The following is a 55,389-nucleotide window of genomic DNA, read 5'->3' as shown; positions in this document are numbered from 1 at the left end:
AAGGCGCAGCTCCCCTCCCTCGGCCCAGTCGCAGGGCATGCGCAATTGCGCACCTCTTGCGATCACGTGCGGGTCGTTGAATACGTCCTGTAGATCGTTGACTGGGCCGCATGGCACGCCTGCATTCTCAAGCGCATCAAGCCAGTGGCTGCGTGCGCGGGTGCGTAGCAAATCGGATACGCGCTCGCAGATTTGCTCGCGATGAGCGATGCGTTGCACGTTGGTGGCGTAGCGTTTGTCGTCGGCTAGGGCCTCTGCACCGGCAACCTGACAGAAGCGGCGGAACTGTGCATCGTTGCCAACGGCCAGAATCATCGGTGCGTCGGCGGTCGGAAATACCTGATAAGGCACGATGTTCGGATGCGCGTTACCCAGCCGCGTAGGTAACTTGCCGTCAGCGAGATAGTTGGTGCCCGCGTTGACCAACCAGGCAATCTGCGTGTCGAGCAACGAAATATCTATGTGCTGGCCCTCGCCTGTCGCATGGCGGTGCTGCAGCGCGGCCAGTATGCCGACGGCAGCATACATGCCTGTCATTACATCGGCGACACCAACGCCGACCTTCATTGGCTCGCCATCAGGAACTCCCGTGAGGCTCATGATGCCACCCATGCCTTGAATCAAAAAGTCGTAGCCTGGGCGGCTCGCATAGGGGCCCGTATGACCGAAACCAGTGATTGAGCAATAGATAAGTGTCGGATAGCGTTCGCGTAGTTGCTCGTACGAAAGCCCATATTTAGCGAGCCCGCCGGCCTTGTAGTTTTCTACTAGCACGTCTGCACGAGCAAGCAACTCGTGGATTAGTCGCTGTCCTTCGTCGCTCGCGATGTCGATAGCAATAGAGCGCTTGTTGCGGTTGGCTGCGAGATAGTATGCACTCTCCGGTGTGGGCTGCCCTTGGCTGTCTGCGATGTATGGCGGGCCCCACTTGCGGGTGTCGTCCCCTTCGCCGGGGCGCTCCACCTTGATCACGTCGGCGCCTAGATCGCCGAGCAGTTGCGTGGCACTTGGTCCGGCGAGGATACGGGAGAGATCCAGTACGCGGATTCCTGTAAGCGCCTCTCGGTGATTCTGTTTTTGCATCGGGTCAAATTCCTTCAGTCTTCGAGTATTCCGAGGTGTGGGTAGCTGCCCGGGATGTCAGTCGGCTACCGGCCTCTTGATGTCTTGTGAAGTATGTTTTTGGACATCTTCATGCTCTATTGAATTTTTCTTCAATGCCTGAGATCTATGCTCAGGGCGGGAGTTACTGTTTGCGTGGACCGGGTACGCCCAACTTCAAGACATGACAGGAGAACGAAATGACAAGAGCGATTCAGGACTGTTATCCCGCTCAGTACGCTCACTGCTATGGCTGTGGGCACGAAAACAAAGCGGGCTATAGACTCAAAAGCTTTCTCAGGGGCGACGTTACTGAAGCGCGACACACGCCAGGCATTCAATACAGCGGTGGTGTGCTAGGGCACGTTTATGGCGGAATGATTGCATCGTTGATGGATTGCCACGGCATGGCATCGGCGGCGGCTTTTATGTACCGAGAACGTGGCGGGAATATCGAAAACGAGATCGATCCAGCGCGCTATGTCACGGCCTCTCTCAAGGTGGATTTCAAGCGCCCTACACCTCAAGGTGTTGAGTTGCTGGTGCGTGGCGAACTGCTTAGCGTTGAAGGCAGGAAGGTGCGCATCGCACTCAGCCTTCTCGCTGGTGGTGAAGTCTGCGCCACTGGCGAAATACTGGCGATTGAGCTTCGCAGTGCAGGAGGGGCACAGACTCGTGCCCAGGAGGCGCAAGGACGCTCACTGCTTCGTGGCTCCGGGCAACAGCTATTGGCGGGCCTCATTTAGAACATCTCGTGCGCCATCGGCACATGCAAGACGTTGTTGTGTAAATTGTCGCGTGCTTTGCACGACGAGCCCCTATCTACGTTCAGCAGACCCGCTATCGCACCACCAATTAAAGACCTTACAACGCTGTGCTCAAGTCAATGAACTGCACAACCGAGCCGCCATCCTTAATCGATTCACAGAATTGGGCTTCCCGCAACGGTGCCGCTGGCACAGCAGCATCTGGTGGCCGTTTATGTGACGCTGACCACTTTGCAGCCCGAGCTGGCCCGGCAGCTGGAACCACGCGCCGCCGCACCGCATCGGCGGCTGCTCATGATTCGGACCCTGAGCGAGGCAGGCATACCCGTAGGCGTCAGCCTGGCACCGCAGATTCCGTTCCTGAACGACGATATGGAGCAGGTGCTGGCCGCAGCCAGCGAGGCCGGTGCAAGACAGGCTTTTTATGCGGTGCTGCGTCTGCCGTGGGAAGTGGCTCCGCTGTTCAATGAATGGCTGACGCTGCATTACCCCGAGCGTGCCCAACGCGTGATGGAGCGGGTGCGGGATCTGCATGGGATCAGCGAAGCGGGCAGAGCCGACGGCAAGGTCTACAACAGCCGCTTTGGCCAGCGCATGAAGGGAACGGGCGCCTGGGCCGATATGCTGGCGCAACGCTTTGCACTGGCCTGCCGCAAGCTTGGGCTGAACCGTGAGCGCGTGCAACTGGACTGCGGTCAGTACCATCATTCCTTGCTGTCGCCTCAGCAAAGTCTTTTCTGATGTCTCGTCTTATTTTGTCGCGTGTCGACTCGGAACGGGTCGACGCAGCGAGCTGCAGCTGCCCGGTTGCAAAAGGCCGGGATCTGGCGTGACTCCGGCCTTTTGGGCACCTTAACTGTTTACTGAGCTTGGTAATCAATTGACTTGAGCAAGGCCTGCTGGCGCTGATAGGCCTTCTGCAGTTCGCTCATCAGCGCTTCCGGGGTCGCGTCGGTGCCCGACTCCATGCCCATGTCCCTGAGCCTGACCTCGATCTGGGGCTGCTTGAAATACTGCAGCGCGATCTCTCTGACCCTGGCCTGCACATCGGCAGGGATATCCGGGCGCGACCAGACGCCGAACCAGCTTACCTCGGACAGTTGCGGGTAGCCCAGTTCCTTGAAGGTGGGCACATCGGGCAGTTGCACCATGCGCGTAGGGTAGTTCACGGCCAGCGGCTTGACCTTGCCGGCCTTGATCAGCGGCAGGGCGGTGGTGAGTCCGTCCATCATCAGCGGCACATGGCCGCCCATCAGGTCGCTGAGCGCCGGAGGGGAGCCCTTGTAGCCCAGGTGCTTCATCTTGATATTGAGCAACTGCCCCAGCAGCATGCCCGAGGTATGGCCGCGCATGCCCGTGGCATACGAGGCAAAGTCCAGTCCGTCGGCCTGCTTTTTGCCGTAGTCGGCTAGCTGTTGCAGATTGCTGGCCGGGAAGTCCTTGTTGGCAATCAGCACCAGGCCGTTGCGGCTGAGCTGGGCCAGGGGTTTCAGATCTTTGAAGGGCTGATAGCTGACCTTGTAGGCCAGCGGCGTCTCGCTGACGATGCCGCCCTGGATCAGCAAGAACGTGTGGGCGTCCTTGCCGTTGGTGAGCAGGTCGTTGACGGCCAGCACGCCGGCCGCGCCGGGCTTGGATTCGACAATCACGGGCTTGCCCAGCTGTTTTTGCATGCCGTCGGCCAACAGGCGTGCCAGCGAGTCGGCATTGCCGCCGGCCGGGCCGCCCACCACCAGGCGTATGGGCTTGACGGGCCAGGGCGCTTGCTGCGCCATGGCCGCTGCACTCAGGCTCAGGCCGGTTGCCAGGGCAACGGCCCTCCAGAGCATGGTTTGTTTCATCATTGTCTCCTCTGTTTTTGACTGCCCGGCAGCCACCGCTGTGTCAGTGCACCGGGCCGCCGCACCGTCCCGGCGAGAGAGTCCTGGCCGAGGTGCCCGGGCAGCACTGTCAAAAAATTCTCGGCGCAAGGGGGGCAGAGGGTTTGACGAATTACGCCAGCTTCTTGGCCGTTGGAGCGATCAAGGGTTTTGGAGCGGTTCGTAGTACAGGCAGATTGGGAGCCGCGCTGCCTTCAATGGCCTTGAGGAAGGAGCGCACCAGCAGACTTTCGCTGCGCTCCTTCATGCAATAGACATAGGTGGTGGTGCTGGCCGGGTCGCCTGCAATGCGCACGGGCCGAAAGCGCGGGTCGGCAATGAATTCGGCTTCGGACACTGCGCCGATGCCCAGGCCGCGTGCCACGGCCTCGCGTATGGCTTCGCGGCTGCCGATCTCCAGCTGGGTGCGGGGCTTCACGCCGGCCGTCTGCAGCGCTTTTTCGATGGCTGTGCGTGTGGTCGAGCCTTGCTCGCGCAGCAAGAGCGGCAGGCCGTGCAGCTCGCCCAGTTCGACCTGCTCGCGCCTTGCCAGTGGATGGTCGATATGGACAAACAGGATGATGGCGTGACGCGCATATTCGCGCACCAGCAGTTCGGGCCTGTCATACAGACCGGCCAGCACCGCCACATCGGTGGTGTAGTTCTCCAGATCGTGCAGCACCTGCTGCGAGTTGCCCATGCGTATCGACAGCTTCATGCCGGGATGGCGGGCGCTGTAGGCCGCCACCATCTCAATCACATGGAAGGGCCCCACGGCGCCGATCTTGAGTTCGCCCTGGTTGAGCTGGCCCGAGTCGCGCAGAAAGAATTCTGTTTCAGCCTCCAGTGCCAGCAGCTTCTGCGCCAGCGTCATGAGCTTGTGGCCGGCGCCGGTGAGCGTCATGCGATAGCCCTGGCGATGGAAGAGCTCGATCTGGCTTTGACGCTCCAGCGTGGCGATCTGGCTGGAGACCGTGGGCTGGCTCAGGCCAAGGGCGCGGGCGGCCGCGCTCAGGCTGCCTTGCTGGGCCACGGCGATAAAGGCTCGGTAGCGGGCGGTGCTCATGCAGGTTTCATCTCAAGGTTTGATCTATGGAAGCTGTCAAAACTGATTCTGAAACCTTCACATGACAGTCATATGTCGTCCCTAATATTTGCGTCAACGCACTGCAGTGACGGTGCGATGGCGGCAACCCAGCCGCACTCTACAGACGCACTTGCAAAGGATGAAATCCATGACGATGACCCGCAAAACCTGGCTGAAAGCCGCAGCCGCCAGCCTGACGCTTGCCGCCACCACCGGCGTCATGGCGCAGCAGCCCACCGAGCTGCGCGTGGGCCTGATCCCTTCCGAGGACGCCCAGGCCATGATGCGCGCCAGCCAGCAGGTGATGGACCAGCTGGCCGCCAAGACCGGACTGAAGATCAAGCCTTTTGTGGCCAATGACTACAACGGCGTGATCGAGGCCATGCGCTCGGGCAAGATCGACGTGGCCTATTTCGGACCCTTCTCCTATGTGCTGGCCAGCCAGCTGGCGAATGCCGAGGCCTTCGCCATTCCCGTGGCCAAGAAGTCCGGCAAGAGCTCGTACAACAGCATCATCATCAGCAAGAAGGACAAGGGCCTGAGCACTGTGCCCCAGCTGCAGGGCAAGACCTTTGCCTTTGTCGATCCCAGCTCGGCATCGGGCCATCTGTTTCCCAAGGCCGGCCTCAAGGGCGAGGGCATCGATACCGACAAGTATTTCTCCCGCGTGATCTTCTCGGGCTCGCACGACGCCAGCATCATGGCCGTGGCCAACGGCAAGGTGGATGCGGCGGCCGTGGCCGATCCCATCTTCCAGACGGCCGTCGCCAAGGGCCATGTGAAGGCAGAGGACTTCCAGGTCATCTGGCGCTCCAAGGACATCCCCGAGTCGCCCATGGCCTGGCGCAAGAATCTGGACGAAGCCACCAAGAAGAAAGTGGCTGCGGCTCTGGCCGAGATCAAGGGACTGCCCTGGGGCGACCGTGGCGAGCTCAATGGTTTTGCGCCCACCAACGATCAGGCCTATGACGTGGTGCGCCAGACCGCCAAGGCGCTGAACCTGGACCTCGGGAAGATGAAATGATCAGCATCCGCAATCTGCGCAAAAGCTATGGCAGCAACCATGTGCTGCACGGCATCGACATGGATGTGAAGGCCGGCGAGTTCGTGGTGATGCTGGGCCTGTCGGGTGCCGGCAAGTCCACCTTGCTGCGCTGCATGAACGGGTTGAACCAGCCCGACAGCGGCCAGCTGCAGGTGGGCGGCATTGACCTGATGCAGAGGCACTCGCGCCGTGAGCTGGCCCGCCATGTGGCCATGGTCTTCCAGCACCACAACCTGGTGCAGCGCCTGTCAGTGCGCAAGAACGTGCTCACGGGGCGGCTGGGCCAGGTCGGCACGCTGGCTTCGGTACTGCAGCTGTTCAAGCAAAGCGATATCGCACTGGCCGACTCGTGCTTGCAGCGCGTGGGCCTGGCCCACAAGGCCGATGAGCGCACCGAGGCACTCTCGGGCGGGCAGATGCAGCGCGTGGGCATTGCCCGTGCGTTGGCGCAGCAGCCGCAGGTGATTCTGGCCGACGAGCCCGTGGCCAGCCTGGACCCCAAGACCGCGCGCAGCGTGCTGCAGTATCTGCGCGATGCCACGCGCGAGTTGGGCATTGCCGTGGTCTGCAATCTGCACCAGGTCGATTACGCCCGGGAGTTTGGCGATCGCATCGTCGGCCTGTCGCAGGGGCGCATGGTGTTTGACGGCGTGCCGGCGATGCTGGACGAGGCCGCGCTCAACGCCATTTACAGCGGCGAGCCTCAGCCCGCCGGACATGCCGCAGGGCAGGGCGGTGCGCTGCATGTCAGCAGCACCGCAGCCGGCAACTGGCTGTCCGGGGCGATGTCGCCAGCGACGGCCGCAGGAGGTCTGCAATGAACAGCCAGAGCCTGAAGCAGCCAGACCGCTGGCAATGGACGGCCGCACGCCCGCAAGGCAAGGGCGGTTGGCTCGGTTATGCCGCGCTGGCCCTGGTCATCGGCTGGGTGCTGCACTGGAGCGCTGCGGGCGCGCAGATGAGCTGGAGCGAGCTGGCAGGCGGCATGCCGCAGATTGGCGACTTTCTCTCGCGCTCGGTTCCGCCGGACTGGAGCATGCTGCCGCGCCTGTGGGCACCGGCGCTGGAGACGATACAGATCGCCATCTGGGGCACTTTGCTCAGCGTGATCCTGGCGCTGCCGCTGTCCTTTGTGGCGGCCGGCAATCTGCACGGCTGGCATTGGCTGCGCCGCATCACGCGCCAGTTTCTCAATGTGATCCGCAGCATCAACGAGCTGATTCTGGCGCTGGTGTTTGTCTCGGCCGTGGGCCTGGGCCCCTTCCCCGGCGTGCTGGCCCTGGCCCTGCACGGCATGGGCATGCTGGCCAAGTTCTTTGCCGAGGCGATCGAGGAGATCGACGATGGCCCGCTGCAGGCCCTGCGCAGCGCCGGTGCCAGCCAGCTGCAGATCATCGCCTTTGGCGTGGTGCCGCAGGTCATCACCGCCTGGATTGCCGTGGTGCTCTACCGCTTCGAGGTCAATCTGCGTTCGGCCACCGTGCTGGGCATGGTGGGTGCGGGCGGGCTGGGCTTCGAGCTGGTCAGCAGCCTCAAGCTGTTCCGCTACCAGGAAACCGCGACCTGCATCATCGTCATCACGGTGATGGTGATTGCCGCCGACATGGCATCCAACTGGCTGCGCAGCCGCATACAGCAGGGCGCTCGCCACTGATCCCACTGCGGTGCAGGTGTGCGCCGCAGTGCTTGAAACATCAAAAATATGAGCTATCAACGCTTGTTACATAAGCGTCAAGGGTTGATTTCGCTCAAAAACGTCAAAAGGCTTTCTCGTGTGGACCTATCACAACCCCGTGCATATCAGCGTGGGTCGCAACAGTCTCGATCAACTACCGGCCTTGCTGGCCGGGCGCAACTGCCTGCTGGTCACTTTTCCCGAGGCCGAAAGCCTGGGCCTGGTGCAGCGCATGCGCCAGCTGCTGGGTGCGCAGCTGCGCGGCGTGATCGACAGCATTGCCCCCAATCCCGACGTGCAGTGGCTGGCGCCGCTGTACGAGCAGGTGCAGCGTAACCATGCCGAGGTGCCCGTGATCGTGGCCCTGGGGGGCGGCAGCGCCATCGACTCGGCCAAGGCCTTGATCTGCCACACGCCTGGAGGCCGGTTTGCCGACCTGCTGGCGCTGCTCAAGCGGGGCGGCCAGTTGGGGCAGGGAGGGCACAAGGCCTTGATCGCCATCCCCACCACGGCCGGAACAGGCAGCGAAGTCACGCCCTGGGCCACGATCTGGGATCAGGCCGCCGGCCAGAAGTATTCGCTGCACCAGTCCTGCACCTGGCCCGAGGCCGCGGTGATCGACGCCGAGCTGATGACCAGCCTGCCGGCAGGCGCCACGCTGGCCTCGGGGCTGGATGCGCTGTCGCATGCGCTGGAATCCATCTGGAATGTGAACCGCAACCCGGTCTCCATGGCTCTGGCCGTGCAGTCGGCCCGCCGAACCCTGGCCACGCTGCCCGCGCTGATGCAGGATCTGGGCAGCGCGCAGCTGCGCAGCGAGATGGCCGAGGCAGCGCTGATGGCCGGCCTGGCTTTCTCCAACACCAAGACCGCGCTCGCGCATTCGCTGTCCTACGACATCACGCTGCAGCATGGCGTGCCGCACGGTCTGGCCTGCTCGTTCAGCCTGCCCCTGGTGCTGGAGATGGCACTGGGCGCAGACGCGGCGGCCGATGCGGCCTTGCTCTCCATCTTCGATGCCAGCACGCCTGCCGCAGCCATCGAGCGTCTGCGCAGCATTCTGCAAGGGCTGGGCGTTGCCACCGATCCGGCCCACTATGGCGTGCCGCCCGAGGCCTGGAGCGCCATGGTGCAAAAAGCCGCCAGCGGCCCGCGCGGCCGTAACTTCATTCGCTCTCTGAGCTGAGTCCCGGAGCCCGAACAGGTTCCCGCTTTCCATCCCGTTGAAGCCACCACTGAAAACCATGAACTCCATCGCTCAAGCTGAAACTCTGGTGCTGTCCCAGCCCAACGCCGACCTGTCACCGCTGCAAGCCGTCATCTTTGACTGGGCCGGCACGCTGGTGGACTTTGGCTCGCTCGCGCCCACGCAGATTTTTGTCGAAGCCTTTGCCAGCTTCGGCATCAGCATCACCCTGGTGCAGGCACGCGGCCCCATGGGCCTGTCCAAATGGGACCATATCCACCAGCTGCTGCAGGATGAAAGCATTGCTGCGCAGTGGCAGACCGCTTTTGGCCGGACGCCGACCCATGAGGATGTGGATGCCATCTACGCGCGCTTCATGCCTTTGCAGATTGCCAAGGTGGGCGAATTCTCGGCCCCCATCGCGGGCGCGGTGCAGACGCTGCAATGGCTGCGCGACCATGGTCTCAAGGTCGGCTCCTGCTCGGGCTACCCGCGCGAGGTGCTCAACCAGTTGCTGCCGCAGGCCGAGGGCGCAGGCCTCAAGCCCGACTATGTGGTGGCGGGCGACGAGCTGGAGGCCGGCGGCCGTCCCGGCCCCTTCATGGCACTGGCCAATGTGCTGGCGCTGGGCATTGGCGATGTGCGTGCCTGCGTGAAGGTCGACGACACCGTGCCCGGCATCGAGGAAGGTCTGCGCGCAGGCATGTGGACCGTGGGCCTGAGCCTGTCGGGCAACGAGGTCGGCTATAGCGTGGAGGAGTTTGCCAGGGCGCCCGAGCAAGAGGTCGAGGCCCGTGTCGCCGTGGCCGAAGCCAAGCTCAAAAAGGCCGGAGCCCATTACGTGGTGCGCAGCGTGGCCGATCTGCCGGCCGTGCTGGCGCAGATCGCGGCCGAGATGCGTGCCGGAAAAATGCCGTTCTAGGACGCGATTCGGGCGCTCGCAGACCCGGCTGCGAGCCGGCCCTGAACAGCCAAGCCCCAGGCCTGACGGCCCGGGGCTTTTTTTCTGCGGTTTGGGCTCAGCCTGCGGGCGTCTGTGCCTCGGGGTCGAGCTGCTCGTGATGCTCGATGACCTTGCGCATCAGCTGTGTGAAGAGCTCGCGCTCGGTCTCGCTCAGCGGATCCAGCATCTGCTGCTGGGCTTGCAGCACGGAGGGGCCGGCATCGGCCAGCAGGGCCTGGCCCTCTGGCGTCAGGGACAGCAGACGCACGCGGCGATCCTTGGCCGTGTGCTGGCGCAACAGCAGACCGCGTGCTTCCAGGCGGTCGATCACGCCGCCGATGGTGGATTTGTCAAAGCCCACTTCCATGCTCAGCGTGCGCTGGTCTATGCCCGGCAGATGCACCAGTTTCTGCAGCACGGCAAATTGCAGCGGCGTCACGCCCCAGGCTTCCGTGGCCTGGCTGAAAACGGCCACGGCCACCTGCTGCAGGCGACGTATGCCGTGGCCGGGAAAGGTTTCCACCTCCAGGCGTGGAAAGAAGGGGTGGCTGCTGGCGCTGTCTGAGGCAGCGTTTGGCAGTGCAGAGTTAATCATGGTTTTCCCTAGGTAGGGTTGGCATTTCAAGGCTCGAATAATACGATGCATGCATTTGGTATGCATACATACTATTTGTGTGCGGACTGATTGGGCAGACACTGGCGTCTGCGTACTTGAAGAACTTGAGGCCTCCATGCAGTTTCATTTGAACGGTTTTCGTCCCGGCAACCCCTTGATCGCTCCGGCTTCGCCGCTGGCTCCTGCCCATACCGAGGCCGTGCCCTCGCAGGTCGACGTGCTGATCGTGGGCTGTGGCCCTGCCGGCCTGACGCTGGCCGCGCAGCTGGCGGCCTTTGCGGACATCCGCACCTGCATCGTGGAGCAAAAGGAAGCCGCCATGGAGCTGGGCCAGGCCGACGGCATTGCCTGCCGCACCATGGAGATGTTCGAGGCCTTCGAGTTTGCCGACTCCATCCTCAAGGAGGCCTGCTGGATCAACGACGTCACTTTCTGGAAGCCCGACCCCGGCCAGCCCGGCCGGATCGCCCGCCATGGCCGCGTGCAGGATACGGAAGACGGTCTGTCCGAGTTCCCTCACGTCATCCTGAACCAGGCGCGCGTGCACGACCACTATCTGGAGCGCATGCGCAATTCGCCCAGTCGCCTGGAGCCGCACTATGCTCGCCGCGTGCTGGACGTGAAGATCGACCACAGCGCAGCGGACTATCCGGTTACCGTGACGCTGGAGCGCTGCGACGCCGCCCATGCCGGTCAGATCGAAACCGTGCAGGCCCGCTATGTGGTGGGCTGCGACGGCGCGCGCAGCAATGTGCGCCGGGCCATCGGCCGCCAGCTGGTCGGCGATTCGGCCAATCAGGCCTGGGGCGTGATGGATGTGCTGGCCGTGACGGACTTCCCCGATGTGCGCTACAAGGTGGCCATTCAGTCCGAGCAGGGCAATGTGCTCATCATCCCGCGCGAAGGCGGTCACCTGGTGCGCTTTTATGTGGAGATGGACAAGCTGGATGCCGACGAGCGTGTGGCCAGCCGCAACATCACGGTGGAGCAGCTGATAGCAACCGCCCAGCGCGTGCTTCATCCCTACAAGCTTGACGTCAAGAATGTGCCCTGGTGGTCGGTGTACGAGATCGGCCAGCGCATCTGTGCCAAATATGACGATGTGGCCGATGCCGTGGCCACGCCGGACTCGCCCCTGCCGCGCGTCTTCATCGCCGGCGATGCCTGCCACACCCACAGCCCCAAGGCCGGCCAGGGCATGAATTTCTCCATGCAGGACAGCTTCAACCTGGGCTGGAAGCTGGCCGCCGTGCTGCGCAAGCAATGTGCGCCCGAGTTGCTGCATACCTATTCGTCAGAGCGCCAGGTCGTTGCCCAGCAACTGATCGACTTTGACCGCGAATGGGCCAAGATGTTCAGCGACCCGGCCAAGGAAGGCGGCCAGGGCGGTGTGGACCCCAAGGAGTTCCAGAAGTATTTCGAACAGCATGGCCGCTTCACCGCCGGCGTCGGCACGCACTATGCGCCCTCGCTGCTGACGGGGCAGGCCACGCATCAGGCGCTGGCCAGCGGCTTCACCGTGGGCATGCGTTTCCATTCCGCGCCGGTGGTGCGTGTCTCCGACGCCAAGCCCGTGCAGCTGGGCCACTGCGGCAAGGCCGATGGCCGCTGGCGCCTGTATGCGTTCGCCGGCCAGAACGACCTGGCGCAGCCCGAGTCCGGCCTGCTGGCGCTGTGCCGCTTCCTGGAGGGTGATGCGGCATCGCCGCTGCGCCGTTTCACGCCGGCCGGCCAGGATATCGACAGCATCTTCGATCTGCGTGTCATCTTCCCGCAGGCCTATACCGAGGTGGCGCTGGAGACATTGCCGGCCCTGTTGCTGCCGTCCAAGGGCCAGCTGGGAATGATCGACTATGAAAAAGTGTTCAGTCCGGATCTGAAGAATGCCGGCCAGGACATCTTCGAGCTGCGTGGCATCGACCGCCAGCAGGGCGCTCTGGTGGTGGTGCGTCCCGACCAGTATGTGGCCCAGGTTCTGCCCCTGGGCGATCACGCTGCACTGAGCGCCTATTTCGAGTCTTTCATGCGGGCCTGAGAGCCCCGGCCAAGGACTGCTGAGCAGCATCAACGCCTGCAAGGTGTTTCAGGGAGGGCATGGCCCTCCCTTTTTTGCGTCCCGGGCAGAGCGAGTGAGCGTTGCTTGCTACGATGTTTGCCTGTGCTGAAGAGGAGAAGACATGCTGTTGATCGTGGGTACGGTGCATTTGCCATCCGAAAACCTGGCCCTTGCCCGACCCGCCATGCGTGCCATGGTGGAGGCCTCGCGCGCCGAGCCGGGCTGTCTTGAGTACGGCTATGCCGAGGATGTGCTGGTGCCGGGGCTGATCCATGTGAAGGAGCTGTGGGAGGATCAGGCGGCGCTGGATGCACATTTCGCATCGGCGCATATCCAGGCCTGGCGCGCCGCCTGGCCGGAGCTGGGAATCGGGCAGCGGGACCTGCGGCTCTACGAGGTGCAGGCGTCACGCGCCACCTGAACTGTCGGCAGAGGCTTGCATGAAGAGGCTTGGCGTGAGCGCGCCTAGTTTGAAGTCTGCTGCAGCCTGATGATGTCTACCGATATTTCCACTGCCGTCACGGCGCAACGGTTTTCCAGCCAGTGCGTTGTGTTCCTGTCTTCGGGCCAGCCCACGCCCGGGCCGTAGTCGGTGGCCACGCCATCTCTGTGGTCGGTGATGCAGCCTTCGAGGATATAGACCATGCCGGGTCGGTCCCTGTGGTCGTGAAGCGGGCCGAACACGCCGCCCGGCGCCATGGTCACCAGGCGCATGCGAAGCTGTCGCCCCGACATGCCTTCGATCTCGGGGCCCAGGTCGAGCGTGGCCAGCATTTGCACGGCCACCCCCCTGGTTTGGGGGACTTGCTGTTGCTTGGACATTCTTTGCTCCTTCGCGCCTCTCCACGGCCGTTGAAGCGAACCTGTCTTCGCTCAGGCCGGTTGCCAAAAGTGTGATCTCTTGCGGGCGCACAGGAAAGCCAAACCCATGTCATTGGCGTGGCGCCCGGCTGCGCAAGCTGTCCCGGACAGGCTGTCCCGGACAGAGCGGATCTTGTCCCCGGGGCTGTCTCTGCCGGGCGATTCCCCGACAATGCGCGAATGACTTCCCAAGAACAACCGCGCAACCCGCTGCATGGGCTGACGCTTGAGCGCATCGTTACCGATCTGGTGGATTACTACGGCTGGCGTGAGCTGGGGCGCCGCGTGCCCGTGCGCTGCTTCAATCTGGATCCCAGCATCTCTTCGAGCCTGAAATTTTTGCGCAAGACGCCCTGGGCGCGCGAACAGGTGGAGCAGCTGTATGTGCAGACCCAGCGTGCCGATGAGCGCGAGCAGCAGCGGCGCGCGAGGAGAACCGAGCGGTCCGAGGACTGATCCGGCGCCGGACCGCATCAAGGAGAAACCGCCGTCAGGCGGTTTTCTTGCTTGTGGATACACCCAGCTGTGCTGGTGGCAGGTGAAAAAATGATTCTGCGAGAATTTGTCGTTCCCGCTTCGCTTGTGCTCATGTCAGACACCACATTCTTCACAGCCAGCCAGTACGAAAACATTTGCAACGGCTTGCCGGATCCGACCTTCATCCTGACGGAGTCGGGGCGTTACGCGGCAGTCCTGGGCGGCAAGGACCAGCGCTACTACCATGACGGAACGTCCCTGGTCGGCCAATCCATCGTCGATGTGCTGGCTCCCGTCAAGGCTCAGTGGTTCATACAGCAGATTCAGGAGGCGCTGAGCAGCCAGAAGATGCAGGTCGTGGAGTATGAGCTGAGTGCGCACGATGTGCTGGGTCTGCCCCTGGAAGGACCTGCCGAGGCGATCTGGTTTGAAGGTCGCGTCAGTGCCTTGGGAGAGCTGTTCTGGGGCGAGAGAGCCGTGGTCTGGGTGGCCAGCAACATCACGGCCAGCAAGCGCATGCAGCAGCAGTTGCAGGAGCAGGCCTTGAATGATGAGTTGACGGGTCTGTGCAATCGCCGGGGTTTCATGCGCGAGCTGGCTCAAGCCTATGCGGCCCATAGGCTGCAGGGGCGGCCAGCTTGGCTCATGAGCTTTGATGTAGACCACTTCAAAGCCATCAATGATGGTCTGGGACATCCTGCAGGTGACCAGGCATTGCGCGATCTGGCTGCTGCCGTGCGCTGGTTGCTGGCTCCCGAGGATGTGTTCTGTCGCCTGGGCGGCGACGAGTTTGCCATTCTGTGCTGCGATCGCCATATTGCCCAGGTTTCCGGCTTGGCGCGGGAGCTGTTGGAGGCCGGACAGCAGGCGCTGCAGCGGTATGCCACGGGAAGCTCCGTGCCTGCATTAAGCGTCGGGATTGCGCATTTCATGCCGACCGACAGCAGCCTAGAGGACATCATGCGCCGCGCCGATCAAGCCTTGTACAGCGCCAAGCTGCAGGGCGGGCACCGGGCGGTCGTGGCGGATCGGGGCCAGGCGGACCACTGCATTGCTTGAGGTGTGACAGCTGCGGCCAGCCCCCTTGGGTGCCCGAACCAGGCCCGAAGAATCAGGCGCCCAGTTGCTGCGCATGGTGGCGCAGATGATCGTCGACAAAGCTCTGGATGAAATAGTAGCCATGGTCGTAGCCCGCATGCCGGCGCAGCGTGAGCGGCTGGTCGGCCTTCGCGCAGGCGGCTTCGAAGGCTTCGGGCAGCAATTGCTTTTCGATCAGGAACTTGTCGGCCAGACCCTGGTCGATGAGGATGCCTGCCGGGTAGGGGGCAGAGGCTTGCGTGCTCATCAGCTCGCTGGCGTCATGCCTGGCCCATTCGGCCTTGTCTTCGCCCAGATAGCCGCTGAAAGCCTTGTGGCCCCAAGGGCAGTTGAGCGGGTTGGCAATCGGTGCAAAGGCCGAGACCGACTTGAACCGGCCGGGGTGGCGCAGCGCCAGGGTCAGCGCGCCGTGGCCGCCCATGCTGTGGCCGAAGATGCCCAGACGCTGCAGGTCCACGGGCAGCTTGCTGCCGACCAGGGGCAGCAGGTCATTGAGGATGTAGCTTTCCATGCGCCAGTGCAGCGCCCAGGGCCTGGTGGTCGCGTCCAGGTAAAAACCGGCGCCCACGCCGAAGTCCCAGCTGTCGGCCTCGCCCGCCAGACCCGCGCCGCGCGGGCTGGTATCGGGGCAGATCAGGGCGATATTGAGTTCGGAGGCTAGGCGCTGGGCTCCGGCCTTGATCATGAAGGTTTCTTCGGTACAGGTCAGGCCGGCCAGATAGAGCAGGGCCGGCACCTTCTCGCCCATCACGGCCTTGGGCGGCAGATAGACCGAGAACTTCATGGCGAGGCCGATCTCGGAACTATGGTGTTCGTAATAGCGCTGGGCGCCGCCAAAGCAGGCGTGGGCGTTTTTGAGTTCCATGGCAGTCACTCCTAAAAGAAAAGCTGCTTGCGCTCGTTAATCAAGCGTTTGCAGCTGTTTTATATCTAAATATGAATCAAAGCATGCGCAAGCAGCTATGAAATTAAAAGCGCAGGACGAGGCATCAAAAACTGGCACAGCCCTGGTCAGAGATGCCGAGCAAGAGCCGCCTCGCGGCGGGGGGCGCTCAGCCGAAGGCATCGTCCCCCTCCCATAGCGCGCAGCGCTTAGAGAGAGGGGCGCCCGGCCAGGGGGAAGGCGCGGGGCCGCCCAGGCGAAGCGCCTCGGGGGTTACGAAGCGTCAGCGTAGTTGACGACCGAGCGGATCGACTTGCCCTCGTGCATCAGCTCGAAGGCTTCGTTGATGTGCTTCAGGCCCATGGTGTGGGTGACGAAGGGTTCGAGCTGAATCTTGCCGGCCATGGCGTCTTCCACCATGCCGGGCAGCTCGCTGCGGCCCTTGACGCCGCCAAAGGCCGTACCCAGCCACTTGCGGCCGGTCACCAGCTGGAAGGGGCGGGTCTTGATCTCCTGGCCGGCACCGGCCACGCCGATGATGACCGACTGGCCCCAGCCGCGATGGGCGCATTCCAGTGCCGCGCGCATCACCTCCACATTGCCGATGCATTCGAAGCTGTGATCCACGCCCCAGCCCGTCATCTCGACGATCACTTGCTGGATGGGCTTGTCGAAGTCCTTGGGATTCACGCAGTCGGTGGCGCCGAAGGTCCTGGCCAGGTCGAACTTGCCGGGGTTGGTGTCGACGGCGATGATGCGGCCGGCCTTGGCCAGCTTGGCACCCTGGATCACGGCCAGGCCGATGCCGCCCAGGCCGAACACGGCCACGGTGTCGCCCTCCTGCACCTTGGCGGTGTTCTTGACCGCGCCCAGACCGGTGGTCACGCCGCAGCCCAGCAGGCAGACCTGCTCGGGGTTGGCATCGGGGTTGACCTTGGCCAGCGAGACGGCGGCAACCACGGTGTATTCGCTGAAGGTCGAGCAGCCCATGTAGTGATAGATGGGCTCGCCGTTGTAGCTGAAGCGTGTCGTGCCGTCGGGCATCACGCCCTTGCCCTGGGTGGCGCGCACGGCCACGCACAGATTGGTCTTGCCGCTCTTGCAGAACAGGCATTCGCCGCATTCGGCGGTGTACAGCGGAATCACATGGTCGCCGGGCTGGACGCTGGTCACGCCTTCGCCCACTTCCACCACGATGCCCGCGCCTTCGTGGCCCAGCACGGCGGGGAAGATGCCTTCGGGGTCGTCACCGCTCAGTGTGAAGGCGTCGGTGTGACAGACGCCGGTATGGGTGATCTTGACCAGCACCTCGCCAGCCTTGGGCGGCGCGACGTCGATCTCGACGATTTGCAGGGGTTCTCCGGCTTTGAAGGCTACGGCGGCGCGGGATTTCATGGGCAGGTCTTTCTTGGAAGGCTGAGGATGCGGTGGCTGCCTGAGGCTGGGTCTGGGCCTGGCCGGGCGCACCGGGTGTGAAGTGTGAATGTAGGCGATCCCGCCGCCCTGTGGAAATTCATGGCCGCAGATGGCGGCTCTTTGGCCGAATGTCAGGGGCTGATGGCGCACGAGGCAGGGCAGTGCGGCCCGCCAGGAGTTTGCTAGGGCTCACAAGTGGTCAAGCTCAAGCGGCTTTCTTGTCGCGGTGCCTCTTCGACCACTCTATGCGGCCACATGATGGCTTGAAGAAAGAGCGAATTTCGCCCTGTCACGAGCTGTTTCCAGCGAGGCTCCATCCACCCCGTTTCCCGGGCAAGAGCGGCTTGCTCACTTATTCCTCGCGGAAATCTGTTGATGAAATTTAGTCGATTGTGCAAATGAATGCTGCCTCACAGAATTTGTTGCAGCAGTCCTTTGCGATTGCCTCATCGAAGCAGCGGCAATCTGGTGTTTGAGCGCTGTGCGCATGGTGCGGCGATCGCACTGTTTCGCGAGGGACGCGGCTTCCACATCACTTGGAGACAACATGAAAAGAGCTTTGTTTCTGGCCTGCACGCTTGTGGCGAGCGCAAGTGCCTGGGCCGAGGCGGACTATCCCACAAAGCCCGTCGATTGGGCTCTTGAATCAAAAGCGTGAACATGTAGATGTAATCACGCCTGTAAGGAAGGGCCATAGGGCCGCTTCCCGAGGCTTTAGCCGGCGTCCGGCAGCTCCAGCAATACGCCGCTGCCGTCGCCAATGGCCACCACATCGCAGTTGTGGCCGGGACCGCCGCGATCCACAACGATGAAACGTGCAGAGGACTCTAGGGCGATCAGAGAGTGATGCCAAACGCCGCGGTGGTAGTTCACCCCCTGGCGGCCATTGGTCACGAAGGCCTGCAGGTTGCAGGGTTGCACACTATCGCCCGCAGCCGCAACAACGACGATGAAAGGGGTCTCCTGCAAGGGGACGAAGGCCTGGCTGCCCAGCGGGTGGCGCTCCATCTCCTCCAGCCGCAGCGGCAGTTCGTAAGGCAGAGCGTGGAACAGGTTGATCAGCGCATGGCCTTCGGCGCCCCCTGTGTCCACATGCGCCAGTGCGTGGTAGCGCTCGGTCATGCCATGGTTGATCTGTATGGGGGTATGTCCCGCACTTTCGATCACGTCACCAAAGCGGGCAAAGGCTTCGGCAGTCAGGGGCTGAATGCTAAGGCGGTGGAGGACAGGGGCGCCGCCGGAGGTGGGCGTGGTTGCCAGGACAGTGGTCATAAAAGGTCGTTGTTTGATTTGGTCTAACTGGTAATACCAGTATGTTTTGCCTCGGCGGCTTTGTCAAATCGCAATTCGAAAGATTGGCTAGGGTAATTGCGAGTGCGTAATGTCTTGATCTTGATTATGGTTGCGGTCGTTAATTCATACCGGTAATACCAGTTACGAAAACCACCGCCAACAAGGATCCAAGATGTCATCCCTTTCCTCCACCCCTGACGCCGCTGCGCCGGCGGCAACGCTGGCCGGCGAAACCGCCGCAGAAGCCGCGGTCTACCGCAAGGTCGCCTGGCGCCTGCTGCCCTTCATCATGGCCTGCTACGTGGCGGCCTACCTGGACCGTGTCAACGTGGGCTTTGCCAAGCTGCACATGCTGGCGGACCTGCAGTTCAGCGAGGCCATGTACGGCCTCGGTGCAGGATTGTTCTTCATCGGCTACTTCTTCTTCGAAGTGCCGAGCAACATGCTCATGCACCGCATAGGCGCCAAGGCCACAATTGCCCGCATCATGATCATGTGGAGCCTGATCTCGGCAGCCATGATGTTCGTGACCACGCCCACGCAGTTCTATGTGCTGCGCTTTCTGTTGGGCGCGGCCGAGGCGGGCTTCTACCCCGGCATGATCCTGTACATGACCTACTGGTTTCCGTCGTACCGACGCGCACGCATGGTGGCGCTGTTCATGTGCGCAATCCCGGTCTCGGGCATCCTGGGCGGGCCGCTGTCGGGCGGCATCATGGAGCTGATGCAGGGTGTGGCTGGTCTGCGCGGCTGGCAGTGGCTGTTCCTGATCGAGGCCGTTCCCTCGCTGTTGCTCGGCCTGGCCGTGCTCTGGTATCTGGACAACAACATCCGCAGCGCGAACTGGCTCAGTGAATCGGAGAAGACGCTGCTCGAGCGCAACATCGCCCGCGAGAACGCCAGCAAGGCCGACAGCCACATGACGCTGCGCGCGCTGTTCGCCGATCCGCGCATCATCAAGATGGCCATGATCTGCTTTTGCACGGTGATGGGCCAGTACGGCCTGACCTTCTGGCTGCCCTCGCTGATCCGCCAGTCGGGCGTGGAAGGTGCTTTCCAGATCGGCCTGCTGACGGCCGTACCGTTCTCGGTGGCCGTAGTGTCCATGAACCTGGTCAGCCGCAGCTCGGACCGCATGCGCGAGCGCCGCTGGCATCTGATCGTGCCGTTCTGCGTGGGTGCGCTGGGGCTGATGCTGTCAGCCGTTTTCAGCGGCAATGTCTATCTGTCCCTAGCGGCGCTGGCGCTGGCTGCGGGCGGCAGCCTTGCAACTTCGCCGCTGTTCTGGAGCCTGCCCACGGCCATCCTGTCCAGCGCAGGGGCGGCAGCAGGTATTGCGCTGATCAACTCCTTCGCCAATCTGGCTGGCTTCATCAGCCCTTACATGATTGGCCTGATCAAGGATGCGACCCAGAGCACCAATGCGGCCATGTTCGTGCTGGCTGGCGTGCTGCTGTTCGGCGCCTTTCTGACCTATACCGTGCCGGCTAAGCTGGTCAACAAATAGCCTCGCATCGCGGCAGGCACCGCCCGGAAGCACTGCCGTAGTGTGGTCTGGAGCGGTGTCAGGGGCGGTGTTCGAGGCGGGATGTGCTGCGCAGTCGTTAAGATGGCGCGCAACCCCTTTTTGCGATGAACGATTACCTCCGAATGGAACCCTCTGTCTCCTCCAATGTCGCCGTTGCCAGCCAGGCCGCCCGCTTGATCCGGGACTGGATCGAAGCCGGCACCTATCCGGTAGGCTCGCTTCTACCCTCGCAGCGCGATCTATCGGAACAGCTGGGCATCAGCCGGACGTCATTGCGCGAGGCCTTGTCGACGCTTCAGGGGCTGGGGCTGGTCGTAGCGAGGCCCGGCAAGGGCATGTATGTGACCGAGGCACCCGAGGCGCCAGCCAGCGAGGCCTGGCGCTTTGCCGATTCGCATGCGCTCACCGATGTCTATCAGTTGCGCTTCGCGTTGGAAGGATTTGCGGCGCGCCTTGCGGCCCTGGTGGTGCAGCCTGAAGACCTGACGTTGCTGCAGGCCAATCTGCAGGGCATGCAGCAATGCATAGATGCCTCGGACTTCCTGCAGGCCAGCCACCTGGATTTCGATTTCCACATGCAGATCGCCACCATCTCGGGCAATCACGCGATTGCAGACGTGCTGCGCGGCAGCGGCGAAGTCATGCAAGAGAGCCAGCGCCTTCCGTTCTACAAGCGTGGTGCGCGCCATGCAACCTGCGAGGAGCATGCGGCCATCATCGACGGTCTGGCCCAGGGCCGGCCGGAGCTGGCACAGCAGGCCATGGCAGCGCACATCGTGCAGGCTGCCCAGCGCGCTGGCGTGCACTTTCCAACCGGTCTGTAGTCAAAGAAAGCTGGCTGGAGCTGCGTAGACTGCCACGTGCAGCCGCAGGAGCGACTGCTTGCTCGGGGTAGGCGCTGGTTTCCCGTTTCAAAGGACGGATTTTCTGCGCAAAAACAGGCGCTCATCGTTTGTGCTGAGGCGCGAGCACATTACCAGTGCGAGGCGGCTGTAGCGACGGGTTCGGTCCCCCCGCAGCCTGAACTCCTCCAGCGCGCCATTAGACTTGCACTATTGCCCAAGAACGCAGTTGGGCACTTCCCGACAGGCCAGACGCTAGAAACACCAGCGATGAAAACTGACTCGCATACCTATGAGCCCCGCAAAGGGCACGGACTGCCGCATGATCCCTTCAACGCCATCGTCGGCCCGCGACCCATAGGATGGATTTCGAGCAGGAGCGCGAGCGGGCAGGTCAATCTGGCACCCTACAGCTTCTTTAACGCCTTCAACTACATCCCCCCCATCATCGGATTTTCCAGCATCGGCTGGAAAGATACGGTGCGCAATATCCAGGAAACGGGCGAGTTCGCGTGGAATCTGGCCACGCGTGAGCTGGCCGATGCCATGAACCAGACCTGTGCCGCCGTACCTGCGGAGGTGAATGAGTTCGAGCTGGCAGGGCTGGAAGCCGCGGATTCGGAACTGATACGGGTGCCCAGAGTCGCACAGAGCCCGGTGAGCTTCGAATGCCGATTGACCGACATCCACCAGTTGCGTACCGCGAGCCACGAGTCGATTCCATCCTGGCTCGTGCTTGGGGAGGTGGTAAAGGTCTACATTGACCGTCGGCTGCTCAAGGACGGTGTGTTTGAGACGGCCAGTGCCGGGGTGATTCTGCGCGCGGGGGGGCCCGCAGACTATTTCTCGATTGGCGATGAGCAGAAGTTCCGCATGCATCGTCCCTAGTAGCCTGGCCGCGCAGAGAGCACCGGCGAGCCTAGCGTCTCCAGCTCAATCCTCATTCGGTATCAGCGTCCCCCATACCGGCAGATGTGCGCCTGGTGGTGCCGGGCCGTCATAGGCCGGCTGCACCTCAATGGCGGGCTTGCCCTCCTGGCAATCGATGAACCCCCATTGACTGGGGCGGTAGCGCGCCTCGGGGCCGTCGGGGGCTCCGACCAGAAACTCGGCCTGAATGTCGTAGTCGATCAAGGGCACATGCAGGCTGGCGACATCGCCCTTGCGGCATTCCAGATAGGCGCGCTTCGGGTCGATCACCCAGGCGCCATAACCCGGCTTCGCATCGGGATCGAAGTGGAACACCGGGCCGAGTCGCTGGTCGCGGGCCAGCTCCACCGTGTGGTTGCCGATGGCGCTGACCCAGGCACCTGCGATCTGCACCGGCTGCGTAAAGCGCGCCGCACTCAGGCCTCGCAGACCAAGCGGTCGCTGGCGCTCGCCGTTGTCAAAGGCGTCGTAGCGGTTGATCAGCGTGCCCTGGGGGAATAGCTGCTCTCCATACCGGAAGTCCTCGGGCAGCACAAAGCGCTGTCGGCTTTCGCGATAGTGGGCTCGCAGCGTCACGGCCTCTTCAATCTGCACCAGCTTGCGCGCCAGCACCAGGCCCCATACATCGCCGGCCAGGGCCAATATCGCCACCACCACGACGGGCCAGTGCCAGAACGGCGGGCGCTCGGAGGCGGGTGCGTGCCTATGGCGCAGCCACCAGAACAGCCCGAGCAGCAGCAGCCACAGGCTCAGGCCGGCTGCCACCAGGGGGGCGAGCAGCAGCAACAGCATGGGCAGGGTAAAAAGAGGTCCGGGAATCATGGGCGGAAAAAGGGACAGAAGCCCCGGACTTTAGCAGTGGATGCGACTGCCAGCACTAGCTGCCGAGAGGGCTTGCGTATAGTCGAGGCTTGTGCGCTGCAAGTGCCTGTAGCGCTGGTTGTATATGCTTGAACTGCTCTGATTTTTGTATGGAACACCATCACGCTGGCGCCCACCGCGTCGATCTGGTTGTCTACCCCGGCTTCAAGGCGCTGGAGGCCATAGGCCCCATGTCCGTGTTTGACTATGCCAATGTGCATCTGCGGCAGAAAGGCCTGCCTGACGGATATGTGGTGCGGGTGGTGGCGTCACAGGCCGGTCTGGTTCCCTCGGACACTTTGATGGGCTTGCAGGCCAGCCATACCCTGGCGCAGGTCGAGGCCGAGGGCACGGGGTGCACGGTGCTGCTGGTGGGTGCGCGCCATATCGAGCAGGTGCTGGCGGCTTCGCCCGAGCTGGTGGACTGGGTGGCGCGAGTGGCTCCCGGGGTCGGTCGCATGATCGCGCTGTGCAGCGGCAGTTTTTTTCTGGCAGCAGCCGGTCTGCTCAATGATCGCCGCGCGGCCACGCACTGGAGTGTGGCCGGGGCGCTTGCCCAGCGTTATCCGCGGGTGCAGGTGGATGCCGATGCGATCTATGTGTGCGACGAAATCAAGGACAGCGATGGCATGCGTCAGCTCTGGACTTCGGCCGGCGTCACTGCCGGCATTGATCTGGCGCTGGCGGTGGTGGAGCATGATTTCGGCCATGCGCTGGCACTGCAGGTGGCGCGCGATCTGGTCATGTATCTCAAACGCCCGGGCGGCCAGTCGCAGTTCAGCGTGTCCCTGGCCGCACAGGCCACGCAGCACAGCGCAGTGCGGGCCGCCCAGCAGTGGGTGCTGGAGCACCTGGACCAGCCCATGCCGCTGGCGCTGCTGGCGGGCAAGGCGGCGATGAGCGAGCGCAATTTTCGCCGCGTCTTTCAGCAGGAGACCGGCTGCAGTCCCAGCAGCTTTGTGGAAAACGCTCGCCTGGAGCGGGCCAAGCAGCTGCTGGAGAATCTGGGCTCTCTGCCCCTCAAGACCGTGGCCGCCAAGGTCGGGTTGGGCTCGGAGCAGGCGCTGCGACATCTGTTCGTGCGCAAGCTGGGCATCACACCTGTCGCTTATCGGGAGCGGTTCGGAGACTGATGCGCTCGCGGCATCCAGTCGGAAGCAGCCGGTTTTTCGGCCAGCCGATCAGAACAGAGGGCTCTTGAAGAAATCCAGAGCGGCCTTGGCGGCCGCAAAATTGCGCTCGATCTGCGCCTGCTGCTCATCGTGGTTCGCGGTCTCGACGGCAGGTTCGGCTGTGGACTTGGCCCTCTTTGGTGCCACAGTTCTTTTCCTGTCTAGGCAGGGTGCATCCGAGCGGGATGCGGGTGCCAGCGCTGGAGCCTTGGGGGCGAGCAACCGGGTCAGGTCCAGCTCGGGATTGAGCTGCCACAGGCAGGACACATAGGTCGCCATGGCCACCGCCGGGTCGCCGCGCTCTATGCGTGCCATGGTGGGCTGGGAAATACCCAGCCGCTCTGCCCACTGCGTCTGTGTTTCGCCTCGACTCTTGCGCAGGGCCACGATGTGCTGGGCCAGCTGCGTTATCTGCAAAAGAATGGCGGGCGGAAACTCTGCGGGACTGGTGTTCTGGCGAGGCATATGCCAATGGTAGGCAGATTTGGGGAGTGCTCAGGGCAAACAGGGCGCTCTTTGCATTGAGTCAGCAGTTTTCTTGACTGTCCTACGAAGCGGCCAGATCAAGTCTGCAAGCATGGACGGCGATGGATCGTCAACACGGTCCTGGAGTTGCTCATGAAGTTTGTTCACTGGCTCTACACCCTGACCCATTCGCTGATTGCCCTGCTGTTCGGCCTGGCGGCGTTGTGCCTGATCTGGATGGCTGTCACCAAGGCCTGGGCCGTGATTGCTGCCGGCCTGGAGCCGGAGGCCACGCTGCATGTGGTGGAGGCGCTGGGCATTCTGGCCTCAGGCGTGGTGGCTCTGCAGATTTCCCAGACCGTGATTGAAGAAGAGGTGGTGCGCGACGCCCATATCAGCGGCCCGACAAGGGTGCGTCGCTTTCTCTCACGCTTTATGGTGGTGCTGGTGGTCGCCCTGGCCGTCGAGGGACTGGTGGCGACCTTCAAGGCCCAGGAGCAGCCCGAGAAGCTGCTGTATTCCGCCGCCTTGGTCATTGCAGTCGGCATGCTCATGGTCGGCTGGGGGGTGTTTGTTCACCTGAATCGTTCGGCGGAGGAACTGGAGCCCGAGGCCATGGAGGAGGCCAAGAGCGAGGACCGCAAGGTCAGCAACGATCACTGACGGAGCGTGTGGTGCGGGCATGCGGCCTTGCGCAATGAAAACGCCCTGAATTTCTTCAGGGCGTTTTCATTGCTGACTCAGGACTCAGGACTCAGGTCGGCAGTCGATACAGCGTCCCGTTGAATGCCACGGCGCCGCTGCCATACAGCGCATCGAGCTGCGTCAGCACCAGCTCGCGTACCGGCGTGGTGACGGCGCTCAGGCCCAGCAGCCGGGCCACCGCAGCGGGCAGTTCATCGCGCTGGCCGCCCAGGCTGCTCCTGAGGGCCAGGGCAATCGCTGCACGGATCTCGGCTGGCGGCAGGCAATCGATGCGGCGCAGATTGGCCGAGCCTACCTCTGCGCGATTGCGTACCCGCACCGCTCGTCCCGGCAGGTCGAGAAACTCCCCCTCTGCGGCCAGTGCCTCATCGGCCAGCAGCGATTGGCGTGCCTGTTCCAGCGCATCGCGCACGCGGCTGCCGGCGCGTTGCAGGCCCCAAAGCGTACGCATGCGGGTGACCAGTTCGTCGAAATGAATCGGTCCTTCCAGCTCCACTGTCCGGTGCATCAGTTGGGCCAGCTTTGCGGTGGATTGGTTGTGCAGTTCTCCGGAGGGAACGGCAAAGCGGGCTTCCTGATAGAGGCTGTCGTCAGGGCCGGCGACTGATTCCGTCTCGGCGCTTCCGGCATCGGACCGTGCTGCGCGTTCTATGACTTCTGTGGCTGTCTGTGACGGATGGGTGGCCATTGCCGGCTGAACTGGTTCGGCCTCCTTGCGCTGCCTGGCAGCTTCGACGGCGGCCAGGACACGCTCGGTCTGGGCGCGCGGCTGTCGGAACCAGTCGCAGCCCCAGATGCGCAGCAGTGTCCAGCCCTGGCTCTCCAGCACCGACTGGCGCAGGCGGTCGCGGTCGCGCGCGCTGCGGCTGTGGTGATAGCTCATGCCGTCGCATTCGATGCCGAGCAGATAGCGGCCCGGCTGCTCGGGATCGACCACGGCCAGGTCGATGAAAAAGCCCGCAATGCCGATCTGAGTCTGCACCTGCAGACCCTGGGCCGTCAGCGCTTCGTACACATCTTCTTCGAGCGGGGACTCCAGATCGCGTCCGCTGATGCCGGCCAGTGCCAATTGACCGGTGGCCGCGTATTGCAGGAATACCTTGAGCGCAGCCACGCCCTTGCCCTTGCCGCGTTCCAGATCGATATCGTCGGCGGTGATGGATGAAAACACCTCGCAGCGCTGCTTGGCGCGCGAGATCAGCACGTTCAGGCGGCGCTCGCCTCCATCGGCACTCACAGGGCCGAAGCGCATGGGCAGATAGCCCTGCGCGTTGCGCGCATAGGCCACCGAAATGAAGATCACATCGCGCTCGTCGCCCTGCACGTTTTCCAGGTTCTTGATGAAGAAGGGTTCGTTGGGATGGGCGACAAAAAAGGACTCGGCCCCGGGCTGCTGGCGACGCAGCAGTTCCAGCTCGTCCTGGATGGCGACTTTCTGCTGCAGCGAGAAAGCGGCCACGCCCAGGCTGAGCTGCGGCGACTGCTGTGCGTGCTGCATGATGGCGCGCGCAATGGTCTGGGCCTCGACGCGATTGATGCGGCTGGCGCCGCTGTCAAAGCGACCTTCGGGCAGATGGTGAAAGCGCAGCCCCATGCCCGAGCGGGCCGTGTAGGGGCTGGGCACGACGTAAAGGCCGCTGTTGTAGAACTGCTGGTTGGACACTGCAATCAGCGACTGGTGGCGGCTGCGGTAATGCCAGCGCAGCATGAGCTGGGGCATGCCCTTGGCCAGGCACAGGCTCAGAATGCTCTCCACATCGGCAGCTCCGGCGATGAGCTGGCTGGCGTCCCCATTTTCGTCCTCGTCGTCGAACTCGTCCGGTTCGCTGGTCATGCGCGAGAAAAAGCGCGTGGGCGGCAGCTGGCGGTCGTCGCCCACCACCACCAGCTGCTTGCAGCGGGCGATGGCGCCCAGCGCATCCACGGGCTCGATCTGGCTGGCTTCGTCAATCACCAGCAGATCGAACTCGACCGCACCAGGTTCCAGAAACTGGGCCACGGACAGCGGGCTCATCATGAACACCGGCTTGATGGCCTGGACGGCTTCGCCTGCGAGCTTGAACAGCTTGCGCAGCGGCATATGGCCGCGCTTGCGCGCAATCTCGCCATTGAGCACGCCAAGCGGGCCCATGCCGGATGCGCTGCGTGGCACCTGCTCGTAATGCGAGAGTGCTGACTGGGCGCGCGCGAGCTCGATGCGCTCCAGATCCAGCGCCCGGAACTGGCGCACCTTCTGGCTGTGCTGATCGCCGTTGAAAGCGACCAGCTCGGGGTGAGCCTGAGTGGCCTGACGCAGCAGCGCTTCGTAATAAGCGCGCTCGAGGATGGCGGGCAGGGCATCTAGCACAATGGATTCATTCTCGAGCTGCAGCACCAGGGCGGCCATGCCAGCTGCGCGCGCCTGCTCGCGGGTGGCGTGGTACGAGGTCCAGTCCAGCAAGGCGCTGGGCTCGGCGATCCATTGCGCAAGGCGCTCGCCAAAGTCGGCCAGCGGAATGCGGGTCAGGTCGGCAGCGCCAAAGGCTTCCTGCGTATCGAGCCGGTAGCTGTCCAGCAAGCTTTGCGCAGCATCCTTGAACGTCTGCAGCGACGCGCTGGCCTTGGCAGCCAGGTCCGCGCAATGTTCAGGCGATGGCAGCTGGGCAAAAAGCTGGCGAAAGGCCGCACTGCGACCGTGTCCGTCGGGGCCGGCCATCCAGTTCAGCACCGTCTGCAGGTGGCCCCAGTCGCTTTGCTCGCCCAGCCACAGGCTGCCAAAGGCGTTTGCTCCCAGGGTCTGCTGCTGGCTCAGACTCTGGCGCAGTTGCTGGGCTTCTATCAGGCTGTCGAGCAGGTTCAGACGCTCTGCATGCGAGCTCGGCAATGTCGTCTTGAGCTGGCCCTTGAGGTTGGCAATCGCCGCGCGGTAGCCGCTGTTGAAAATGCGAAACAGCGAGTCGCCATGTGCTGCGATGCTCTGGCGCGGAGCATTCCAGTCCGCCGTCCAGGCGGATTCGGCAAAGCTGCTGCGCAGGTTCTGTGCCTGCAGGCTGAACCGTGCACCGCATTCCACCAGCTTGTGCAGCTGGTCCAGGCCCTGATCCCAGATGCTGTTGGCGGCAGCCTGCCGGTCTATGGCCGGGGCACTGGCGAGCTGCTGTGCCAACGTGATCTGCTCATGCAGGGTCTGAATGGTTTGTGCCGCAAGCGCGCCCAGGGATTGCGCCAGCAGCTCACCATCCTGCTGCAACCGGGCCAGCATTGCTTGCAGCGTCGGCAGTTGCTGGGCGAGGCGTTGCGCATCCAGCTTGAGCAGCGCCGGATGGCATACGCCGCGCCACGGATGCCCGGCCACCGGGCTCACCTTGGACATCGCCTGGCGCAGCGCTTCTGCAATCTGCTGGCGCGAATGAAAGTCCTCGGGCGACCAGTTCTGTGCGCCTTGCAGCAGATCGGGCAGATGCGCGATCTGCACCGCATCGAGCCGCGCCAGCTGGCCCAGGATCTGGTAGGGCGTGAGTGCGCAGGGCGCCAGCGCCTGATGCATGGTCCGGCTGTGCGAGTTGAGTTGCTGCTGCACGTTGCTCAGCTCATGGATGATTTGTTCGCGGTGCTCCACACGCGGCTTGCCCAGATCGCGCGTGGCCTTGAGTTCCTCCAGCACCTTGCGCTTGTTGGCATGGTGGCTGTGCAGTTCCAGACAGGCAGGCCCAAGGCCCACGGATTTGAGGCGCCGGTTCACCACCTCCAGCGCGGCCATCTTCTCGGAGATGAACAGCACTTTCTTGCCGTCGGCAATCGCCGCCGCAATCACGTTGGTGATGGTCTGGGACTTGCCCGTGCCCGGCGGACCTTGAATGACCAGGTTCTCGCCGCGGCGCACGGCTTCGATGGCCAGTGACTGCGAGCTGTCCGCATCGACCACATGGCGCTGGCTGTCCACGGGGATCAGTTGGTCCACATCGGCGTCTTCGGGGAACAGATGTTCGCGTGCCTCGAAGCCGTCCTGCAGAGCGGCGGCAATCAGCGCCTGCTGGTCGAGCCGCTTTTCCGGCGGCCAGGTCGCAGTGTCTAGATCGCGGTACATCAGGAACTTGGCAAAGCTGAAAAAGCCCAGCGTCATGGCGTCGGGCAGCACTTGCCAGCCGGGCTGGGCCGCAGCCATGGAGGCGACCGCGGCCAGATAGGCGCGGGGATCGAAGTCGTCGCCGGCATTGAATTCGGGCAGCTCCAGGCCGAAGTCGGCCTTGAGCTTGGCTGCCAGCGACAGGTTCTCCGCCGCATCTTCCTGCAACGAGGACAGGGTGAAGCGCTCGGCCGCGCTTTTGCGTTCCAGTGCCACGGGCAGGAGAATCAGCGGCGCAAAACGCGGCTTGTCGGGGGCATTGCGGTCGAACCATTGCAGCTGACCCAGCGCCAGAAACAAGATGTTGACGCCCTGTTCCTCGATGAAGGTGCGGGCATCGGAATACATGTCCAGCAGGCGGCGCTGCAGCTTCTCGCTGGACAGGCGCGTCTGCAATTTCAGGTCACGATGGCGCTGGGCCACACCGCGCGCATCGAGCTGCTCGTCGACGCTTTCCTCTGGCTGGGGCAGGGCGAGGGTGGCTTGTGTCTCCTGGGCCTCTGCAGGGTCTGCGGCCGCTTGCTCCTCCTCGGCCTTTGCCGGCGCAAAGCTCATGGCTTTACTTTCGCCCGCCAGCAGGCGATAGACTTCGTCCGTGCGTTCATCCGCAAAATGCAGCACGCGTGCCGTGGCGGCCTGAGGCAGGCTCAGCAGCCGGTTGCGTGTGGAGAGGTCCAGCAGCGCCTGGCGGCTTTTTTCGAGCTGGCGGGTGATGAGGGCGGAATTCGAGTCTGCGTGCATGGGGCATCAAAAAGCACAGTGAGCTGGCACTTTAGCGCGCTCCCTGGTGCTGATGATGCTGATTGGCAATGTGTGCACTGCGGTTCCGTACCCGTTTTACAAATTGGTCACAGTTTCCAGCCGAACTCGAGCGCAATGAACGCCGAGCATTGGCCGCAGGTTTTCGGTGCAGCGCGGACCGTAACGCTGTAACGCTCACCCTGCCAGCGCACCAGGGCTCCGGCGGCCGCCATGACGGGGCTTGTGTAGTTGGTGCGCAAGCCGGCATAAACGCCAGAGTGCAGATTGCCAAAAGTCAGCGGCGTGTACTCGCCTATGGCGTAGGTGCTCCAGCGGTCGATGCTGTTGCGATAGAAGCCGGCCTGCACGGAGAAATCGCTGGAAAACTCTCGTCTGATACCAAAACCCAGGTTTTCCTCGTTCCATGTTTTGCCGTGTTTCCGTTCGCTGAAATGATGGCTGACGGTGTGCAGGTTGATATGCCATGCGCCCGCAGACTGGCTGGCCTGGGCAGGCTGATTGACCTCGGCGGGCTGAGTGGTCTCGGCAGACTGGTTGGCTTCATCGGCCTGGGCTGCGAAGCAGGCAATGACGATGGTCAATCCTGCCAGTGCTTTCAACGATTTCATTGCCGTTCCTCCCGCATCGCTTCACAGGCGCATGCAGACAGGTCAGTGACATCCTTGGCTCGCGTTCGCAGCGATGGCAAGGGACCAGGCTTACCAATTTCTATTTAAAAAATTCATGTAAACCATGTTTCCTAATGTCTTCGACTATCGTGTTTTGCGGCGTAGGAATAGCTCTTGTCTATTGGTGAATAAATTTCAATTTAGTTTATGAAAATTAGGAGATTTCTCTGTCGAAAAAGCGGAAGGAGGGGGGAAGCTGCGTCTGGCCTAGTTGAAGGCGCTCTCTGTCAGACGCACAAAAGGCCGCGGGGGCGGCCTTTTTGATGAGGTGAGGCGAAGGAGTCCTTGGCCTTGCGCGGCAGCTTAATCGGCTGGCTGCTGCTTTGTGGTCGCAGTCGCCGCGCGCAGCTTGTCCTTCTTGCTGGGTCTGCGGCCCTTGATACCGCCGTTGCCGTCCTGCGCGACCGGCGGTGGCGGTACGGCTTCGGTAGGCTCGAAGCCCTGGATCTGCTCCAGATCGATCTCCAGCTGATTGCGCTTGCAGATCAGCTTCCAGTGAGCGGTGTCGGCGGGGCTTACAAAAGTGATGGCGCAACCAGCGTGCCCTGCACGACCCGTGCGGCCAATTCTATGAATATAGTCGGCGGGCGAGCGGGGCAGGTCGTAGTTGATGACCGTGGGCAGCTGTGCGATGTCGATGCCGCGCGCGGCCAGGTCGGTGGTGATGAGCAGTTGCCAGCGCTTGGCCTTGAACTGGTCGAGCACGTCCTTGCGCGCCCCTTGGCTCATATCGCCGTGGAAGGTGGTGGCGTAGATGCCAGCCTTGTAGAGCTTGTCGGCCAGCATTTCGGCGGTGTGGCGCTTGGCGACAAAGACCAGGGCTCGCTCCCATTCGGGCTGGTTCTCGCCTTCCTTGGCGAGCTGGCGCAGCAGCTGGGTGCGGCGGGTGCTGTCCACGGCAATGGCGCGCTGGCTGATGTTCTCGGGGCTGGTCGAATGCTCGGCGGCCTGGTCGGTATCGACCTGTACGCGAACGGGGTCGTGCAGCAGGCGGGTAGCCAGCGCCTCCACGTTCTGCGGGAAGGTGGCAGAGAACAGCAGGGTCTGGCGTTTGGCGGGCAGCAGGGCCAGCACGCGGTTGAGTTCTTCGGCAAAGCCCTGGTCCAGCAGGCGATCCGCCTCGTCCAGAACCAGATGCTGCACCGCGTTCAGGCGCACGGCATTGTGCTCCACCAGATCCAGCAGGCGGCCCGGCGTGGCGACCAGAAAGTCGGCGCTGCCACGCAGCTGCATCATCTGCGGGTTGATGGAGACACCGCCATAGACCACGCGGCTGCGTGGTTGCTCACGCAGTTGGCGTGTGATGTCGCTCAGGCTTTCATGAACCTGCAGGGCCAGTTCGCGCGTGGGCACCAGAATCAAGGTGGCCAGCGGCCGGACAAAGCCGGTGTGGCCGCGCTTTTGCGCCAGCCAGGCCTGCAGCAGGGGCAGCAGATAGGCCATGGTCTTGCCCGAGCCCGTGGGCGCACAGGCCCAGAGGTCGCGTCCGGCCAGCACGGCGGGGATGGCCTCGGTCTGAATCGGCGTCGCGTCGCGCAGACCCAGATCGAGTGTGGCATCCAGAAGCTCGGCGCGCAGGCCTAGGGGGGCAAAAGACATAGAAGAATCAATAGCGGTGTGCAGGAGGCGCATTGTGCGGGAATTGCCGCGTCGCAGCGGGGCGCAGGGACAAGTGCGGCGGCAGGCTACATTCGGAGGATTCCAACCATAAAGGAGCGCAAACCATGATTCAGGCCACGCATCAAGCCATTGTCATGACGGAGTACGGAGGCCCCGAGGTCCTGAAGATCGCCTCGGTCGCTTCGCCGCCGCTGGCGGCCGGTCAGATACGCGTGCAGCACACGCGTATTGGTGTGAATTTTCACGATATCTATGTGCGCTCCGGGCTTTACAAGACGCTGGCGCTGCCAGGCACGCCCGGCATCGAAGCCGTGGGGGTGGTGGCAGAAGTGGGAGAGGGCGTGACTCGCTTCAGGCCCGGCGACCGGGTCTGCTATGTCTCTGGCGCCTATGCCATCTACGCCGCCGAGCGCGTGATCGCGGACGACGAGCTGATTGCCGTGCCCGATGACCTGAGCGATGCGCTGGTCGCATCCAGCCTGCTGCGTGGACTGACGGCCGATGTGTTGCTGCACCGGGTGGCCAGGGTAAGCCACGGTTCGCGGATTCTGGTGCAGGCTGCCGGTGGCGGCATGGGACAGATTCTGAGCCAGTGGGCCACGCAGCTCGGAGCCATGGTGATCGGCACGGCAGGCGGCGATGCCACGGCAAAAAAGGCCGATCAGGCCGGCTGCGTGGAGGTGATCCGCTATCGCGGTGCGGGCGCCCAGGATGTGGCTGCGCGTGTGCAGCAGCTGACCGGCGGCGAAGGCGTGGATGTGGCCTATGACGGCGTGGGCAAGGACAGCTTCGACGCCTCGCTGGCCAGTCTTGGCATCGGCGGCCAGTTGGTGATGTACGGGCAGTCTTCCGGCCCGGTGCCGCCGCTGGAGATTGCGCGTCTGGCCGCGAAGTCGAACAGCGTGTGCCGGCCCATGGTGTTTCACTTCGTCAAAAAGCCCAGGGAGCGCGATGCCATGGCCGCGCGCCTGTTCGAGGCGCTGCGCAAAAAGCATTTCCGCATGGGCGAGCCGCAGGAGTTTGCGCTGGCCGATGCGGCGCAGGCCCACCGGCATCTGGAGGCGCATGGCGCCCAGCAGCCCATCTTGCTCGTGCCTTGACGGGGGCTATCAGCGGTAGCGGTCTTACTGCGCGCCGGCTTGGGGGCGTGGCAGATAGACCTCGTGCCACAGGCTGACTTTTTCGTGCTCGTCAAAACGCATGAGCAGCATGGCGACGAAGTGCTGGGCGCTGCCATCGGCCTTGGTGATGCAGACATCCATGGAAAAGACCACGGAGTCATCGTCGGCCGTGGTGTGCCGGATGTCGTAGCGAATGCCTTCCATGTCCTGCTTCATGCCTTCGAGAAATTCGCGATAGCTCTCGAGGCTGGCCGCATAGTGGCGGCCGTTGGGCTCGACCACGAATTGCTCGGCAAAGCACTCGGCGACCTGCTCGCGGCTCAGTGTCTTGTGGCGGTTCAGGTGGCGCTGGTTCCAGTCCAGCACGGCATGGGCCAGCTCCAGATTGCGTTGTCGTTGTGCATGCATGAAGACCAGTATAGAAGAGCCGATTCCGGGTTCGCTCCGCATTTCTGACTTGGACCGATTCATTAATTTCTATAGCGGCTAGCGCTTTGTATCAAAGGATACTGAGATGATTCACACTTGAAATCGACCTGTGTCTTGCGTAACCAGCTATGGTTTTACCAAAGCTGAGATCGGGGGATCACGTAAAAAAGCCCGCGGACTTTGCAGTCTGCGGGCTTTTTGCCACCATCAGGCCCGGCAATCCGGGCCTGGGTGTGCCGATCAACGCTGAGCGATAGGCTTGACGTCGCGCGACACGGAGCCGGTGAACAGCTGGCGGGGACGGCCGATCTTGTACTCGGGGTCGGCCATTTGTTCGTTGAGCTGAGCGATCCAGCCCACGGTGCGGGCCAGAGCGAAGATGCCGGTGAACAGGTTGACGGGGATGCCGATGGCGCGCTGCACGATGCCGGAGTAGAAGTCCACGTTGGGGTAGAGCTTGCGCTGGACGAAGTAGTCGTCTTCCAGGGCAATCTTTTCCAGCTTCTTGGCCAGGGCGAACAGGGGATCGTTTTCCAGACCCAGTTCGGCCAGGATTTCGTTGCAGGTTTCCTGCATCAGCTTGGCGCGGGGGTCGTAGTTCTTGTAGACGCGGTGGCCAAAGCCCATCAGCTTCACGCCGCTGGTCTTGTCCTTGACCTGTTCCATGAACTCGCCGACCTTTTCGATGCCGCCATTGGCCTGGATGCCTTCCAGCATGTTCAGGCAGGCTTCGTTGGCGCCGCCGTGGGCAGGGCCCCACAGGCAGGCCACGCCAGCGGAGATAGCGGCGAAGGGGTTGGTGCCCGAAGAACCGCACAGACGCACGGTGGAGGTCGAGGCATTTTGCTCGTGGTCTGCGTGCAGGATGAAGATGCGATCCAGAGCGCGTTCAACCACGGGGTTGACCTTGTACTCTTCGCAGGGGTTGCCGAACATCATGCGCATGAAGTTGCCGGCATACGACAGGTCGTTCTTGGGGTACATGTAGGGCTGGCCCATACCGTACTTGTATGCCATGGCGACCAGAGTAGGCATCTTGGCGATCAGGCGGATCGCAGCGATGTTGCGGTGCTCGGGGTTGGTGATGTCGGTGCTGTCGTGGTAGAAGGCCGACATGCCGCCCACCAGACCGGTCAGCACGGCCATGGGGTGAGCATCACGACGGAAGCCGCGCAGGAAGAACTGCATCTGCTCGTTGACCATGGTGTGCTTGGTCACCAGCTCTTCGAAGTTGGCCTTTTCCTTCTCGTTGGGCAGTTCCCCGTACAGCAGCAGGTAGCAGGTTTCCAGGAAGTTGCAGTTCTTGGCCAGTTGTTCGATGGGGTAGCCGCGGTACAGCAGCTCGCCCTTGTCGCCATCGATGTAGGTGATGGCGGATTGGCAGGCGGCGGTAGAGAGGAAGCCCGGGTCATACGTGAACATGCCAGTCTGGGCATAGAGCTTGCGGATGTCGATTACATCCGGGCCGATATTGCCCTGGTACACCGGCATTTCCACACTGGGAGCGCCATTGCTGAAAGACAGCGTTGCTTTGTTGTCAGCGAGTTTCATTTCCAAACTTCCTTCTCTAGTTTGCCTAGCCTACTGGGGACAGTTACCGGGCTGGCGCTTGCGCACCATCTCCAGCACTTCCCTGACTTCTTGGGTATCGAGTTGTCCTTCAGGTTCCTTGCGACGCAAGAAAAGATCCATCAGGTCGTTGTCTGCCAGATCCATCAAGGCAGACAGGCCAGTCGCGTGTCTCCGCGTGAGCTGGCTTCCGTAGGTGGCGAAGAACTGCTCGATGAACAGATCGTTCTCAACCAGACCACGGCGGCTGCGCCACCTCAGCAGGTCGCGCTCACGTTCGTCGAGCAGAGTATTCGTCATCAGCATCAGACGGTTCGACGAACCATCAGCTCCTTGATCTTGCCAATGGCTGCGGTGGGGTTCAGGTGCTTGGGGCACACGTCCACGCAGTTCATGATGGTGTGGCAGCGGAAGAGGCGGTAAGGATCTTCCAGATTGTCAAGGCGCTCGCCCGTGGCTGTGTCGCGGCTGTCCGCGATGAAGCGGTAAGCCTGCAGCAGACCGGCCGGGCCCACGAACTTGTCGGGGTTCCACCAGAACGAGGGGCAGCTGGTGGAGCAGCTGGCGCACAGAATGCACTCGTACAGGCCGTTGAGCTCTTCGCGCTCTTCGGGCGACTGCAGGCGCTCCTTGCTGGGCGATGCGTAGACATCGCTTTGCAGGTAGGGCTTGATCGAGTGGTACTGCTTGAAGAACTGGGTCATGTCCACGATCAGATCGCGGATGACGGGCAGGCCGGGCAGGGGCTTGAGAACGATGTCGCCCTTGAGGGTGTTCATGTTCGTCAGGCAGGCCAGACCGTTCTTGCCGTTGATGTTCATCGCGTCGGAGCCGCACACGCCTTCACGGCAGGAACGGCGGAAGGCAATGGAGGGGTCCATGGCCTTGAGCTTGACCAGGGCGTCCAGCAGCATGCGCTCGTGACCGTCCAGCTCCACTTGCACGGTTTGCATGTAGGGCTTGGCGTCTTTGTCCGGATCGTAGCGGTAGATTTTGAATGTGCGCTTCATTTTGATCTTCTCTCGTGGGCTGCTGAATTAGAACGTGCGGACCTTGGGAGGAACGCTGGCAACGGTCAGGGGCTTGAGGTTCACAGGCTTGTAGGTCAGGCTGTTGGTCGCGCTGTCCCACAGTGTGTGCTTGAGCCATTCCTTGTCGTTGCGGCCCAGGGGGAATTCGGCGTGGTCGGCAGGGTGCTCGTAGTCGTACACGGTGTGTGCGCCACGGCATTCCTTGCGGGCTGCGGCCGAGGTCATGGTGGCTTGTGCCACTTCGATCAGGTTGTCCACTTCCAGGGCTTCCATGCGAGCGGTGTTCCACACCATGGACTTGTCCTTCAGGGTCACGGAGCCGACCTTCTCGCGGATCGCGTTGATCTTTTCCACGCCTTCGTCCATGCTCTTTTGCGTGCGGAACACGCCAGCATGAGTCTGCATGGATTGACGGATCTCGCCAGCGACGTCCTGGGCGTAGGTGCCGTCCTTGGAGTCTTGCAGCTGGTTGAGGCGGGCCAGGGTGCGGTCGGCGCCGTCGGCGGGCGCTTCGTGGTGAGCGCCGAAGCCGTTGACGAATTCCACGATGTGCTTGCCGGCAGACTTGCCGAAGACCAGCAGGTCCAGCAGCGAATTGGTGCCCAGGCGGTTGGCGCCGTGCACGGACACGCACGAGCATTCGCCAACGGCGTAGAGACCGTTGACCACATTGTTCTGCTGACCGTCCCAGACCACGACCTGACCGTTGATGTTGGTCGGGATGCCGCCCATCTGGTAGTGGATGGTGGGAACCACGGGGATGGGTTCCTTGGTGATGTCCACGTTGGCGAAGTTGTGGCCGATTTCTTCCACGGAAGGCAGACGCTTGCGGATGGTTTCGGCACCCAGGTGGTCCAGCTTCATCAGGATGTAGTCCTTGTTGGGACCGCAGCCGCGACCTTCCTTGATTTCCTGGTCCATCGAACGCGACACGAAGTCACGCGGTGCCAGATCCTTCAGCGTGGGAGCGTAACGCTCCATGAAGCGCTCGCCTTCGCTATTCAAAAGAATAGCGCCTTCGCCGCGGCAGCCTTCGGTCAGCAGCACGCCGGCACCGGCCACGCCGGTGGGGTGGAACTGCCAGAACTCCATGTCCTGCAGAGGAATGCCGGCGCGAGCAGCCATGCCCAGGCCGTCACCGGTGTTGATGAAGGCGTTGGTCGAAGCCTGGAAGATACGGCCGGCACCGCCGGTAGCCAGCAGCACGGCCTTGGCGTGCAGCTCGTACAGATCGCCGGTTTCCAGTTCCAGTGCGGTCACGCCGACCACATCGCCCTGGGTGTTGCGGATCAGGTCCAGCGCCATCCACTCCACGAAGAAGTTGGTCTTGGACTTGACGTTCTGCTGGTACAGCGTGTGCAGCATGGCGTGACCGGTACGGTCAGCGGCAGCGCAGGCGCGTTGCACGGGCTTTTCGCCGTAGTTGGCGGTGTGGCCGCCGAAGGGGCGCTGGTAGATGGTGCCGTCGGCATTGCGGTCGAAAGGCATGCCGAAGTGCTCGAGCTCGATCACGACGTTCGGCGCTTCACGGCACATGAACTCGATGGCGTCCTGGTCGCCCAGCCAGTCGGAGCCCTTGATGGTGTCGTAGAAGTGATAGTGCCAGTTGTCTTCGCTCATATTGCCCAGCGAAGCGGACACGCCGCCTTGGGCAGCCACAGTGTGCGAGCGAGTGGGGAAAACCTTGGACAGCGAGGCGACGGACAGACCGGCGCGCGACAGTTCCAGCGCAGCGCGCAGGCCGGAGCCGCCGGCACCGACGATCACGACGTCAAACTTGCGCTTGGTGATATTTGCTTTGGAGTAGCTCATTCTTAACCTTCAATCGTGGAGACTGTGTCTCAATCAGAGACGCCACAGAACCTGGATGCCCCAGCCGATGCAGCCGACCAGCCAGACAATGGTGACCACTTGCAGTGCAAGGCGCAGGCCCACGGGCTTGACGTAGTCCATCCAGATGTCACGCACGCCGATCCAGGCATGCCAGCCCAGAGCCACGAAGAGGGCCAGGGTCAGAAACTTCATCCACTGGGGAGCAAAAATGCCGGCCCACTGCTCGTAGCCCACGGGGCCGCCGACCGTCAGAAAGCGCACCAGCAGCACAACGGTGTACAGCGCCATCAGGACGGCGGTAGAGCGTTGAGCCAGAAAGTCGCGGGTGCCATAGTGCGCACCGACAACGGTGCGCTTGGAGCCGTAATTCACGGACATGGTTGTTTCCTTATCGTGAGGTGTTATTGACTGGGCGCTGATCAGTACAGGCCGAACAGCTTGGCGCCAAGCACCACGGTCAGGGCAACGCTGATGCACAGAACGACGGCGGCGGTGGACTTGCCGGTCTGCTTGTTCACGGCATGGTGGTTCACGTCCATCACCAGATGGCGGACACCTGCGCAGAAGTGGTGCAGATAGGCCCAGATCAGTGCCAGGCAGACGAGCTTGGCAAACCAGCCAAAGGGACCTGCGAATACCGACGTGAAGGAGTCAAACGAAATTTCCGACGAGATCGAGTTGTCGAACATCCAGATGATGAACGGCAGCAGGATCGCCATCAGCAGGCCGCTGACGCGGTGCAGAATGGACACAATGCCTGCCAGGGGCAGGCGATAGGTCGGTAGGTCCGAGAAGAAGTTGATATTGCGGAACTCTGGCCGCTGTTTTGCTTTTTGCTCTGTCATGGCAGGGTACTTTCGTGGATGTAACTGCGTTGTAATCGCTAGTGCGAAGCGACACAAAATTCTATTGCAATGCAGCAGAATCCGTTAGCCGAATTTGCATAGCAGATGATTGGGCTCTGTTGCAATCAACGCTTTTACGGGGGGATTCAGTTCAATGCATTGCGGTAATGATGGGTGTCGGTGCGGTACAGACCGCGTCGTAACTCCATGGGAACATCGTTGTATGTGTAAGCGGTTCGCTCCACGCTGAGCAGCGGCGTGGTGCTGGGAATGTTCAGCAACTGGGCTTGCTCGGCGTCCGGAAGAACGGCGCGAATTTTCTCGTCGGCCCGCACCATGCGCACGCCATAGTCGAGCTCGAACATGGCGTAAGTGGGGCCCTGGTAGTTGGACATCTGCTCGGTCGTCAGCCCCTTGAAGGCGTTGCCAGGCAGCCAGATGTCCTCCAAAATAGTCGGGATTGCGGCAAAGGACAGGGTGCGGCGCACATGCATCACGGCGTCGCCGGTGCGCAGGGCCAGGGCGCGGGCCACTTCGGCAGGCGCGCGCAGGCGGCGGCACTCCAGGATGTGGCGCTCTGCACGGCCTTCGCCCTGCAGGTCGCCGGCATCGGGGCGCAGATTCAGAAAGCGATACTGCACCTGCTGGGCGGCGTGAGTGGCCACAAACGTGCCCTTGCCCTGACGGCGCATGACCAGATTTTCGGCAGCCAGCTCATCGATTGCCTTGCGCACCGTGCCCTGGCTGACCTTGAAGCGGGCTGCCAGCTCCATTTCACTGGGGATCAGTTCTCCGGGGCGCCATTCGCCAGCTTCCAGACTTTGCAGGATCAGGCCCTTGATCTGCTGGTACAGAGGGCTGAAGGCTGGGGTGGAGACGCCGGCACCACCGCTATGGCTGGCGTTGTTGTCCGGGGCTGTGTTGTGGGGGCTGGGCATAGTTAGTTTTGAAGGTATCGCCTCCGCGATGCGATGCACAAAAACAGTCGATTTGACTCTGGTCGCTAAGTGAAGATCATATCTTATATAAGACATAAGACAAATTGACCGGGCTTTGATTTCAGCAGTACACTTGCCGCATGTTTGCGGAGCTTGCGCTACTGGTGGTTACGCTGGTGCAACCTGGCGCCCATAACATCTCACTTTTTTCCAATCTTGGAGTTTCACCATGAGCAAGAAGCCCGTCCGTGTCGCCGTTACCGGCGCAGCTGGCCAAATCGGTTACGCCCTGTTGTTCCGCATCGCCTCCGGCGAAATGCTGGGTAAAGATCAGCCCGTTATTCTGCAACTGCTGGAAATCCCCGACGAAAAGGCTCAAAACGCTCTGAAGGGCGTGATCATGGAGCTGGAAGACTGCGCCTTCCCCCTGCTGGCTGGCATCGAAGCCCACGCCGACCCCATGACCGCCTTCAAGGACACCGACTACGCTCTGCTGGTGGGCGCCCGTCCTCGTGGCCCCGGCATGGAACGTGCGGACCTGCTGGCCGCCAACGCCCAGATCTTCACCGCCCAGGGCAAGGCTCTGAACGCCGTGGCTTCGCGCAATGTCAAGGTTCTGGTGGTCGGCAACCCCGCCAACACCAACGCCTACATCGCCATGAAGTCGGCCCCCGATCTGCCCGCCAAGAACTTCACCGCCATGCTGCGTCTGGACCACAACCGCGCGGCTTCCCAGCTGGCTGCCAAGGGCGGCTTCAAGGTTGGCGACATCCGCAAGCTGACCGTGTGGGGCAACCACTCGCCCACCATGTACGCCGACTACCGCTTCGCCACCGTGGACGGCAAGTCCGTGAAGGAAGCCATCAACGACCAGGAATGGAATGCCAACGTGTTCCTGCCCACCGTGGGCAAGCGCGGCGCCGCCATCATTGCTGCTCGCGGCCTGTCGTCGGCTGCTTCGGCTGCCAACGCTGCCATCGATCACATGCGTGACTGGGCTCTGGGCTCCAACGGCGAATGGGTCACCATGGGCGTGCCTTCCAACGGCGAGTACGGCATCCCCGCCGGTATCGTGTTCGGCTTCCCCGTGACCACCACGGCTGACGGCGAATACAAGATCGTCGAAGGTCTGGAAATCGATGCCTTCTCGCAAGAGTGCATCAACAAGACTCTGGCTGAGCTGCAAGGCGAGCAAGACGGCGTCAAGCACCTGCTGTAATTAATCAGCGCAAAACCTATGCAAGACTGGAACCCTGCGCTGTATCTGCGCTTTGCCAATGAGCGCACACGCCCTGCGGCAGAACTGCTGGCAAGAGTACCTTCCAGCTTGCATTCACCCGCTCGCAGCCTCCGCATCGTGGATCTGGGCTGCGGGCCGGGCAACTCCACCGAGCTTCTGGTGGAGCGTTTTCCCGGCGCCGATGTGGTCGGTGTCGACAATTCCGAAGCCATGCTGGAGACTGCGCGAAAGCAGTTGCCGCAGGCCAGGTTCGAGGCTGGTGATATTGCCTCCTGGGCACCTGCCGAAGGTGAGCCAGCGCCTGATTTGATTTATGCGAATGCCTCCATCCAGTGGGTGGGCGAGCATGAGAGCCTGATTCCCCGTCTGTTTTCGCTGCTGGCGCCCGGTGGCGTGCTGGCCGTGCAGATGCCTGACAACCGTCAGGAACCCTCGCACCGAAACATGCGCGAAGTCGCGCAGCTGCCCCGGTTTGCGGCGCACATCGGAAATGCGAGCAAGGTGCGTACCGAAATTTTGCCCATTGGGGTCTATTACGACCTGCTGGCAGCGCCCCAGCCGGCTGCTCCCGCGAACGAGGCCGCGAGCGTGGATGTGTGGCACACCGTCTACCAGCATCCCATGGACTCGGCCGCGGCGATTGTGCAGTGGCTCAGCAGCACGGGCCTCAAGCCTTTCGTGGAAGGTTTGCCCCAGGAGCTGCAGGCCGAGTATCTGGCCGAGTATCAAAACCGCATCGATGCGGCTTATCCGGAGCGAGCCGACGGCAAGCGTCTGCTGGCTTTCCCCCGACTTTTCATGGTGGCTCAGCGCAAGTCATGACGAAAGAACTGGTTCATCCCGCCACCGTGCTGCTCGACGCTCAGGGTGGCGCTCAGCGTCTGCCCGTCTGCGATCACTACAGCGGCGTGGAAGCGCGCATGCGCAAAAGCCTGCAGCTGCAGGCCGAGATGATGCTGGAGTTCGGCACCTGCGTGTTCGACGTGACGCTGGACTGCGAGGACGGCGCTCCCGTCGGCCAGGAGGCCGAGCACGCGCGTCTGGTGGTCGAGCTGGCGAATGGAGCGGCTCAAGGCGCGCGCGTGGCGGCCCGGGTGCATGCGGTGGACCATGCCCATTTCCAGGCCGACATGGACATCATTGCCGGCGGCGCGGCAGACAAGCTCTGCCACATCATGATTCCCAAGGTGGAGTCGGTGGATGACGTCATCAAGGCCGAAGTGGCCCTGCAGCGCGCGACAGACAAGCGTGTGCCGCTACATGTCTTGATTGAGTCTCCTGCTGCCGTGCAGCAGGCCTTCGACATCGCCGCACATCCGGCCGTGCAGAGCATCTCCTTCGGGCTGATGGATTTCGTCTCGGCCCATGGCGGCGCCATCCCTGCCTCCGCCATGACGGCGCAGGGCCAGTTCGAGCATCCGCTGGTGGTTCGTGCCAAGCTCGAGATCGCGGCGGCCTGCCATGCCCACGGCAAGGTGCCCTCGCACTGCGTGGTCACGGAATTCAAGAATCCTGAAGCTTTGCAGGCTTGTGCGCAAAAAGCCTCGCGTGAGCTTGGCTACACACGCATGTGGAGCATCCATCCTGACCAGATTCGCCCGATTCTGCGTGCATTTGCGCCAGCAGAGGACGAAGTTCTACAGGCGGCACAAATACTTACCTCTGCAGCGGTGCAGAATTGGGCGCCCATCAGTTTTGGTGGTGTACTACACGACCGCGCGAGCTACCGCTATTTCTGGCAGTTGCTGGAGCGCGCTCACCAGACGGGGCAGGTCCTGCCGGTTGAAGTTCAACCCTGGTTTGCCCCGGCCTCAATCCGTTGAACTCATAACAAGTCTGCAGGAGCTAATTCCTATGAAGACCCTGATCGCCACTTTGATGATTGCCGCCCCCCTGGTCGCAATCAGCCACTCTGCCGTGGCAGAAACCGCTCCCAAGGCCAAGGCAGCCGCCGCCAAGAAGGCTCCCGCCGCCAAGAAGGCCACCACTACGTCCAAGAAGGGCAAGGCTGCCGCTGCCGTCGCTGCAGGTGGCGCAGGCGCTGCCGCCGCCGTGGCCGCCGGCCCGGCTTCCTCCCCTCTGGGCACGGAAGAGCTGGCCGTGGCCGAACGCGTGCACAAGGGCCGCATTGCCTGCGAGCTGGGCGCCTATGTGAACGTGAACGCCGACGCAGCCAACCCCGGCTACTTCATCGTGGACGGCCGTGGCTTCAAGTACCACATGTCTCCCGTCAAGACTTCCACCGGCACCGTGCGCCTGGAAGACAAGGCTGCCGGAGCCGTGTGGCTGCAGATCGCCAACAAGTCCATGCTGATGAACCAGAAGGCCGGCCAGCGTCTGGCGGATGAGTGCATGAGCCCCGAGCAGCAGCAAGTGGCCGAAGCCATCCGCAAGAACCCACCTCCCAGCCTGCTGGACAGTAAATAAGTCTGGCGAGGCTGAGGGCTGGCGTATCGCACATGCGCCAGTCCTGTAATTCGCGCTCCACGCGCAGCCTTTTTCAAAAAACCATTGGAGAGAACCCATGTTGAAAGCCTACCGTGACCATGTGGCAGAACGCGCCGCACTGGGCATCCCCCCGCTGCCTCTGGATGCCAAGCAGGTCGCAGACCTGATCGAGCTGATCAAGAACCCACCCGCCGGTGAAGACGCATTCCTGATGGATCTGCTGACTCATCGCGTGCCGCCCGGTGTGGATGATGCAGCCAAGGTCAAGGCTTCCTTCCTGGCTGCCGTGGCTCACGGCGACTTGAAGGTGGGTCTCATCTCCAAGGCCAAGGCCACCGAGCTGCTGGGCACCATGGTGGGTGGCTACAACGTGCACCCCCTGATCGAGCTGCTGGACGATGCCGAAGTGGCTGGCGTGGCTGCCGATGCGCTGAAGAAGACACTGCTGATGTTCGACTTCTTCAACGACGTGGCCGACAAGGCCAAGGCCGGCAATGCCAAGGCCAAGGAAGTGATGCAAAGCTGGGCCGACGCCGAGTGGTTCACTTCGCGTCCCAAGGTCGAGGAAAAGATCACCGTCACCGTCTTCAAGGTGCCTGGCGAGACCAACACCGACGACCTGTCGCCCGCTCCCGATGCCTGGAGCCGTCCCGACATTCCTCTGCACTACCTGGCCATGCTCAAGAACACGCGTCCCGACGCGGCGTTCAAGCCCGAAGAAGACGGCAAGCGCGGCCCCATGCAGTTCATCGAAGACCTGAAGAAGAAGGGCCATCTGGTTGCCTACGTGGGTGACGTGGTCGGTACCGGTTCTTCGCGCAAGTCCGCCACCAACTCCATCATCTGGGGCACGGGCGTGGACATTCCCTTTGTTCCCAACAAGCGCTTTGGCGGCGTAACGCTGGGCGGCAAGATCGCTCCCATCTTCTTCAACACGCAAGAAGACTCCGGCGCTCTGCCCATCGAAGTCGATGTTTCCAAGCTGGAAATGGGCGACGTGATCGACGTGCTGCCCTACGCTGGCAAGATCGTCAAGAACGGCGAAACCGTGGCTGACTTCCAGCTCAAGTCCGACGTGCTGCTGGACGAAGTGCAAGCCGGCGGCCGTATCAACCTGATCATCGGCCGTTCGCTGACCGCCAAGGCTCGCGAAGCCCTGGGTCTGCCCGCATCCACCGAGTTCCGCCTGCCCCAGGCTCCTGCTGCTTCTAACGCAGGCTTCACGCTGGCCCAGAAGATGGTCGGCCGCGCCTGCGGTCTGCCCGAAGGCCAGGGCGTGCGCCCCGGTACTTACTGCGAGCCTCGCATGACCACCGTCGGTTCGCAGGACACCACCGGCCCCATGACTCGCGACGAGCTCAAGGATCTGGCCTGCCTGGGCTTCTCCGCCGACATGGTGATGCAGTCCTTCTGCCACACAGCGGCTTATCCCAAGCCCGTGGACGTGAAGACCCACCGCGAACTGCCCAACTTCATCAGCAACCGCGGCGGCGTGGCCCTGCGTCCTGGTGACGGCGTGATCCACAGCTGGCTCAACCGTCTGCTGCTGCCCGACACCGTGGGTACCGGTGGCGACTCGCACACCCGTTTCCCCATCGGCATTTCCTTCCCCGCAGGCTCCGGTCTGGTGGCCTTCGGCGCCGCTACCGGCGTAATGCCTCTGGACATGCCCGAATCCGTGCTGGTGCGCTTCAAGGGCGAAATGCAGCCTGGCGTGACCCTGCGCGATCTGGTGCACGCAATTCCTCTGTACGGTATCAAGCAAGGTCTGCTGACCGTGGCCAAGGCCGGCAAGATCAACGAATTCTCGGGTCGCATCCTGGAAATCGAAGGTCTGCCAGATCTGAAGGTTGAACAAGCATTCGAGCTGTCCGACGCTTCTGCCGAGCGCTCTGCCGCCGGTTGCACGATCAAGCTGAACCCTGAGCCGATCAAGGAATACCTGACATCGAACATCGTTCTGATGAAGAACATGATCGCTGACGGTTACGCCGACGCCAAGACTCTGCAGCGCCGTATCGAGAAGGTCGAAGCATGGCTGGCCAAGCCAGACCTGCTGGAAGCCGACAAGAACGCTGAGTACGCTCACGTCATCGAAATCGACATGTCCGACATCAAGGAACCCATCGTCTGCTGCCCGAACGATCCTGATGATGCCAAGACCCTGTCTGACGTGGCCGGCGCCAAGATCGACGAAGCCTTCATCGGCTCCTGCATGACCAACATCGGTCACTTCCGCGCTGCAGCCAAGCTGCTGGGCGGCCAGCGTGACATCCCCGTCAAGCTGTGGGTGGCTCCTCCCACCAAGATGGACCAGGACGAGCTGATCAAGGAAGGTCACTACTCTGCCTTCGGTACTGCTGGTGCACGTACCGAAATGCCCGGCTGCTCGCTGTGCATGGGCAACCAGGCTCAAGTGCGCGAAGGTGCGACTGTCATCTCGACTTCCACTCGTAACTTCCCCAACCGTCTGGGCAAGAACACCAATGTGTATCTGGGCTCGGCCGAGCTGGCAGCCATCGCTTCGCGTCTGGGCTACCTGCCTTCCAAGGAAGAGTACCTGAAGGAAATGGGCGTGATCGATGCCGACAAGGCCTCCGTCTACCGCTACATGAACTTCAACGAAATCGCCGAGTACGCGGAAGTGGCGGCCAAGATCTAAGCGCTCAGGCGCCAGATCACAGGGTCTTCAAGGGCCCGCCCCCAAAGCCCGCAGGATGCAAGTCCTGCGGGCTTTTTGCTTTTCAGGCCGTGTGCCGGGCCTGCAGCCGCTGCAGCGCCTTCTGCGTCTCGGCATTTGCGGGAAAGAAGGATTCGACGGCCAGCTCCTGCAGTGTCACGTCCACGGGCGTGCCGAAGATGGTGATGGTGCTGATGAAGCTCAGCGTGCCCAGATCGGTGTGCAGCTCGAAAGGCACGGCGATATGGCTGGCGACCGGGCTGGCAGCGCTGGTGGCTGCCGCGCCATGGGCCGGGCCCTCAAGGCCCGCGAACGGATAGGCTGCAATCTCGTCATGCAGTGCCTGCAGCTCGCCGTCCGCCGTGGCGGCGATCTGCTGCTGCAGGCGGTGCAGCAGATGGGCGCGCCATTGGCCGGCATTGGCCAGACGAGGCCCCAGTCCCTCGGGGTGCAGGCTCAGGCGCAGCACATTCACAGGCGGCTCCAGCAGCCAGGGTGCCACGCCGTCCAGCAGCAGCGGCACGACGGCATTGGCGGCCACCAGGTTCCAGTGTCTGTCCACGGCTAGCGCCGGGCTGGGCTCATGGCCCTTGAGCACCAGCTCCACGGCCTGGCGCGCGGCGGCTAGATCGGGATGGTCCAGCGGGCGGGCCTGGTACATGGGCGCAAAGCCCGCCGCCACCAGCAATGCATTGCGCTCGCGCAGCGGCACCGACAGGCGCTCGGCCAGGCGCAGCACCATCTCTCGGCTGGGCTGGGCACGGCCCGTTTCCACGTAGCTCAGGTGGCGCGTCGAGATCTCGGCCTCCAGCGCCAGCCCTTGCTGGCTCAGCCGGCGGTGCTGGCGCCAGTGGCGCAGGTGTTCGCCGAAGGGCGCGCGTGCGCCGGGCGGCATGTGGGCGGCATGAAAGGAAGAGGGGGCGGTGCTGGAAGTCATGGCCGCATCGTAGTGGCAGGCCGCATAAGCGGCCATGACCTGCGAGGTTATCGACGCTGTGCGCGCGGCTGGCAATCATGGACCCCAGCAGCCGGCACAGGGCCGGCCGCAAGAACTTGCTCTCAGAACAGGAGTTTTCCATGTCCCTCTTTGCCTCTCCCCGTTTTCTGCGTCTTGTGATGTGGGCCGATGCGGCCTCCTGTGCCGCCACGGGTGCGCTGCAGCTGGCCTTGCAGCGGCCGCTGGCCGATCTGACGGGGCTGCCGCCCTTCCTGCTGACGGCAACAGGTCTTTTCCTGCTCGCCTATGCATCGGCCGCCGCCTGGATGGCGCGTCGCCAGCCCCTGCCGCGCACGCTGATCGGTCTGGTGGCGGTTGGCAATCTGGGCTGGGCACTGGGCTGCGCGGTCCTGGTATTTGGCTCCGGCCTGGCGCTCAGCGCCTGGGGTCTGGCCTGGGTGGCGGCGCAGGCGGTCGTGGTGCTGGTCCTGGCCGATCTGCAGTGGGCAGGGCTGCGTGCCACGCGCCATCAGGCTCGCCGGGAGGCGCAGCTCGCGCTTTGAGCGATGAAAAAGGATAGCGGCTAGCGCCTGTCATCTATTGAAAGCAGGCTGATTCATTGTTGAGAACATGGATTGGCAGGCGCTACAAGCTATGCTTTTTCTTATATCCGCCATGCGCCCGGGCGGATAAGCGGGCCGAGGGAGGCAGAGATAATCCCGTACCGCGTAAAATTCACGGTTGCGCCGCGCTGGCGTACTCTTCGCAACCATGGGTTCCCTCGCCCCCATCGACCAAAAAGGACTGTCATGACATCCGCTCATGCCGTGCAGACGCAAGCGTCGCGCGTGCCGTTTTATCTCTCCGTTCTCGTCGCTTTCCATATCGCGCTGGTCATCGCCAGCAACTACCTGGTGCAGCTGCCCATCACGCTGCTGGGCTTTCACAGCACCTGGGGCGCCTTCAGCTTCCCCTTCATCTTTCTGGCCACCGACCTGACCGTGCGCCTGATCGGCAAGACCGCGGCGCGGCGCGTCATCATGCGTGCCATGCTGCCCGCGCTGGTGGTGTCCTATGTGGTGGGCGTGCTGTTCCACGAAGGCCGCTTCAATGGCTGGGAGGCGCTGCAAAGCTTCAACGGCTTTGTGTTCCGCATCGCACTGGCCAGCTTTGCCGCTTATGTGCTGGGTCAGTTGCTGGATATTCAGGTCTTCGACCGCATCCGCCAGAAAAGCCATTCCTGGTGGCTGGCTCCGGCGGCCGCGTCGGTGTTCGGCCAGGTGCTGGACACTGCGGCCTTTTTCTCCATCGCCTTCTGGAATAGCTCCGATGCCTTCATGGCGGCCAACTGGGTGGAAATCGCCATGGTCGACTATGTCATCAAGCTGGGGGTGAGTCTGCTGCTGTTTGTCCCGGCCTATGGTGTGGTGCTGGCGGCCATCGTGCGCAGCATGAGCGTGCAGGCCACGCCCGCAACGGCAATCCGCTGAGGACGCGGTATGCAGGACAGGCCTGGGTGCAGAGGCCTGTCGTGGGTGACATGTGCATCGGCAGCGCCAGGTCCTGCAGGCAGCCGCAGCTTGTGCCAGGTTGGAGGCGGCGAGCGGCAGTCCCGGATGACATTCGGTGATGGCCGAGCCGCCCGAGGTTGCTCTGGCTTGTCGTTTGTCAACGAGTCAATGGGGCGTCACAAGGGCGTGAATTTGGTGGTGCCTCGTTCCAGAAGATGGGTCCGGGCGAGCCTTGCAAGATCGACAATCCGGCAGAAGGCCGCTCCGCCGTCATTGGTGATGACTAGGGTTTCTGAATTCGTCTCGAGCCCATAAAAAAGGCCGTCTTTCAAGGACGGCCTCAGTCTTTCTCCGCGCTGCGCTGCAGGGGCTCAGGTCTGGCTTTGCAGATAGTTCTGCAGCCCGACCTTCTCGATCAGGCCCAGCTGCTTTTCCAGCCAGTAGGCGTGGTCTTCCTCGGTATCGTGCAACTGGGCCAGCAGGATGTCGCGGCTCACATAGTCGCGGTGCTGCTCGCACAGCGCCACGCCTTGTTGCAGGCCGGCACGGACTTCGTATTCGGTATCCAGGTCCTTGCGCAACATCTCGGGTACGGTCTCACCGGGCGTGAATTCCTTGGGGCGCATGTCGGGGCGACCGCCCAGCATCAGGATACGGCGCAGCAGTGCGTCGGCATGCTGGGTTTCTTCCTGCATCTCGTGGTCCAGGCGCGTGAAGAGCTTGGCGAACCCCTGGTCTTCATAGATGCGCGAGTGGGCAAAATACTGGTCGCGCGCCGCGAGCTCGCCGCGAAGCAGGTCCTTGAGGTAGTCGACGACTTCGGGATGGCCTTGCATAGTTGTTGTTCTCGGTGAATTTTCGAAGCCTGAAGTATCCCGCGACTGGCTTCGGGAATCAAAGACAGCTATCAATTCCCGAGCGCACGCGCTCTGGATGCGGGCTGTAAGCAGATGCATTCGCATTGCTCGGTGCTTATCGAGGCTGATCGGGTTCGTCCGATTCCTCGCAAGGGATGGCGATAACCCCCAGCACTTTTGGTCAGCATGGATCGATCAACGATAAAGCAGGGACAGCACTTGGCGCACTTGGCTAGTCCCCGGCAGATGCCACCCCTGCCCACAGGGCAGGGGTGCAGGGCCGCACTAGTTGCAACTGGCTGCGGATGACGCCTCGAAAAATCGAGTTCCCTGCTCGCCTTCCTCAATCTCCTGGGGTTTTCGGATCGTACAGTCAGGCCGAGACGGCTTCATTGCAGGGGAAACGCTCGGCCCAGTGACGAGCCAAATCAATACGGCGGCACACCCACACGTTGTCGTGCTTCTGGATGTGGTCGAGGAAGCGCTGCAGCGCTGTAATCCGGCCGGGACGGCCCAGCAGTCGGCAGTGCATGCCGATGCTCATCATCTTGGGGGCGTTGTCGCCGCTGGCATTGCCCTCGGCGTACAGGACATCGAATGTGTCCTTCATGTACTGGAAGAACGGATCGGCATGCGAGTAACCCTGGGGCAGGGCAAAGCGCATATCGTTCACGTCCAGCGTGTAGGGAACGATCAGCTGCTGGTGCGTCGTGCCGTCGCTCTTGGCAACCTTCATCCAGAAGGGCAGGTCGTCGCCGTAGTAATCGCTGTCGTAGGTAAAGCGACCTGCGTCCGCCACGATGCGGTGGCTGTTGGGGCTGTCGCGGCCGGTGTACCAGCCCAGGCCGTGGTCGCCGCCCGCGCCGTACAGCTCTTCAAAGATGTCCACGCATTGCTGCATGTGGGCGCGCTCGATCTCCTCGGGCACGTTCTGGTAGTGAATCCACTTCAGGCCGTGGCAGGCCACTTCGTGGCCGAGCTCGTCAAAGGCCTGGGCCAGCTCGCGATGCTTTTGCAGCGCCGTGGCCACGCCGAACACGGTCAGCGGCAGACCACGCTTCTCGAACTCCTTGAGGATGCGCCAGACGCCGGCGCGCGAGCCGTATTCATAAATGCCGTCCATGCTCATGTGACGGGCCGGGTAGCTGGCGGGATTGAACATCTCCGACAGAAACTGCTCGCTGCCGGGGTCGCCATGCAGGATATGGTTCTCACCGCCTTCTTCGTAGTTCAGCACGAACTGAACGGCCACGCGGGCTTTGCCGGGCCATTCGGGATGGGGCGTGTTGCGGCCGTAGCCAATCAGGTCGCGTGGGTAGGAGGCGGTGGAATCGTAAGTCATAGGGATACGGATGAAAGTGCCATCGACAAGTCGCGCGTTGGCAAAATACGGTTAAAGGACATGCCTTCTTCCATGTGATCGAGGTGCTGCAACATCAGCTGCACCGCATGTTCGGCATCGCCCGCAGCCAGTGCGGTCACGATGTCGGCATGTTCTTCGTGCGAATGCTCGGCCGCCGATGCAGACTGGTACATCAGGGTGATCAATGCGCAGCGGGAAATCAGCTCGCCCAGCAGCTGAGCCAGCACCTCGTTGCCCATGAGCTCGGCCATGCGCACATGGAAGTCGCCCAGCAGCTCGGTGCACTGGCCCACGTCATTGGCTTCCATGGCCTTCTTCTCGGCAGCCACATGCGCCTTGAGCTCCAACAAGCGGGAGGGTGTCTGCTGCGCGGCAAAATTGCGCACCATTTCGGCTTCGAGCATACGACGCACGGCAAAGACCTGGCGCGCTTCTTCAACCGAGGGCGTGGCCACAAAGGCGCCGCGCGTGGGCTCGAGCTTGATCAGCCGGTTCTGTGATGCCTGAAACAAAGCCTGGCGAACCAGAGTGCGGGAAACACCAAAATGATTGGCCAGCTTCTGTTCCGATAACTTGGTGCCGGGCATCAGCCGATGTTCAACAATTGCTTTGGTCAGACTTTCTGCAATGGACCAGGTGAGTGAGGTTTCCATTGCTTCATCATAAATCTTGAACTCAACACTTGTATACAACGTTGATTGAGGAAAAGCTAGGTGTTCTCCCTTAAGGTGTACCGGACGTTTCTTGAGGCAATCGCAGGAGAAGAAGGGCGAATAGCCCACCAGGCATATTTAACTTACGCTCCTCGTTCAGCCAGCTCCGTCACATGTTCTCTGGGGCGCAAGATTTATCACTTGCCATTGCGGGCATGGTCGAATTTATTGACTCTTCCTATCCTCAACTTCGTAACAGTTCGGTCGCATAAAATCAATTTAATGAGTACTCCAGTCATCACCAAAACCAAGATCGCCGAGCGTCTCATAGAGTCGATCCTGACAGCCAAGCTTCGCCCGGGAGAGAAACTGGGTGAACAAGACATTGCGGACTTGTTTCAGGTCAGCCGCACCCTGGTCCGCGAGGCATTGATGCACCTTCAGACCCGGGGGTTTGTGGAGGTCCGCTCCAGGGTTGGCTGGTATGTTGCAGAGCCTTCGTTTGAGGAGGCTCAGGAAACCTATGCAGCGAGGCGCGTCGTTGAACCGGGCATGCTGCGTGATGCTGGTCAACCCTTGCAGGCAACACTGAAACGCCTGCGCAAGCACATCGCCGAAGAGCGCAAAGCCATTGCCTGTGGGGACGCAGAAGCGCGCAGCTGGCTGCTGGCCGACTTTCATATTTGCTTGGCAGAGTGTCTCGGCAATCGGTTCCTGACTTCCATGATGGTCGATCTCTCGGCACGCACAACTCTGATTTCAGATCTATACCAATCGAAGACTGAGGCCAGAGTCTTCAATGACGATCACGCCGCCATTGTTGAGGCGCTGGCGGCTGGAGACAATCTGCGAGCTGAGCAATTAATGATTGCTCACATCGATGCATTGGCATCGCGCCTTGATGAAAGCCTGATCGGTCGTCGCGGAGCACGCAACCGACTCCGCTCCATTCTGGCTCCTGAAGATTCGTCTTCAGCCAAATAGGCGTTTCAAAGTCGATGGGAGTCCTTGACGGGATCCAGCCTGGTTGAGCCGCTCGGCCGCTTTGCTGATCTTGAGCTCCCAACACTTTCAGGCGAGCCAATATTGAAGCTTGAAGCGCTTGCCCCTACCAGGGCGCGATTGAACTCGCCATCTGTGCTGGTGATGACTTACGCGTTTGCTGATCGTGCCCGGCAGCATTCATCGAGGAGCCGCCTCGGTCCATGGTAATCATGGCACCGACGCTACGCCAGTTCCTCGACCAAGACCTGGAATGGCTCGCGTTGCAGATAGAGGCTGGAACGATTTCAATGAGGGCCATGAAACCACATGGATAGCCATCGCATCGTGGAATGGTCTTCCAGCAAGAATTTCCAATGCCACCGATCGCAACAAGGCGCTCGTCTGCGCATTACCTGCCGAATGGGCAATCCATCTATCTCAACTGCTGCCGACCTTGGTGAATGCAGCTGTCTCTGCCCGGCCCGACATCGCAACTGATCTCAAAGCCATGGGAGCATCAGTGCCGATTGCTCATTGGCGAGCGATATTGCGGCGATGGACGCTGGCTGAATGCCAGCTTTGCAACAACTGACCAGTGACTACTGGTACTCATTCCGGTGTGTGAATTCGAGAGTCTTTTCTATGGCCTCTTGATACGCACAGCAACCTGGCTTTGCACTGCGCGGATCGTGTAGAGGTTCATAGATAGGTATCTACGCAAAACAGCCATGATCAAAGTGTAGGTTTCAGCACCTCGCCCGGGGCAGAAATGCACGCCAGGGCTTGCTGCGCCTGCAAGTGACCGTTCGTCCTCCGATCTGAAGACTCCATCGAACCAATATCTCTGGCCGATAGAACCAGGGTTCCTACTAGCGCCTTGAATTCATGTCTTGTATACATTGCATGCATGTCAGTGATGTGTTCAAAGCATTTCTGAACAAGCTTGCTGAAGCAGGTGGACACGAGGCAGATTCGCTTCATAGGCATCACAGCTCTTCAGCAGCGAAAACATGGCTGCAGGCCTGCGTCGCCCGTAGCCGCTAATAACGGTAGACAAGCATGACCTGCTCAGCCGAAATGAGGTCATGGCAAAGGGGCTCCACGGAGCACCCTGATGGAAGGCGGCATATGAACAACCTAGTACTGGACACCCATGGTGAGTCATTGGCCTCAGGGGCCAACACTACAAGCTCAAAGCGAGATAAAGGCTTGCCGGCCGGAGTTTCTCCGGCGCTGTACAACCACGATCTGGCTCCTACCTCAAAGGAGGGGCGTACCTGGGGGAGCTACAGTCTGTTCACTCTTTGGGCCAACGATGTACACAGCCTCGGCAACTACGCGTTTGCCATTGGTCTTTTTACGCTTGGGCTGGGAGGACACCAGATTCTGATGGCGCTTCTGCTGGGTGCGGCATTTCTGTTCGTGCTGCTGTCCCTCTCGGGCTTTATGGGGACCCGTACAGGGATTCCCTTTCCGGTGATGAGCCGCATCAGCTTTGGCACACGCGGTGCGCAGATTCCTGCATTGATCCGCGGCGGAGTCGCTATTGCCTGGTTCGGCATTCAAACCTACCTGGCATCGATGGTTCTCGACGTGATGCTGATCACGCTGTTTCCCGGCTTGCAGTCGCTGAAAGAGCAAGTTGTACTGGGCCTGCCATTGCTGGGGTGGCTTAGCTTCTCCATCTTGTGGATTGTGCAGGTGCTCATTGCCTGCTGGGGCATGGAGAGCATCCGAAAGTACGAGGCCTTTGCCGGACCTGTAATTCTGTTGACTTTCATTGCCTTGGCAGGATGGATCTTCTACAGCGCCAAGTGGACTCTGCACTGGTCCGCCCCTTTTGAAAGCAGCGGCGGTGCCATGTGGCTGCAAATCCTGGGCGCCGCGTCATTGTGGGTTGCTATCTACGGTACCTTCGTGCTGAACTTCTGTGATTTCACACGGGCAGCCACCTCCAGCAGCGCCGTGGTGAAAGGCAATTTCTGGGGCATTCCGATCAATATGCTGATCTTCGGCTTGATCGTGGTCATCCTGACAGGCGGCCAGCTTGCCATCGATGGCACGCTGATTCAAAGCCCGACCGACATCGTCCAGAACATTCCCAACAAGCCGCTGTTGATGTTGGCCAGTCTTTCGCTGCTGATCCTGACCATCGCCGTGAACCTGATGGCCAACTTTGTGGCTCCGGCCCTGGCGCTGGCCAACCTCATGCCCAGGCATCTGAACTTCCGCCGGGCAGCTCTTGTCAGCGCAGTTCTCGGCTTCGTGATCCTGCCCTGGAATCTCTACAACTCTCCGCTGGTCATCGTCTACTTCCTGGGCGGCCTGGGTTCTTTTCTGGGTCCGCTGTTCGGCATCGTGATGGCCGACTACTGGCTGATCCGCAAACAGCGCGTGAACGTTCCGGCGCTCTATACACACGACCCTGCAGGCCCCTATCACTACCGCAACGGCATCAACCCCAAGGCAATTCAGGCTCTGATTCCTTCATCCCTGATCTCGCTGCTCTTTGCATTCCTGCCGACGCTGCAATCGCTGTCCCAGTTCTCCTGGTTCATTGCAGCCGGACTGGGCGCCTTGTTCTATTGGATGGTTGCACCAAAAGGCCTCACCTACGACGACCAGGATGGCGAAGCCATTTCCGTAGCCTCCGCCAAACACTGAGAAGGAAAGTTGAAAATCATGCGCATTTTGATCGTGAACGTGAACACCACCGAGTCGATGACCCATGCCATCGGCATGCAAGCTCGGAAGGTTGCTGCGCCTGGAACAGAGATAGTCGCGCTGACCCCGCGCTTTGGGGCCGAATCGGTCGAGGGGAATTTCGAGAGCTATCTTGCCGCAGTCGGAGTTATGGATGCGGTGATGAGCTATGGACAACCCTTTGACGCCGTCATTCAAGCCGGCTACGGTGAGCATGGCCGCGAAG

52 protein-coding genes and 1 pseudogene (2 of these 53 cut by a window edge) are annotated in these 55,389 nt (G+C 62.0%); 28 read left to right on the top strand and 25 right to left on the bottom strand.

Going from position 1 to position 55,389, the window contains the following annotated elements:
• A protein-coding gene (locus tag CTR2_RS19815) for a CaiB/BaiF CoA transferase family protein (protein WP_087081646.1) crosses the window boundary here: on the bottom strand, positions 1-1,083 show its 5' portion. It extends 111 nt beyond the left edge of the window; the window shows 1,083 of its 1,194 coding nt (coding positions 1-1,083); its start codon is at positions 1,081-1,083; its stop codon lies beyond the left edge, outside the window.
• Between the two features lie 218 nt (positions 1,084-1,301).
• Here CTR2_RS19815 and CTR2_RS19810 point away from each other — a divergent pair, with 218 nt between their 5' ends.
• Both CTR2_RS19810 and CTR2_RS19805 read left to right on the top strand, forming a co-directional pair.
• Positions 1,302-1,847 carry a PaaI family thioesterase gene (locus tag CTR2_RS19810; protein ID WP_087081648.1) on the top strand — a complete coding sequence of 182 codons (546 nt, stop codon included), beginning with the start codon at positions 1,302-1,304 and terminating at the stop codon, positions 1,845-1,847.
• Positions 1,848-2,036: 189 nt separating this feature from the next.
• Positions 2,037-2,609 (top strand): annotated as a pseudogene (locus tag CTR2_RS19805) (radical SAM family protein); the annotation flags it as partial.
• Positions 2,610-2,728: 119 nt separating this feature from the next.
• Here CTR2_RS19805 and CTR2_RS19800 read toward each other — a convergent pair.
• Positions 2,729-3,709 carry a Bug family tripartite tricarboxylate transporter substrate binding protein gene (locus CTR2_RS19800; protein ID WP_087081651.1) on the bottom strand — a complete coding sequence of 327 codons (981 nt, stop codon included), beginning with the start codon at positions 3,707-3,709 and terminating at the stop codon, positions 2,729-2,731.
• Positions 3,710-3,860: 151 nt separating this feature from the next.
• Positions 3,861-4,793 (bottom strand): LysR substrate-binding domain-containing protein, encoded by a 933-nt coding sequence (locus CTR2_RS19795; RefSeq protein ID WP_087081653.1) that lies wholly within the window; start codon positions 4,791-4,793, stop codon positions 3,861-3,863.
• A 169-nt stretch (positions 4,794-4,962) separates the two neighbouring features.
• Here CTR2_RS19795 and phnD point away from each other — a divergent pair, with 169 nt between their 5' ends.
• From phnD to phnX, 5 genes are all read left to right on the top strand, one after another.
• Positions 4,963-5,838, top strand: coding sequence for a phosphonate ABC transporter substrate-binding protein (phnD, locus tag CTR2_RS19790; protein ID WP_087081655.1), 876 nt, complete (start codon positions 4,963-4,965; stop codon positions 5,836-5,838).
• Positions 5,835-6,680, top strand: a complete 846-nt coding sequence (gene phnC, locus CTR2_RS19785; RefSeq protein ID WP_087081657.1) for a phosphonate ABC transporter ATP-binding protein — start codon at positions 5,835-5,837, stop codon at positions 6,678-6,680. The genes phnD and phnC overlap by 4 nt, the downstream gene beginning before the upstream one ends.
• Positions 6,677-7,513 carry a phosphonate ABC transporter, permease protein PhnE gene (gene phnE, locus CTR2_RS19780; protein WP_087081659.1) on the top strand — a complete coding sequence of 279 codons (837 nt, stop codon included), beginning with the start codon at positions 6,677-6,679 and terminating at the stop codon, positions 7,511-7,513. Before phnC ends, phnE begins: the two co-directional genes overlap by 4 nt.
• 118 nt (positions 7,514-7,631) lie before the next feature.
• A complete protein-coding gene (gene psrA, locus CTR2_RS19775; RefSeq protein ID WP_087081661.1) occupies positions 7,632-8,720 on the top strand; it encodes an iron-containing alcohol dehydrogenase PsrA in 1,089 nt (362 codons plus the stop codon).
• Positions 8,721-8,778: 58 nt separating this feature from the next.
• On the top strand, positions 8,779-9,642 hold the full coding sequence (phnX, locus tag CTR2_RS19770) for a phosphonoacetaldehyde hydrolase (RefSeq protein WP_087081663.1): 864 nt from the start codon (positions 8,779-8,781) through the stop codon (positions 9,640-9,642).
• Between the two features lie 97 nt (positions 9,643-9,739).
• Here phnX and CTR2_RS19765 read toward each other — a convergent pair whose 3' ends face one another.
• The gene (locus CTR2_RS19765) at positions 9,740-10,258 is read right to left on the bottom strand and encodes a MarR family winged helix-turn-helix transcriptional regulator (protein ID WP_087081665.1); all 519 of its coding nucleotides are present in this window, start codon (positions 10,256-10,258) and stop codon (positions 9,740-9,742) included.
• Positions 10,259-10,394: 136 nt separating this feature from the next.
• Between CTR2_RS19765 and CTR2_RS19760 the strand changes: the two genes are divergently transcribed.
• Together CTR2_RS19760 and CTR2_RS19755 are read left to right on the top strand one after the other, a co-directional pair.
• Positions 10,395-12,314 (top strand): FAD-binding monooxygenase, encoded by a 1,920-nt coding sequence (locus CTR2_RS19760; RefSeq protein WP_087081667.1) that lies wholly within the window; start codon positions 10,395-10,397, stop codon positions 12,312-12,314.
• 142 nt (positions 12,315-12,456) lie between these two features.
• Positions 12,457-12,756, top strand: a complete 300-nt coding sequence (locus tag CTR2_RS19755) for a putative quinol monooxygenase (RefSeq protein WP_087081669.1) — start codon at positions 12,457-12,459, stop codon at positions 12,754-12,756.
• A gap of 44 nt (positions 12,757-12,800) precedes the next feature.
• On the opposite strand, the gene CTR2_RS19750 is transcribed toward CTR2_RS19755, so the two are convergent.
• On the bottom strand, positions 12,801-13,157 hold the full coding sequence (locus CTR2_RS19750; RefSeq protein ID WP_087081671.1) for a cupin domain-containing protein: 357 nt from the start codon (positions 13,155-13,157) through the stop codon (positions 12,801-12,803).
• A gap of 219 nt (positions 13,158-13,376) precedes the next feature.
• On the opposite strand from CTR2_RS19750, the gene CTR2_RS19745 reads away from it, so the two are divergent.
• Together CTR2_RS19745 and CTR2_RS19740 are read left to right on the top strand one after the other, a co-directional pair.
• The gene (locus CTR2_RS19745; protein WP_003074820.1) at positions 13,377-13,652 is read left to right on the top strand and encodes a VF530 family protein; all 276 of its coding nucleotides are present in this window, start codon (positions 13,377-13,379) and stop codon (positions 13,650-13,652) included.
• Between the two features lie 90 nt (positions 13,653-13,742).
• Positions 13,743-14,732 (top strand): GGDEF domain-containing protein, encoded by a 990-nt coding sequence (locus CTR2_RS19740; protein WP_149356524.1) that lies wholly within the window; start codon positions 13,743-13,745, stop codon positions 14,730-14,732.
• 52 nt (positions 14,733-14,784) lie between these two features.
• Here the strand turns inward: CTR2_RS19740 and fghA are convergent, their stop codons facing one another.
• The 3 genes from fghA to CTR2_RS19725 all read right to left on the bottom strand — a co-directional run bounded on the left by fghA (position 14,785) and on the right by CTR2_RS19725 (position 18,342).
• Positions 14,785-15,636 carry an S-formylglutathione hydrolase gene (gene fghA, locus CTR2_RS19735; RefSeq protein ID WP_087081673.1) on the bottom strand — a complete coding sequence of 284 codons (852 nt, stop codon included), beginning with the start codon at positions 15,634-15,636 and terminating at the stop codon, positions 14,785-14,787.
• A gap of 291 nt (positions 15,637-15,927) precedes the next feature.
• A complete protein-coding gene (locus CTR2_RS19730) occupies positions 15,928-17,049 on the bottom strand; it encodes an S-(hydroxymethyl)glutathione dehydrogenase/class III alcohol dehydrogenase (RefSeq protein ID WP_087084503.1) in 1,122 nt (373 codons plus the stop codon).
• Positions 17,050-17,784: 735 nt separating this feature from the next.
• Positions 17,785-18,342, bottom strand: coding sequence for an ureidoglycolate lyase (locus CTR2_RS19725; protein ID WP_087081675.1), 558 nt, complete (start codon positions 18,340-18,342; stop codon positions 17,785-17,787).
• A gap of 193 nt (positions 18,343-18,535) precedes the next feature.
• Here CTR2_RS19725 and CTR2_RS19720 point away from each other — a divergent pair, with 193 nt between their 5' ends.
• The 3 genes from CTR2_RS19720 (at position 18,536) to CTR2_RS19710 (ending at position 21,621) form a co-directional block, all read left to right on the top strand.
• Positions 18,536-19,870, top strand: coding sequence for an MFS transporter (locus CTR2_RS19720; RefSeq protein WP_087081677.1), 1,335 nt, complete (start codon positions 18,536-18,538; stop codon positions 19,868-19,870).
• Between the two features lie 125 nt (positions 19,871-19,995).
• On the top strand, positions 19,996-20,715 hold the full coding sequence (locus CTR2_RS19715) for a FadR/GntR family transcriptional regulator (RefSeq protein ID WP_087081679.1): 720 nt from the start codon (positions 19,996-19,998) through the stop codon (positions 20,713-20,715).
• Positions 20,716-21,003: 288 nt separating this feature from the next.
• Positions 21,004-21,621 (top strand): flavin reductase family protein, encoded by a 618-nt coding sequence (locus CTR2_RS19710; RefSeq protein WP_087081683.1) that lies wholly within the window; start codon positions 21,004-21,006, stop codon positions 21,619-21,621.
• A 45-nt stretch (positions 21,622-21,666) separates the two neighbouring features.
• Here the strand turns inward: CTR2_RS19710 and CTR2_RS19705 are convergent, their stop codons facing one another.
• Entirely contained in the window at positions 21,667-22,485 is an 819-nt protein-coding gene (locus tag CTR2_RS19705; RefSeq protein ID WP_254913244.1) for a hypothetical protein, read from the bottom strand.
• A gap of 149 nt (positions 22,486-22,634) precedes the next feature.
• On the opposite strand from CTR2_RS19705, the gene CTR2_RS19700 reads away from it, so the two are divergent.
• Positions 22,635-23,657, top strand: a complete 1,023-nt coding sequence (locus CTR2_RS19700) for a GlxA family transcriptional regulator (RefSeq protein WP_087081687.1) — start codon at positions 22,635-22,637, stop codon at positions 23,655-23,657.
• A gap of 48 nt (positions 23,658-23,705) precedes the next feature.
• Here the strand turns inward: CTR2_RS19700 and CTR2_RS19695 are convergent, their stop codons facing one another.
• Entirely contained in the window at positions 23,706-24,161 is a 456-nt protein-coding gene (locus tag CTR2_RS19695) for a helix-turn-helix domain-containing protein (RefSeq protein WP_087081689.1), read from the bottom strand.
• A 153-nt stretch (positions 24,162-24,314) separates the two neighbouring features.
• On the opposite strand from CTR2_RS19695, the gene CTR2_RS19690 reads away from it, so the two are divergent.
• On the top strand, positions 24,315-24,824 hold the full coding sequence (locus tag CTR2_RS19690; RefSeq protein WP_003063591.1) for a hypothetical protein: 510 nt from the start codon (positions 24,315-24,317) through the stop codon (positions 24,822-24,824).
• 91 nt (positions 24,825-24,915) lie between these two features.
• Here the strand turns inward: CTR2_RS19690 and CTR2_RS19685 are convergent, their stop codons facing one another.
• From CTR2_RS19685 to CTR2_RS19675, 3 genes are all read right to left on the bottom strand, one after another.
• Entirely contained in the window at positions 24,916-29,712 is a 4,797-nt protein-coding gene (locus CTR2_RS19685) for a DUF3320 domain-containing protein (RefSeq protein WP_087081691.1), read from the bottom strand.
• A 107-nt stretch (positions 29,713-29,819) separates the two neighbouring features.
• Positions 29,820-30,341, bottom strand: a complete 522-nt coding sequence (locus CTR2_RS19680; protein ID WP_087081693.1) for a hypothetical protein — start codon at positions 30,339-30,341, stop codon at positions 29,820-29,822.
• A gap of 363 nt (positions 30,342-30,704) precedes the next feature.
• Positions 30,705-32,000, bottom strand: coding sequence for a DEAD/DEAH box helicase (locus CTR2_RS19675; RefSeq protein WP_087081695.1), 1,296 nt, complete (start codon positions 31,998-32,000; stop codon positions 30,705-30,707).
• 125 nt (positions 32,001-32,125) lie between these two features.
• Here CTR2_RS19675 and CTR2_RS19670 point away from each other — a divergent pair, with 125 nt between their 5' ends.
• On the top strand, positions 32,126-33,121 hold the full coding sequence (locus CTR2_RS19670; protein ID WP_087081697.1) for a quinone oxidoreductase family protein: 996 nt from the start codon (positions 32,126-32,128) through the stop codon (positions 33,119-33,121).
• A 24-nt stretch (positions 33,122-33,145) separates the two neighbouring features.
• On the opposite strand, the gene CTR2_RS19665 is transcribed toward CTR2_RS19670, so the two are convergent.
• The 8 genes from CTR2_RS19665 to CTR2_RS19630 form a co-directional block, all read right to left on the bottom strand.
• Positions 33,146-33,550 carry a nuclear transport factor 2 family protein gene (locus CTR2_RS19665; protein ID WP_254913245.1) on the bottom strand — a complete coding sequence of 135 codons (405 nt, stop codon included), beginning with the start codon at positions 33,548-33,550 and terminating at the stop codon, positions 33,146-33,148.
• 261 nt (positions 33,551-33,811) lie between these two features.
• A complete protein-coding gene (locus CTR2_RS19660; protein WP_003063579.1) occupies positions 33,812-35,122 on the bottom strand; it encodes a citrate synthase in 1,311 nt (436 codons plus the stop codon).
• 30 nt (positions 35,123-35,152) lie between these two features.
• Positions 35,153-35,446, bottom strand: coding sequence for an FAD assembly factor SdhE (locus tag CTR2_RS19655; protein ID WP_003053208.1), 294 nt, complete (start codon positions 35,444-35,446; stop codon positions 35,153-35,155).
• Positions 35,446-36,150 carry a succinate dehydrogenase iron-sulfur subunit gene (locus tag CTR2_RS19650; protein ID WP_003053210.1) on the bottom strand — a complete coding sequence of 235 codons (705 nt, stop codon included), beginning with the start codon at positions 36,148-36,150 and terminating at the stop codon, positions 35,446-35,448. The genes CTR2_RS19655 and CTR2_RS19650 overlap by 1 nt, the downstream gene beginning before the upstream one ends.
• A gap of 27 nt (positions 36,151-36,177) precedes the next feature.
• Positions 36,178-37,983, bottom strand: coding sequence for a succinate dehydrogenase flavoprotein subunit (sdhA, locus tag CTR2_RS19645; RefSeq protein WP_087081701.1), 1,806 nt, complete (start codon positions 37,981-37,983; stop codon positions 36,178-36,180).
• Between the two features lie 33 nt (positions 37,984-38,016).
• On the bottom strand, positions 38,017-38,382 hold the full coding sequence (gene sdhD / locus CTR2_RS19640; RefSeq protein WP_003063575.1) for a succinate dehydrogenase, hydrophobic membrane anchor protein: 366 nt from the start codon (positions 38,380-38,382) through the stop codon (positions 38,017-38,019).
• 41 nt (positions 38,383-38,423) lie between these two features.
• On the bottom strand, positions 38,424-38,849 hold the full coding sequence (gene sdhC, locus CTR2_RS19635; RefSeq protein WP_003063573.1) for a succinate dehydrogenase, cytochrome b556 subunit: 426 nt from the start codon (positions 38,847-38,849) through the stop codon (positions 38,424-38,426).
• 146 nt (positions 38,850-38,995) lie between these two features.
• Positions 38,996-39,787, bottom strand: coding sequence for a GntR family transcriptional regulator (locus CTR2_RS19630; RefSeq protein WP_003063570.1), 792 nt, complete (start codon positions 39,785-39,787; stop codon positions 38,996-38,998).
• A 229-nt stretch (positions 39,788-40,016) separates the two neighbouring features.
• Here CTR2_RS19630 and CTR2_RS19625 point away from each other — a divergent pair, with 229 nt between their 5' ends.
• From CTR2_RS19625 to acnB, 5 genes are all read left to right on the top strand, one after another.
• Positions 40,017-41,006, top strand: coding sequence for a malate dehydrogenase (locus CTR2_RS19625; RefSeq protein ID WP_003053219.1), 990 nt, complete (start codon positions 40,017-40,019; stop codon positions 41,004-41,006).
• A gap of 18 nt (positions 41,007-41,024) precedes the next feature.
• Complete coding sequence (tam, locus tag CTR2_RS19620; RefSeq protein ID WP_087081703.1) at positions 41,025-41,849, top strand: trans-aconitate 2-methyltransferase; 825 nt, start codon at positions 41,025-41,027, stop codon at positions 41,847-41,849.
• A complete protein-coding gene (locus CTR2_RS19615; protein WP_087081705.1) occupies positions 41,846-42,850 on the top strand; it encodes an HpcH/HpaI aldolase/citrate lyase family protein in 1,005 nt (334 codons plus the stop codon). The genes tam and CTR2_RS19615 overlap by 4 nt, the downstream gene beginning before the upstream one ends.
• Before the next feature lie 31 nt (positions 42,851-42,881).
• The gene (locus tag CTR2_RS19610; RefSeq protein ID WP_087081707.1) at positions 42,882-43,454 is read left to right on the top strand and encodes a hypothetical protein; all 573 of its coding nucleotides are present in this window, start codon (positions 42,882-42,884) and stop codon (positions 43,452-43,454) included.
• Positions 43,455-43,551: 97 nt separating this feature from the next.
• Positions 43,552-46,137, top strand: coding sequence for a bifunctional aconitate hydratase 2/2-methylisocitrate dehydratase (gene acnB / locus CTR2_RS19605; RefSeq protein ID WP_087081709.1), 2,586 nt, complete (start codon positions 43,552-43,554; stop codon positions 46,135-46,137).
• Between the two features lie 82 nt (positions 46,138-46,219).
• On the opposite strand, the gene CTR2_RS19600 is transcribed toward acnB, so the two are convergent.
• Positions 46,220-47,092 carry a helix-turn-helix domain-containing protein gene (locus CTR2_RS19600; RefSeq protein WP_176391611.1) on the bottom strand — a complete coding sequence of 291 codons (873 nt, stop codon included), beginning with the start codon at positions 47,090-47,092 and terminating at the stop codon, positions 46,220-46,222.
• Positions 47,093-47,232: 140 nt separating this feature from the next.
• Here CTR2_RS19600 and CTR2_RS19595 point away from each other — a divergent pair, with 140 nt between their 5' ends.
• Both CTR2_RS19595 and CTR2_RS19590 read left to right on the top strand, forming a co-directional pair.
• Positions 47,233-47,655, top strand: coding sequence for a hypothetical protein (locus CTR2_RS19595; protein WP_087084504.1), 423 nt, complete (start codon positions 47,233-47,235; stop codon positions 47,653-47,655).
• A 246-nt stretch (positions 47,656-47,901) separates the two neighbouring features.
• Positions 47,902-48,582, top strand: coding sequence for a 7-cyano-7-deazaguanine/7-aminomethyl-7-deazaguanine transporter (locus CTR2_RS19590; RefSeq protein WP_087081713.1), 681 nt, complete (start codon positions 47,902-47,904; stop codon positions 48,580-48,582).
• Positions 48,583-48,974: 392 nt separating this feature from the next.
• Here CTR2_RS19590 and bfr read toward each other — a convergent pair whose 3' ends face one another.
• The 3 genes from bfr to CTR2_RS19575 all read right to left on the bottom strand — a co-directional run bounded on the left by bfr (position 48,975) and on the right by CTR2_RS19575 (position 51,476).
• Positions 48,975-49,439 (bottom strand): bacterioferritin, encoded by a 465-nt coding sequence (gene bfr, locus CTR2_RS19585; RefSeq protein ID WP_087081715.1) that lies wholly within the window; start codon positions 49,437-49,439, stop codon positions 48,975-48,977.
• 394 nt (positions 49,440-49,833) lie between these two features.
• On the bottom strand, positions 49,834-50,802 hold the full coding sequence (gene puuE / locus CTR2_RS19580) for an allantoinase PuuE (RefSeq protein WP_087081717.1): 969 nt from the start codon (positions 50,800-50,802) through the stop codon (positions 49,834-49,836).
• A complete protein-coding gene (locus CTR2_RS19575; RefSeq protein WP_087081720.1) occupies positions 50,799-51,476 on the bottom strand; it encodes a GntR family transcriptional regulator in 678 nt (225 codons plus the stop codon). Before CTR2_RS19575 ends, puuE begins: the two co-directional genes overlap by 4 nt.
• 282 nt (positions 51,477-51,758) lie before the next feature.
• Here CTR2_RS19575 and CTR2_RS19570 point away from each other — a divergent pair, with 282 nt between their 5' ends.
• From CTR2_RS19570 to CTR2_RS19555, 4 genes are all read left to right on the top strand, one after another.
• Complete coding sequence (locus CTR2_RS19570) at positions 51,759-52,460, top strand: GntR family transcriptional regulator (protein WP_003063980.1); 702 nt, start codon at positions 51,759-51,761, stop codon at positions 52,458-52,460.
• 271 nt (positions 52,461-52,731) lie between these two features.
• Positions 52,732-53,052: a hypothetical protein gene (locus CTR2_RS19565; protein WP_176391612.1), complete on the top strand. Its 321-nt coding sequence runs from the start codon at positions 52,732-52,734 to the stop codon at positions 53,050-53,052.
• Between the two features lie 536 nt (positions 53,053-53,588).
• On the top strand, positions 53,589-55,124 hold the full coding sequence (locus CTR2_RS19560) for an NCS1 family nucleobase:cation symporter-1 (RefSeq protein ID WP_087081724.1): 1,536 nt from the start codon (positions 53,589-53,591) through the stop codon (positions 55,122-55,124).
• Between the two features lie 18 nt (positions 55,125-55,142).
• Positions 55,143-55,389 carry the start of an aspartate/glutamate racemase family protein gene (locus CTR2_RS19555; protein ID WP_087081726.1) on the top strand. 488 nt of this gene lie beyond the right edge of the window, so only the first 247 of its 735 coding nucleotides appear in the window; its start codon is at positions 55,143-55,145; its stop codon lies off the right edge, out of view.

Origin of the sequence: Comamonas thiooxydans (genome assembly GCF_002157685.2) — a bacterium.
Classification (GTDB): domain Bacteria; phylum Pseudomonadota; class Gammaproteobacteria; order Burkholderiales; family Burkholderiaceae_C; genus Comamonas; species Comamonas testosteroni_H.
This window is presented reverse-complemented; position numbering and strand designations above follow the sequence as displayed.

What these genes read in the sequence shown, in the direction of transcription:
- CTR2_RS19810 (WP_087081648.1), top strand. Translation starts at nt 1,302, where the DNA reads ATGACAAGAGCGATTCAGGACTGTTATCCCGCTCAGTACGCTCACTGC.
- CTR2_RS19800 (WP_087081651.1), bottom strand. Translation starts at nt 3,709, where the DNA reads ATGAAACAAACCATGCTCTGGAGGGCCGTTGCCCTGGCAACCGGCCTG.
- CTR2_RS19795 (WP_087081653.1), bottom strand. Translation starts at nt 4,793, where the DNA reads ATGAGCACCGCCCGCTACCGAGCCTTTATCGCCGTGGCCCAGCAAGGC.
- phnD (WP_087081655.1), top strand. Translation starts at nt 4,963, where the DNA reads ATGACGATGACCCGCAAAACCTGGCTGAAAGCCGCAGCCGCCAGCCTG.
- phnC (WP_087081657.1), top strand. Translation starts at nt 5,835, where the DNA reads ATGATCAGCATCCGCAATCTGCGCAAAAGCTATGGCAGCAACCATGTG.
- phnE (WP_087081659.1), top strand. Translation starts at nt 6,677, where the DNA reads ATGAACAGCCAGAGCCTGAAGCAGCCAGACCGCTGGCAATGGACGGCC.
- phnX (WP_087081663.1), top strand. Translation starts at nt 8,779, where the DNA reads ATGAACTCCATCGCTCAAGCTGAAACTCTGGTGCTGTCCCAGCCCAAC.
- CTR2_RS19765 (WP_087081665.1), bottom strand. Translation starts at nt 10,258, where the DNA reads ATGATTAACTCTGCACTGCCAAACGCTGCCTCAGACAGCGCCAGCAGC.
- CTR2_RS19760 (WP_087081667.1), top strand. Translation starts at nt 10,395, where the DNA reads ATGCAGTTTCATTTGAACGGTTTTCGTCCCGGCAACCCCTTGATCGCT.
- CTR2_RS19755 (WP_087081669.1), top strand. Translation starts at nt 12,457, where the DNA reads ATGCTGTTGATCGTGGGTACGGTGCATTTGCCATCCGAAAACCTGGCC.
- CTR2_RS19750 (WP_087081671.1), bottom strand. Translation starts at nt 13,157, where the DNA reads ATGTCCAAGCAACAGCAAGTCCCCCAAACCAGGGGGGTGGCCGTGCAA.
- CTR2_RS19745 (WP_003074820.1), top strand. Translation starts at nt 13,377, where the DNA reads ATGACTTCCCAAGAACAACCGCGCAACCCGCTGCATGGGCTGACGCTT.
- CTR2_RS19740 (WP_149356524.1), top strand. Translation starts at nt 13,743, where the DNA reads ATGATTCTGCGAGAATTTGTCGTTCCCGCTTCGCTTGTGCTCATGTCA.
- fghA (WP_087081673.1), bottom strand. Translation starts at nt 15,636, where the DNA reads ATGGAACTCAAAAACGCCCACGCCTGCTTTGGCGGCGCCCAGCGCTAT.
- CTR2_RS19730 (WP_087084503.1), bottom strand. Translation starts at nt 17,049, where the DNA reads ATGAAATCCCGCGCCGCCGTAGCCTTCAAAGCCGGAGAACCCCTGCAA.
- CTR2_RS19725 (WP_087081675.1), bottom strand. Translation starts at nt 18,342, where the DNA reads ATGACCACTGTCCTGGCAACCACGCCCACCTCCGGCGGCGCCCCTGTC.
- CTR2_RS19720 (WP_087081677.1), top strand. Translation starts at nt 18,536, where the DNA reads ATGTCATCCCTTTCCTCCACCCCTGACGCCGCTGCGCCGGCGGCAACG.
- CTR2_RS19715 (WP_087081679.1), top strand. Translation starts at nt 19,996, where the DNA reads ATGAACGATTACCTCCGAATGGAACCCTCTGTCTCCTCCAATGTCGCC.
- CTR2_RS19710 (WP_087081683.1), top strand. Translation starts at nt 21,004, where the DNA reads ATGAAAACTGACTCGCATACCTATGAGCCCCGCAAAGGGCACGGACTG.
- CTR2_RS19705 (WP_254913244.1), bottom strand. Translation starts at nt 22,485, where the DNA reads ATGATTCCCGGACCTCTTTTTACCCTGCCCATGCTGTTGCTGCTGCTC.
- CTR2_RS19700 (WP_087081687.1), top strand. Translation starts at nt 22,635, where the DNA reads ATGGAACACCATCACGCTGGCGCCCACCGCGTCGATCTGGTTGTCTAC.
- CTR2_RS19695 (WP_087081689.1), bottom strand. Translation starts at nt 24,161, where the DNA reads ATGCCTCGCCAGAACACCAGTCCCGCAGAGTTTCCGCCCGCCATTCTT.
- CTR2_RS19690 (WP_003063591.1), top strand. Translation starts at nt 24,315, where the DNA reads ATGAAGTTTGTTCACTGGCTCTACACCCTGACCCATTCGCTGATTGCC.
- CTR2_RS19685 (WP_087081691.1), bottom strand. Translation starts at nt 29,712, where the DNA reads ATGCACGCAGACTCGAATTCCGCCCTCATCACCCGCCAGCTCGAAAAA.
- CTR2_RS19680 (WP_087081693.1), bottom strand. Translation starts at nt 30,341, where the DNA reads ATGAAATCGTTGAAAGCACTGGCAGGATTGACCATCGTCATTGCCTGC.
- CTR2_RS19675 (WP_087081695.1), bottom strand. Translation starts at nt 32,000, where the DNA reads ATGTCTTTTGCCCCCCTAGGCCTGCGCGCCGAGCTTCTGGATGCCACA.
- CTR2_RS19670 (WP_087081697.1), top strand. Translation starts at nt 32,126, where the DNA reads ATGATTCAGGCCACGCATCAAGCCATTGTCATGACGGAGTACGGAGGC.
- CTR2_RS19665 (WP_254913245.1), bottom strand. Translation starts at nt 33,550, where the DNA reads ATGCATGCACAACGACAACGCAATCTGGAGCTGGCCCATGCCGTGCTG.
- CTR2_RS19660 (WP_003063579.1), bottom strand. Translation starts at nt 35,122, where the DNA reads ATGAAACTCGCTGACAACAAAGCAACGCTGTCTTTCAGCAATGGCGCT.
- CTR2_RS19655 (WP_003053208.1), bottom strand. Translation starts at nt 35,446, where the DNA reads ATGCTGATGACGAATACTCTGCTCGACGAACGTGAGCGCGACCTGCTG.
- CTR2_RS19650 (WP_003053210.1), bottom strand. Translation starts at nt 36,150, where the DNA reads ATGAAGCGCACATTCAAAATCTACCGCTACGATCCGGACAAAGACGCC.
- sdhA (WP_087081701.1), bottom strand. Translation starts at nt 37,983, where the DNA reads ATGAGCTACTCCAAAGCAAATATCACCAAGCGCAAGTTTGACGTCGTG.
- sdhD (WP_003063575.1), bottom strand. Translation starts at nt 38,382, where the DNA reads ATGTCCGTGAATTACGGCTCCAAGCGCACCGTTGTCGGTGCGCACTAT.
- sdhC (WP_003063573.1), bottom strand. Translation starts at nt 38,849, where the DNA reads ATGACAGAGCAAAAAGCAAAACAGCGGCCAGAGTTCCGCAATATCAAC.
- CTR2_RS19630 (WP_003063570.1), bottom strand. Translation starts at nt 39,787, where the DNA reads ATGCCCAGCCCCCACAACACAGCCCCGGACAACAACGCCAGCCATAGC.
- CTR2_RS19625 (WP_003053219.1), top strand. Translation starts at nt 40,017, where the DNA reads ATGAGCAAGAAGCCCGTCCGTGTCGCCGTTACCGGCGCAGCTGGCCAA.
- tam (WP_087081703.1), top strand. Translation starts at nt 41,025, where the DNA reads ATGCAAGACTGGAACCCTGCGCTGTATCTGCGCTTTGCCAATGAGCGC.
- CTR2_RS19615 (WP_087081705.1), top strand. Translation starts at nt 41,846, where the DNA reads ATGACGAAAGAACTGGTTCATCCCGCCACCGTGCTGCTCGACGCTCAG.
- CTR2_RS19610 (WP_087081707.1), top strand. Translation starts at nt 42,882, where the DNA reads ATGAAGACCCTGATCGCCACTTTGATGATTGCCGCCCCCCTGGTCGCA.
- acnB (WP_087081709.1), top strand. Translation starts at nt 43,552, where the DNA reads ATGTTGAAAGCCTACCGTGACCATGTGGCAGAACGCGCCGCACTGGGC.
- CTR2_RS19600 (WP_176391611.1), bottom strand. Translation starts at nt 47,092, where the DNA reads ATGACTTCCAGCACCGCCCCCTCTTCCTTTCATGCCGCCCACATGCCG.
- CTR2_RS19595 (WP_087084504.1), top strand. Translation starts at nt 47,233, where the DNA reads ATGTCCCTCTTTGCCTCTCCCCGTTTTCTGCGTCTTGTGATGTGGGCC.
- CTR2_RS19590 (WP_087081713.1), top strand. Translation starts at nt 47,902, where the DNA reads ATGACATCCGCTCATGCCGTGCAGACGCAAGCGTCGCGCGTGCCGTTT.
- bfr (WP_087081715.1), bottom strand. Translation starts at nt 49,439, where the DNA reads ATGCAAGGCCATCCCGAAGTCGTCGACTACCTCAAGGACCTGCTTCGC.
- puuE (WP_087081717.1), bottom strand. Translation starts at nt 50,802, where the DNA reads ATGACTTACGATTCCACCGCCTCCTACCCACGCGACCTGATTGGCTAC.
- CTR2_RS19575 (WP_087081720.1), bottom strand. Translation starts at nt 51,476, where the DNA reads ATGGAAACCTCACTCACCTGGTCCATTGCAGAAAGTCTGACCAAAGCA.
- CTR2_RS19570 (WP_003063980.1), top strand. Translation starts at nt 51,759, where the DNA reads ATGAGTACTCCAGTCATCACCAAAACCAAGATCGCCGAGCGTCTCATA.
- CTR2_RS19565 (WP_176391612.1), top strand. Translation starts at nt 52,732, where the DNA reads ATGGCTCGCGTTGCAGATAGAGGCTGGAACGATTTCAATGAGGGCCAT.
- CTR2_RS19560 (WP_087081724.1), top strand. Translation starts at nt 53,589, where the DNA reads ATGAACAACCTAGTACTGGACACCCATGGTGAGTCATTGGCCTCAGGG.